General features: G+C 63.3%; 51 protein-coding genes and 1 tRNA gene (2 of these 52 cut by a window edge). 31 read left to right on the top strand and 21 right to left on the bottom strand.

Going from position 1 to position 56,343, the window contains the following annotated elements; genetic code table 11:
• Positions 1 to 438: the 3' portion of an amino acid ABC transporter ATP-binding protein gene (locus tag MSG32_RS08570; RefSeq protein WP_131431600.1), read on the top strand. 327 nt of this gene lie to the left of the window's left edge; only the last 438 of its 765 coding nucleotides appear in the window; its start codon lies off the left edge, out of view; the stop codon is at positions 436 to 438.
• 191 nt (positions 439 to 629) lie between these two features.
• On the opposite strand, the gene MSG32_RS08565 is transcribed toward MSG32_RS08570, so the two are convergent.
• Positions 630 to 896, bottom strand: a complete 267-nt coding sequence (locus MSG32_RS08565) for a late competence development ComFB family protein (RefSeq protein WP_054556810.1) — start codon at positions 894 to 896, stop codon at positions 630 to 632.
• A gap of 198 nt (positions 897 to 1,094) precedes the next feature.
• A complete protein-coding gene (locus MSG32_RS08560) occupies positions 1,095 to 3,083 on the bottom strand; it encodes a cation:proton antiporter (protein WP_248379154.1) in 1,989 nt (662 codons plus the stop codon).
• Positions 3,084 to 3,158: 75 nt separating this feature from the next.
• Here MSG32_RS08560 and MSG32_RS08555 point away from each other — a divergent pair, with 75 nt between their 5' ends.
• Together MSG32_RS08555 and MSG32_RS08550 are read left to right on the top strand one after the other, a co-directional pair.
• Positions 3,159 to 3,524, top strand: coding sequence for a YqcC family protein (locus tag MSG32_RS08555; protein ID WP_054556809.1), 366 nt, complete (start codon positions 3,159 to 3,161; stop codon positions 3,522 to 3,524).
• 114 nt (positions 3,525 to 3,638) lie between these two features.
• Entirely contained in the window at positions 3,639 to 4,139 is a 501-nt protein-coding gene (locus MSG32_RS08550) for a gamma-glutamylcyclotransferase family protein (protein ID WP_248379153.1), read from the top strand.
• Between the two features lie 135 nt (positions 4,140 to 4,274).
• Here the strand turns inward: MSG32_RS08550 and brnQ are convergent, their stop codons facing one another.
• Both brnQ and MSG32_RS08540 read right to left on the bottom strand, forming a co-directional pair.
• Positions 4,275 to 5,615, bottom strand: a complete 1,341-nt coding sequence (gene brnQ / locus MSG32_RS08545) for a branched-chain amino acid transport system II carrier protein (protein WP_248379152.1) — start codon at positions 5,613 to 5,615, stop codon at positions 4,275 to 4,277.
• Between the two features lie 269 nt (positions 5,616 to 5,884).
• A complete protein-coding gene (locus MSG32_RS08540; protein ID WP_248379151.1) occupies positions 5,885 to 7,180 on the bottom strand; it encodes a DUF1853 family protein in 1,296 nt (431 codons plus the stop codon).
• Positions 7,181 to 8,447: 1,267 nt separating this feature from the next.
• On the opposite strand from MSG32_RS08540, the gene MSG32_RS08535 reads away from it, so the two are divergent.
• The 7 genes from MSG32_RS08535 (at position 8,448) to MSG32_RS08505 (ending at position 13,144) form a co-directional block, all read left to right on the top strand.
• A complete protein-coding gene (locus tag MSG32_RS08535; RefSeq protein WP_107335218.1) occupies positions 8,448 to 8,789 on the top strand; it encodes a hypothetical protein in 342 nt (113 codons plus the stop codon).
• An 86-nt stretch (positions 8,790 to 8,875) separates the two neighbouring features.
• Complete coding sequence (locus tag MSG32_RS08530) at positions 8,876 to 9,208, top strand: hypothetical protein (protein ID WP_043335406.1); 333 nt, start codon at positions 8,876 to 8,878, stop codon at positions 9,206 to 9,208.
• 96 nt (positions 9,209 to 9,304) lie between these two features.
• Positions 9,305 to 9,637, top strand: coding sequence for a hypothetical protein (locus MSG32_RS08525; RefSeq protein ID WP_248379150.1), 333 nt, complete (start codon positions 9,305 to 9,307; stop codon positions 9,635 to 9,637).
• A gap of 115 nt (positions 9,638 to 9,752) precedes the next feature.
• The gene (locus tag MSG32_RS08520) at positions 9,753 to 10,085 is read left to right on the top strand and encodes a hypothetical protein (RefSeq protein WP_215824133.1); all 333 of its coding nucleotides are present in this window, start codon (positions 9,753 to 9,755) and stop codon (positions 10,083 to 10,085) included.
• A 551-nt stretch (positions 10,086 to 10,636) separates the two neighbouring features.
• On the top strand, positions 10,637 to 10,903 hold the full coding sequence (locus MSG32_RS08515; protein ID WP_192837887.1) for a hypothetical protein: 267 nt from the start codon (positions 10,637 to 10,639) through the stop codon (positions 10,901 to 10,903).
• Positions 10,904 to 11,436: 533 nt separating this feature from the next.
• Positions 11,437 to 12,249 carry a haloacid dehalogenase type II gene (locus MSG32_RS08510; protein WP_248379149.1) on the top strand — a complete coding sequence of 271 codons (813 nt, stop codon included), beginning with the start codon at positions 11,437 to 11,439 and terminating at the stop codon, positions 12,247 to 12,249.
• A gap of 211 nt (positions 12,250 to 12,460) precedes the next feature.
• Positions 12,461 to 13,144: an alpha/beta hydrolase gene (locus MSG32_RS08505; protein WP_248379148.1), complete on the top strand. Its 684-nt coding sequence runs from the start codon at positions 12,461 to 12,463 to the stop codon at positions 13,142 to 13,144.
• Between the two features lie 152 nt (positions 13,145 to 13,296).
• Here MSG32_RS08505 and MSG32_RS08500 read toward each other — a convergent pair whose 3' ends face one another.
• A complete protein-coding gene (locus MSG32_RS08500; protein WP_248379147.1) occupies positions 13,297 to 13,863 on the bottom strand; it encodes a DUF6314 family protein in 567 nt (188 codons plus the stop codon).
• Here MSG32_RS08500 and MSG32_RS08495 point away from each other — a divergent pair.
• Positions 13,862 to 14,737 carry a carboxylate/amino acid/amine transporter gene (locus MSG32_RS08495; protein ID WP_213113909.1) on the top strand — a complete coding sequence of 292 codons (876 nt, stop codon included), beginning with the start codon at positions 13,862 to 13,864 and terminating at the stop codon, positions 14,735 to 14,737. The genes MSG32_RS08500 and MSG32_RS08495 overlap by 2 nt on opposite strands.
• 39 nt (positions 14,738 to 14,776) lie before the next feature.
• Here the strand turns inward: MSG32_RS08495 and MSG32_RS08490 are convergent, their stop codons facing one another.
• Complete coding sequence (locus MSG32_RS08490; protein WP_248379146.1) at positions 14,777 to 16,489, bottom strand: PLP-dependent aminotransferase family protein; 1,713 nt, start codon at positions 16,487 to 16,489, stop codon at positions 14,777 to 14,779.
• 156 nt (positions 16,490 to 16,645) lie between these two features.
• Here MSG32_RS08490 and MSG32_RS08485 point away from each other — a divergent pair, with 156 nt between their 5' ends.
• On the top strand, positions 16,646 to 17,644 hold the full coding sequence (locus tag MSG32_RS08485) for a DMT family transporter (protein ID WP_248379145.1): 999 nt from the start codon (positions 16,646 to 16,648) through the stop codon (positions 17,642 to 17,644).
• Positions 17,645 to 17,782: 138 nt separating this feature from the next.
• On the opposite strand, the gene MSG32_RS08480 is transcribed toward MSG32_RS08485, so the two are convergent.
• The 3 genes from MSG32_RS08480 to MSG32_RS08470 form a co-directional block, all read right to left on the bottom strand.
• Positions 17,783 to 18,523, bottom strand: a complete 741-nt coding sequence (locus tag MSG32_RS08480; protein ID WP_282460319.1) for an OmpW family outer membrane protein — start codon at positions 18,521 to 18,523, stop codon at positions 17,783 to 17,785.
• Positions 18,524 to 18,870: 347 nt separating this feature from the next.
• Positions 18,871 to 19,464: an OmpW family outer membrane protein gene (locus MSG32_RS08475; RefSeq protein ID WP_054556795.1), complete on the bottom strand. Its 594-nt coding sequence runs from the start codon at positions 19,462 to 19,464 to the stop codon at positions 18,871 to 18,873.
• A gap of 361 nt (positions 19,465 to 19,825) precedes the next feature.
• Positions 19,826 to 20,689 carry a lipopolysaccharide kinase InaA family protein gene (locus MSG32_RS08470; RefSeq protein WP_248379144.1) on the bottom strand — a complete coding sequence of 288 codons (864 nt, stop codon included), beginning with the start codon at positions 20,687 to 20,689 and terminating at the stop codon, positions 19,826 to 19,828.
• A 586-nt stretch (positions 20,690 to 21,275) separates the two neighbouring features.
• Here MSG32_RS08470 and MSG32_RS08465 point away from each other — a divergent pair.
• The 10 genes from MSG32_RS08465 (at position 21,276) to MSG32_RS08420 (ending at position 31,582) form a co-directional block, all read left to right on the top strand.
• A complete protein-coding gene (locus tag MSG32_RS08465; protein WP_054556794.1) occupies positions 21,276 to 22,892 on the top strand; it encodes a cytochrome ubiquinol oxidase subunit I in 1,617 nt (538 codons plus the stop codon).
• A 6-nt stretch (positions 22,893 to 22,898) separates the two neighbouring features.
• Positions 22,899 to 24,032, top strand: a complete 1,134-nt coding sequence (cydB, locus tag MSG32_RS08460; protein ID WP_248379143.1) for a cytochrome d ubiquinol oxidase subunit II — start codon at positions 22,899 to 22,901, stop codon at positions 24,030 to 24,032.
• Between the two features lie 80 nt (positions 24,033 to 24,112).
• Entirely contained in the window at positions 24,113 to 24,214 is a 102-nt protein-coding gene (gene cydX / locus MSG32_RS08455) for a cytochrome bd-I oxidase subunit CydX (RefSeq protein WP_024951692.1), read from the top strand.
• Between the two features lie 59 nt (positions 24,215 to 24,273).
• Positions 24,274 to 24,579 (top strand): cyd operon YbgE family protein, encoded by a 306-nt coding sequence (locus MSG32_RS08450; RefSeq protein ID WP_248379142.1) that lies wholly within the window; start codon positions 24,274 to 24,276, stop codon positions 24,577 to 24,579.
• A 532-nt stretch (positions 24,580 to 25,111) separates the two neighbouring features.
• Positions 25,112 to 26,254, top strand: coding sequence for a glycosyltransferase family 2 protein (locus MSG32_RS08445; protein WP_245163081.1), 1,143 nt, complete (start codon positions 25,112 to 25,114; stop codon positions 26,252 to 26,254).
• The gene (locus MSG32_RS08440) at positions 26,244 to 26,678 is read left to right on the top strand and encodes a GtrA family protein (RefSeq protein ID WP_248379141.1); all 435 of its coding nucleotides are present in this window, start codon (positions 26,244 to 26,246) and stop codon (positions 26,676 to 26,678) included. Before MSG32_RS08445 ends, MSG32_RS08440 begins: the two co-directional genes overlap by 11 nt.
• Positions 26,675 to 27,874: a hypothetical protein gene (locus MSG32_RS08435; protein WP_248379140.1), complete on the top strand. Its 1,200-nt coding sequence runs from the start codon at positions 26,675 to 26,677 to the stop codon at positions 27,872 to 27,874. Before MSG32_RS08440 ends, MSG32_RS08435 begins: the two co-directional genes overlap by 4 nt.
• Complete coding sequence (locus MSG32_RS08430; protein WP_248379139.1) at positions 27,849 to 28,544, top strand: hypothetical protein; 696 nt, start codon at positions 27,849 to 27,851, stop codon at positions 28,542 to 28,544. The genes MSG32_RS08435 and MSG32_RS08430 overlap by 26 nt, the downstream gene beginning before the upstream one ends.
• Positions 28,545 to 28,774: 230 nt before the next feature.
• A complete protein-coding gene (locus MSG32_RS08425) occupies positions 28,775 to 29,614 on the top strand; it encodes a mechanosensitive ion channel domain-containing protein (RefSeq protein ID WP_248379138.1) in 840 nt (279 codons plus the stop codon).
• A 144-nt stretch (positions 29,615 to 29,758) separates the two neighbouring features.
• Entirely contained in the window at positions 29,759 to 31,582 is a 1,824-nt protein-coding gene (locus MSG32_RS08420; RefSeq protein WP_248379137.1) for a glucosyltransferase domain-containing protein, read from the top strand.
• Between the two features lie 143 nt (positions 31,583 to 31,725).
• On the opposite strand, the gene putP is transcribed toward MSG32_RS08420, so the two are convergent.
• From putP to MSG32_RS08400, 4 genes are all read right to left on the bottom strand, one after another.
• Complete coding sequence (gene putP / locus MSG32_RS08415) at positions 31,726 to 33,207, bottom strand: sodium/proline symporter PutP (protein ID WP_192837900.1); 1,482 nt, start codon at positions 33,205 to 33,207, stop codon at positions 31,726 to 31,728.
• A 467-nt stretch (positions 33,208 to 33,674) separates the two neighbouring features.
• Positions 33,675 to 36,854: a bifunctional proline dehydrogenase/L-glutamate gamma-semialdehyde dehydrogenase PutA gene (gene putA / locus MSG32_RS08410; protein WP_248379686.1), complete on the bottom strand. Its 3,180-nt coding sequence runs from the start codon at positions 36,852 to 36,854 to the stop codon at positions 33,675 to 33,677.
• A gap of 657 nt (positions 36,855 to 37,511) precedes the next feature.
• Complete coding sequence (locus MSG32_RS08405) at positions 37,512 to 38,270, bottom strand: AraC family transcriptional regulator (RefSeq protein ID WP_192837901.1); 759 nt, start codon at positions 38,268 to 38,270, stop codon at positions 37,512 to 37,514.
• Positions 38,270 to 38,635, bottom strand: coding sequence for a hypothetical protein (locus MSG32_RS08400; protein ID WP_043335450.1), 366 nt, complete (start codon positions 38,633 to 38,635; stop codon positions 38,270 to 38,272). The genes MSG32_RS08405 and MSG32_RS08400 overlap by 1 nt, the downstream gene beginning before the upstream one ends.
• Positions 38,636 to 38,835: 200 nt before the next feature.
• Between MSG32_RS08400 and MSG32_RS08395 the strand changes: the two genes are divergently transcribed.
• Positions 38,836 to 39,501, top strand: a complete 666-nt coding sequence (locus tag MSG32_RS08395; RefSeq protein ID WP_160317881.1) for a helix-turn-helix domain-containing protein — start codon at positions 38,836 to 38,838, stop codon at positions 39,499 to 39,501.
• A 155-nt stretch (positions 39,502 to 39,656) separates the two neighbouring features.
• Here the strand turns inward: MSG32_RS08395 and MSG32_RS08390 are convergent, their stop codons facing one another.
• From MSG32_RS08390 to MSG32_RS08380, 3 genes are read right to left on the bottom strand one after another with little or no spacing between them, the layout of a single operon-like run.
• The gene (locus MSG32_RS08390; protein WP_043335451.1) at positions 39,657 to 41,177 is read right to left on the bottom strand and encodes a tripartite tricarboxylate transporter permease; all 1,521 of its coding nucleotides are present in this window, start codon (positions 41,175 to 41,177) and stop codon (positions 39,657 to 39,659) included.
• Positions 41,177 to 41,614: a tripartite tricarboxylate transporter TctB family protein gene (locus MSG32_RS08385; protein WP_043335453.1), complete on the bottom strand. Its 438-nt coding sequence runs from the start codon at positions 41,612 to 41,614 to the stop codon at positions 41,177 to 41,179. Before MSG32_RS08385 ends, MSG32_RS08390 begins: the two co-directional genes overlap by 1 nt.
• The gene (locus MSG32_RS08380) at positions 41,614 to 42,588 is read right to left on the bottom strand and encodes a tripartite tricarboxylate transporter substrate-binding protein (protein ID WP_248379136.1); all 975 of its coding nucleotides are present in this window, start codon (positions 42,586 to 42,588) and stop codon (positions 41,614 to 41,616) included. Before MSG32_RS08380 ends, MSG32_RS08385 begins: the two co-directional genes overlap by 1 nt.
• Before the next feature lie 635 nt (positions 42,589 to 43,223).
• On the opposite strand from MSG32_RS08380, the gene MSG32_RS08375 reads away from it, so the two are divergent.
• A complete protein-coding gene (locus tag MSG32_RS08375; RefSeq protein WP_248379135.1) occupies positions 43,224 to 44,876 on the top strand; it encodes an MFS transporter in 1,653 nt (550 codons plus the stop codon).
• Between the two features lie 160 nt (positions 44,877 to 45,036).
• Here MSG32_RS08375 and MSG32_RS08370 read toward each other — a convergent pair whose 3' ends face one another.
• Positions 45,037 to 46,104, bottom strand: coding sequence for a tripartite tricarboxylate transporter substrate-binding protein (locus MSG32_RS08370; protein WP_248379134.1), 1,068 nt, complete (start codon positions 46,102 to 46,104; stop codon positions 45,037 to 45,039).
• 353 nt (positions 46,105 to 46,457) lie between these two features.
• Between MSG32_RS08370 and MSG32_RS08365 the strand changes: the two genes are divergently transcribed.
• Positions 46,458 to 47,480 carry an adenosine deaminase gene (locus MSG32_RS08365; RefSeq protein WP_248379682.1) on the top strand — a complete coding sequence of 341 codons (1,023 nt, stop codon included), beginning with the start codon at positions 46,458 to 46,460 and terminating at the stop codon, positions 47,478 to 47,480.
• Between the two features lie 158 nt (positions 47,481 to 47,638).
• A tRNA-Gly gene (locus MSG32_RS08360) sits at positions 47,639 to 47,712 on the top strand.
• 43 nt (positions 47,713 to 47,755) lie between these two features.
• Here the strand turns inward: MSG32_RS08360 and MSG32_RS08355 are convergent.
• Positions 47,756 to 48,214 carry an HIT family protein gene (locus tag MSG32_RS08355; RefSeq protein ID WP_282460318.1) on the bottom strand — a complete coding sequence of 153 codons (459 nt, stop codon included), beginning with the start codon at positions 48,212 to 48,214 and terminating at the stop codon, positions 47,756 to 47,758.
• A 351-nt stretch (positions 48,215 to 48,565) separates the two neighbouring features.
• Between MSG32_RS08355 and MSG32_RS08350 the strand changes: the two genes are divergently transcribed.
• A complete protein-coding gene (locus tag MSG32_RS08350) occupies positions 48,566 to 49,204 on the top strand; it encodes a LysE family transporter (protein ID WP_054556779.1) in 639 nt (212 codons plus the stop codon).
• A 108-nt stretch (positions 49,205 to 49,312) separates the two neighbouring features.
• Here the strand turns inward: MSG32_RS08350 and MSG32_RS08345 are convergent, their stop codons facing one another.
• Positions 49,313 to 50,311, bottom strand: coding sequence for a TRAP transporter substrate-binding protein (locus tag MSG32_RS08345; protein ID WP_248379132.1), 999 nt, complete (start codon positions 50,309 to 50,311; stop codon positions 49,313 to 49,315).
• A gap of 170 nt (positions 50,312 to 50,481) precedes the next feature.
• Positions 50,482 to 51,495: a TRAP transporter substrate-binding protein gene (locus MSG32_RS08340; RefSeq protein ID WP_248379131.1), complete on the bottom strand. Its 1,014-nt coding sequence runs from the start codon at positions 51,493 to 51,495 to the stop codon at positions 50,482 to 50,484.
• A 322-nt stretch (positions 51,496 to 51,817) separates the two neighbouring features.
• Between MSG32_RS08340 and MSG32_RS08335 the strand changes: the two genes are divergently transcribed.
• Both MSG32_RS08335 and MSG32_RS08330 read left to right on the top strand, forming a co-directional pair.
• On the top strand, positions 51,818 to 52,411 hold the full coding sequence (locus tag MSG32_RS08335; RefSeq protein WP_248379130.1) for a Yip1 family protein: 594 nt from the start codon (positions 51,818 to 51,820) through the stop codon (positions 52,409 to 52,411).
• A gap of 181 nt (positions 52,412 to 52,592) precedes the next feature.
• Positions 52,593 to 53,549, top strand: a complete 957-nt coding sequence (locus MSG32_RS08330; RefSeq protein ID WP_043334551.1) for a sugar-binding transcriptional regulator — start codon at positions 52,593 to 52,595, stop codon at positions 53,547 to 53,549.
• Positions 53,550 to 53,920: 371 nt separating this feature from the next.
• Here the strand turns inward: MSG32_RS08330 and MSG32_RS08325 are convergent, their stop codons facing one another.
• A complete protein-coding gene (locus tag MSG32_RS08325) occupies positions 53,921 to 54,277 on the bottom strand; it encodes a hypothetical protein (RefSeq protein WP_248379129.1) in 357 nt (118 codons plus the stop codon).
• A 173-nt stretch (positions 54,278 to 54,450) separates the two neighbouring features.
• Here MSG32_RS08325 and MSG32_RS08320 point away from each other — a divergent pair, with 173 nt between their 5' ends.
• Together MSG32_RS08320 and MSG32_RS08315 are read left to right on the top strand one after the other, a co-directional pair.
• Positions 54,451 to 55,794 (top strand): sugar ABC transporter substrate-binding protein, encoded by a 1,344-nt coding sequence (locus MSG32_RS08320; protein ID WP_107335189.1) that lies wholly within the window; start codon positions 54,451 to 54,453, stop codon positions 55,792 to 55,794.
• 233 nt (positions 55,795 to 56,027) lie between these two features.
• A protein-coding gene (locus MSG32_RS08315; RefSeq protein WP_043334545.1) for a sugar ABC transporter permease crosses the window boundary here: on the top strand, positions 56,028 to 56,343 show its 5' portion. It continues 572 nt past the right edge of the window; the window shows 316 of its 888 coding nt (coding positions 1–316); the start codon lies at positions 56,028 to 56,030; its stop codon lies off the right edge, out of view.

Here is a 56,343-nt window from a genome sequence, read left to right as displayed (position 1 = left end):
GGCTGGCCCAAGGCCAAGGCGCACCAGCGAGCGCGCGAGATTCTCGAGCGTATCGGCATGAGCGAGAAGGCGGACGCCTTCCCGGCGGCTCTGTCAGGCGGTCAGCAGCAGCGTATCGGCATCGGGCGCGCCATGGCCGCCCAGGCCGAGGTGATCCTGTTCGATGAGCCGACCTCGGCACTGGACCCTGAATGGGTCGACGAGGTGCTGGAGCTGATGAAGCAGCTGGCGGTCGAGCGCCAGACCATGATCGTGGTCACCCACGAGATGCAGTTCGCGCGGGAAGTCGCCGACCGGGTCATCTTCATGGAAGGCGGACGTATCGTCGAACAGGGGCCGCCGAGTCAGCTGTTCAGTGCGCCGAAGGATGACCGCACGCGCGCCTTCCTGCGCAAGGTGCTGGATGAAGTGCCGCCGCAGTGCGCCGAGGGAATCTGATGCTGCCCGGTTGAGGAAATGCCCCTCAGGTCACGTGAGGTAACGCCTCGGGCAGCATCTGCGACAGACACAACGGCCACCGCGATATCCATCGCGGTGGCCGTTGTCGTTTCGCTGGCGGTGATCATTGATCCGCTTCTGGTGTTGCAGGGCGCGTTCAGGGCGACGCTTCATGGGGCCGCAGCGCGTGGCTAGCCGTGGCGGGGCATCGAACGCACCTTGTCGAAGGCTTCCTGAAGCGCCATCGAGACGCGCTCTTCCAGCAGCTCCTGCTCGGCGGGCGCCATGTAGAACGCCATGTCGACGTCGTGGCGGATATAGCGGGGCGCCAGCTGGTTGAGCGCGATGCAGGCCACGTCTTCGCGGCTGTCGACATCCATGGCGTGGCTATCGGGATGCAAGCGCAGCTGGTCGAGCACCAGCTGCTCCATGTAGTTGTGTACGCCTGCGCTTTCCATGTGTATTGCCTCCTGGTGATGGGTGCTATCTCCCATGCAGGGCCGTGCCCCCTGACATGTCGATCCCTTCAGTGTGCTCATCAGTATCTTCATCCGAGCTGACTCTCTGTGACGCTCTCCCTCCCGCCGCCAGCACGGTTGCTGGCGGCAGGACAGCAGGCGGCGGAGTCTTGGGTATCGCCTGCCGCTCAAGGCCTTTCAGCCGGTCAGCAGGCGGGTTTCCGCCTCTTCAATATGATCAGCCAATCCCGATAATACCAGTGTATCGCCACACGCCAGCGTCAGGTCGCCGGTGGGTTCTTCCAGGTTCTCGCCACTGGCGCGCACCACGCGTGAGACGAGAATGCCGCACACTTCCGGCAGGGCGATGTCGTCCAGTCGCCGGCCACAGGCCCAGGCATCGGCGGTCAGCGTCAGCGGATGACGCCGCAGCAGCGGGTTGCCGCGTTTGTCGGTCAGCTGGGACTGCTGACCATGAAAATAGCCATGCAGCATGCTGTAGCGCGCTTCGCGTGCATTCTGGATCGAGCGCGCCACCCGTCGGAAGGGCACCTCGAGATTGACCAGCACATGCGAGACCAGCATCAGCGATCCCTCGAGCACCTCGGGAATCACCTCGGTGGCCCCGGCGGCCTTGTAGGTCTCGAGGTCCGCGTCATCCTGGGTGCGCACCAGCACCTTGAGGTCCTCGAGTTCCAGCGGCTGGATGGCGCGCAGAATGGCCAGCGCATGCGAGAGCTGATTGACGGTGATCACCACCTGACGGGCGCGCTCGATACCGAGTGCGCGCAGGATTTCCAGACGCTGCGCATCACCGAACACCACCGGCTCACCGGCGCTGGCGGCCTCGTGGACGCGGATGGGGTCGGCATCGATGGCGATCCACTCAAGTTTCTCCTGAGTGAGAAATCGCCCCACCGTCTGGCCGACACGCCCGAAGCCGCACACGATGACATGGCCACTGAGCGGGGCGGTGGCGGCGCTCAGCTCCGCGGTGGTGTGCGGGTTCTCCTGGGTGGGCGTGGTGGAGCGGCACAGGCGGCGCGTCAGCTGCTGGTTGTGGCGAATCAGGCTCGGCGTGACCACCAGCGAGCCGATGATGATCGCCACCACCAGGCCCACGGTCTCGTTGTCCATCAGGCGTTGCTGACTGGCCAGGGCCAGCAGCGCGAAGCCGAATTCTCCGCCCTGGGACAGCACCAGGCCAGTGCGCAGCGCGCTGTCCAGCGGGCGGCCGGAGAGGCGCGCCAGTCCGGTGATCAGCAGTGCCTTGGTCGCCAGCAGGCAGGCCACGCCGATGACGACCCAATACCACTGGGCCAGCAGCACATGCGGGTCCAGCAACATGCCCACCGAGACGAAGAACAGCCCCAGCAGGATGTCGCGGAAGGGCCGGATGTCGGCCTCGATCTGATGGCGGAAATGACTCTCGCCGAGCATCATCCCGGCCAGGAAGGCGCCCAGCGCCATCGACAGATGCAGGCTGTGGGTCAGCCAGGCGGAGAACAGCGCCACCAGCAGCACGGTGAGCACGAACAGCTCTTCCGAGCGCGCGCGCGAGATTTCCTGGAACACGAACGGCAGCACCCACTTGCCGATCATCAGCATCACCGCCACCAGCCCCAACCCCTTGATGAGCATCAGGCCCAGGTCACTGAGCAGCTGGCTGCCATCACCGGCCATGGCCGGAATCAGGATCAGGAACAGCAGGGCGGCGAGATCCTGGAACAGCAGCACGCCCACGGCGGCGTGGCCGTGGGGGCTGTCCAGCTCATTCCAGCGCGCCAGTTCCCGCGTGACGATGGCGGTGGAGGAAAGCCCCAGCGCGCCGGCCGCGACCAGTGCCGCCGCCGGTGACAGGCCAAGCGCACAGCCCAGCGCCCAGAACAGCCCGCTGCATACCGCCACCTGACAGGCGCCCAGCCCGAATACCGTGGTCTTGAGGGCGCGCATGCGCGGCACCGAGAATTCGAGGCCGAGCGAGAAGAGCAGAAACACCAGTCCGAATTCCGACAGGAAGGCGAGTTCTTCCGGGCGACCGATCCAGCCCGCCAGATGAGGGCCGACCAGAAAGCCGACCGCCAGATAGGCCAGCACCGGCGGCAGATGCAGGCGGCGGAACAGCGCCGCGGCCACTACCGAGGCTCCCAGCAGTATCATCACATCATTGAACAGCGTGTCTGCCATGCGGCCTCCTGGCCTTCCGTTAGCATCATCGGGATAATAGCGTGAACGAACCATGCATGATTTGACGGAGGTCGCATGAATCCGACTGAACAACCCCAGGACGGCGAGATCGCCGGCAATCCCTACGACGAGCTGCGCGCGCTGCTGGCACGTCTGGAAGCGACCATGAAGGCAGCAGACCTGTGGCGCATGGACACGCCATCCCCGCAGGCCTTCATGAGTGTGGAGCCATTCTGTGTCGATCGCATGGACATGGGCCAGTGGCTGCGCTTCGTGTTCATCGCCCGTCTGCAAGCGCTGTGCGATGCCCGCGCGCCGTTCCCCGCCAAGTGTGAAGTGGCGCCGGCCATCGAGGCCTGGTTGAAGGATGCCCGCCCCGAGCGCCGCGTGGCGATGACGGAAGTGATTCGCGAGATCGACACGCTGATCACGACGCACTGATTGCCGGGCAGGCATCTCACCTCGCACTGAGCCTCCTCTACCCGACACCTCCCACTGAGCCCTTCGCGCGTGATGCCCTCGCATTGCGCCTCGAGACAACTGTCAGGAGCTTGCATGGCCTATTACTTCGCCTACGGCAGCAACATGAATCCGGCGCGTGTCGTGGCACGCATCGGCGAGACGCGACGGGCCGTGCATGGTTGGCTGCAAGAGCATCGCCTGAGTTTCGACAAGGCCTCTCGGGTCGATGGTATCGCGCATGCCAACGTGCAGCCTGCGCCGGGCGAGCGCGTCGAAGGCGTGCTGTACGAGCTGCTCGAGGCCGAGCAGATCACGCTGATGGACCCCTTCGAAGGCCGCCCGCATGAATATGAGCGTTTCCTTCATCCCATCGTCACCCGCGAAGGCGTGATCGACGCCTGGGTGTATGTGGCGCTGCCCGAGCGCACCGCCGAGGGCCTCAAGCCGGCACGCGAATACCTGGAGCACCTGCTTGGCGGGCGTGACTTCCTGACGCCGGACTACTTCACGGCGCTGAGCGGCGTCGAGGCCGTGCATGCGCTGGATGACGCCACCCTGGCTCAGCTGGGCCTGTCGCGCAGTACGCCGCGCTGACGATCGCCTGACAGCGGACGGGTGCCTGTCATCTGTTTTCGGTCAGCTGGCGTGTGGCAACAAAAAGCCCGCCTCTCGTTGGAGAGGCGGGCTTTCGTGTTTCTGGTCACGCTGCGCGACTGATTGGCGTGAGCCTCAGTCCTGCGCGGCCAATGCCGGGTCCAGGTTCGTCTGGTCACGACGGCTGGCCAGCATGCCGATGATCAGCCCCGCCAGCGCCGGCGCCAGCCAGCCCAGATTCATCGAGGCCAGCGGCAGCAGCGGCTCGATGCGGTGCGAGATGGCCATCAGCGAGTCGATGCCACTGGCTTCGAAGCCATCCAGCAGGCTGACCAGCAGCGTCAGGCCCAGGGTCCAGGCGAACACGCGCGGCGCATCATGCAGGCGCGGACGCAGGTAGGACAGCAGCGTCAGCACCAGCACCAGCGGATAGAGCGTCACCAGTACCGGAACCGAGACGCTGATCAGGGTCGAGAGGCCCAGATTGGCGATCAACGCCGAGGCCACGGCCATCACGATCACCAGCAGGCGGTAGGGTACGCTCGGCAGCAGGCGATGGAAGAACTCGCCGCAGGAGGTCAACAGGCCCACTGCGGTGGTCAGACACGCCAGGGTGATGACCAGCGCCAGGATCAGCTTGCCGGCATCGCCGAACAGTGCCTCGACGTAGACCGGGATCAGCTCGCCCTTGGCCGCTTCGCTGACCAGTGCATGGCTGGTGGCACCCATGTAGGTCAGCGGCAGGTAGACGGCGGCCAGACAGATGGCGGCGATGGCGCCGGCCCACAGGGTGTAGCGGGTCACGTCAGCGGTCGCGGTGATGCCGCGTGCCTTGATCGCCGAGACGATCAGGATGCCGAACACCATCGAGGCCAGCGCATCCATGGTCAGGTAGCCCTGCTGGAAGCCGGTCATGAACGGCGCCTCGGCCCACTCGGGGCTGACCGGCCCCAGCGGTCCCTGCGGGTCGATGATGGTGAACAGCGCGATCAGCGCCAGCAGCGCGATCAGCAGCGGCGTCAGCCACTTGCCGACCACATCCATCAACTTGCCCGGGCTCAGCGCGATCAGCGTGGCGATGCCGAAGAACAGCACCGAATGCAGGGCCAGGCCGCTCTGTGCTGACATGTCGATGAAGGGGCGCATGCCCATCTCGAAGGCCACGGTGCCGGTGCGCGGAATCGCGAACATCGGCCCGATGGACAGGTAGATGGCGACGCCGAAGGCCGCGGCCGCCCACTTGGGCAACGGCGAGGTGATCTTGTCGAGGCCGCCGCCGATCACGGCCACCGCGACGATACCGGCCAGCGGCATGCCGACACCGGTGGCCAGAAAGCCCAGTGCCGCCGGCCAGAATTCGGCACCCGCGCCCTGACCCACCTGAGGCGGGAAGATGATATTGCCTGCGCCCAGAAAGAGGGCAAAGGTCATGAAGCCCAGCGCCACGATATCGAGGCTGGAAAGTCGTGTTTTCACTATGACGTCCTACGGATTCAGCAGATGCGTTGCAGCAGGCGTCATCAGGTGACCGATGAGGTGGTCGATCAGGCAAGAAGACGTGCCGAGAAGCCGTTGGCTAGCGACAGGGGTGGGTCACCAGCAGACCCGGGAGCAGCGGGGTAGTGTTGCGCGCGGGCCGAATGGCGAGATCAGGCTGACGGATTGTCGCCACCCTGATCTGACGCGGCGCATTATCGTTGATTTCACGTAGCAAGACAAAGCCACCAGCAAGCCACGCGTCAGGCTCACTGCGCGGCAGGTGGTGGGGGCGGTAGTGGAATGAAGCTCGGCCAGTCATCCGGCACCACGAAGATCCGCCATTGCTGGCGAGGTGAGCTGGCGGTGGTCGGCTCGCCGTCAGGCGCTGCCACGCTGCGCTCCAGCCACAGCTGGCGGGGGTGTTGATGCGTGCGCTGGCGGCTGTGCTGCTGAACCGCCGCGTCTTGCTGAGCCGCCGTGACCTGCTGAACTGGTTCGTCCGGGCTGAGGTCGTCAGCGGCGCTAGGTGGCACGAAGTGATCGCGCAGCCAGCGGTCCAGTTCATGCCATGGTTGTAGCGACGCCATGGGCGGGGCGGCCAGCCAGGCAGGTTTTTCCCTGACACAGCCCAGCAGCGGGCCGTCATGCATCGGGGAGGCCTCGAGGGTCTGACAGAAGGCGGCAAACTGACTGACGCTCATCCACCAGCCGGCCTGGCGCGCACTCTCGGGATGGCAATGGCGGGGAGGGGGCAGCGTGTCGGCGGGAGCTATATCTGGCTGCCAGGGGCGAAACAGGCAACCGGGCAATGCCAGTTGCTGGCCTGCAAGCAGCGGGGCAGGCGGATCTTCTGCCAGCGGTGAGTTCGTCTCGCTCGCGCCTGCCTGTCTGGCCAGTGCCTGTCTGGCCAGTGCTTGTCTGGTCAGTGCCAGGCGAATCGTCTGCTGCCCGCGCTCGGTATAGGCGAGGGGCAATTGATGCTCAAGGCTGCACTGATACTTGATGGCGAGGCTGTCGGCGCCGCCGGGGCCTATCCAGCGTGCGGGACTGTCGGCCGCTTCAGGGCCTTCGGGCAGGCCGAGATAGAACTTGATCGCGACCTCCAGGTGCGTGGGCGCCGTGTCCTGCGCCGCCAGATAGAGCATGTCCAGCTCCCCCAGCGTGATCTTGCCCTGGGAAATCCTGAGGTTGTTGACCAGCAGGCGACTGCCGGGCGCGTGTGCCAGCACGAATTGCCAGAGCAGCTCATGGTAGTGGCCCAGGCGATAGTGGCGGCGCTCATTCACTGCGGCCTCGAGCGCGTGGGGCGCCTGCTCCAGTGTCATCAGCCAGTGGTGGCGGACGCGGCCATCCTCCAGCCCGAGTGCCGCCAGGGACGGGCGCGGGTAACGTGCAAGCTGCAAGAGGTCCGGGGCACTCAGAAGCCAGGCGATATCCCTGACGCGCGGGTGGCTGTAGGGCGCGCAGTCGCGGCGCAGGTCGCAGCCGGTCGCACAGGGGGAGTCGGCCCATTGGGCAAAAGGGGGCGATGCATGGGGCGGGGCTTCGGGCTCGATAGGCATGACGCCAGTGTATCCCACGTCGGATGACGGTCGATAATGCGTGGCACTGTTCGGGGCTGGCCCTGTGTGAACCGAGCCGAGTGCTGCTTGCCGGCCGTGGTGTCACGCTGGCGCTCCCTTCCTCTCTCTATCTACTCCCTTCTCCATTTCCTTTCTCCACTCCCTCTCTCTGCTCCCTCTATCTTCTCGCTCCTTTTCCTCACTCGCCACTCTTTACCCGACCCTTTGCGCCAGTCTTGCGCTGCTCGCGCGACACTTTCTCACCGCTTTCTTGACGCTCTTCCAACACGTTCTGCTGTCCGCCGACGGAAATGCGACGGCAGTCCCCAGGCTGTCATCATTTTGACATCGTTGCGTGGGTCGCCTAAGCGATTGAAAACGTTGGGATTACTTCGCGTGGGTGAGTGAGGGTGCTTCAGTCCGGGTTGGAAGAGCGCTGAATTGATTCGCTGGGGGAATCAATCCTGTTCCGGTGCGGGGATATATCCCGCGGCTCGCGAGGTTCACAATGCACTCCATCAACGTTGCAGCAAATATGCAGGGCTGATGAGGCGGTACTGACCTCGAGCTCTTGGTTGTCGAGCGACATGAATCTTCTCGACATCAGTGGGCAAGGCGTCACCGATTGACAGTGTGAGGGGCAGAATCCACACCCTGAATAATCGGTCAATGAATATTCGTAAAGATTGATGTGCACAATTTCTTGCTGCTGGACGCTGTTTTCAGGCGTCTCAGCCAAAGCAAAAAGAAAAATACGCATTTTCTTGTTTTTGTGGCATCCAGTTCTGCTGTGGCGACGTATAACTCATCAGCACAGCAAGACACACCCTGCAGCGTGCAGCATGTTCGACCAAGGTGGTGGGCGAGACACTGTCTTCCTCAACCAAAGTCGATAGTGATCTGCCAGGCCGAAGCGCCGCTCAAGGGGATGGGCCAGCACGCAAACAAGGAATTCTTGCACTCTCCATGTTGTACAAGTCTTTTTCAGAACCGCTGCAATAGCTTTATGGGTGATGAGAGGGGCAGGAGGGTCAAGCACTGGGGAAGGCCGTTCGTTTCCAGTGACGTTGCTCAAAGAGAAACAGTGAGCTTCCAGTTGCACGGCTAGTTTGAACGCAGCATAACAATTAGTCTGTTAATCATCGAAACGCAGCACGCACCACAGTCAGTGAAGGCCAGGACCCGGACAGGGGTCAGCAAACCAATCCTTCACTGACTGACAACGACTCAAAGCGGAAGCATCCGCACCAGGACCAGGAGATACACCATGAAAAATATTTCCCTCAAGACTCTGATCGCTACCGTCGCCATCGCCACTGCCAGCACCTCCGTATTCGCAGCCGACGATAGCCCTGCCGCCGTGCGCGTCCAGAACGCCATCAGCAGCCAGCAGATCATGGGCCAGACTCAGCCGGCTGCCACCAGCCAGCAGAGCTTCTCCGAAACGGGCATGAGCGTTGCTGCCGGTCGCGTTGAGCAGGCGCTCAATGCTGACCACATCCGCGGCGTCGATACCGCTGCCGTGTCCCAGGCCAACGCCACCGTCAATGATCAGGGCAAGAGCGTCGCCGCTAGCCGCGTTCAGCAGCACATCAGCGACAACGCCTGAAGCCGGGTAGGTCACGCTGACAACTCGGTGACCCCCGAACATCGACTCACCTGACATTCGACCTTGCCCATTTCTGGAGAAACATCATGAAAACCCTGACTTCCCTGATCGCCGCCGCTGCCATTTCCATTGCTGCCACCGGCGTTGCCACCGCTGATGAAAGTGTTGCCGATGCCCAGGTGCGTGCCGCACTGAGTGAACAGGTCATCCACGGCCAGGCGCAGCCCGCCGCAACGCAGCTCAATGCTGCCGAGTCCGGCATGAGTGCCGCTGCCAACCGTGTCGAGCAGTCCCTGAACGCCGACACCATCAAGGGTGAACAGACGCACGCCGTCTCCCGCGGCCAGAGCCTGAGCAACGACAACGGCAAGAGTGTCGCGGCATCACGCTTTGAAGATGCGCTGAACGACAACGCCTGAGTCTGCAGGTCCTGATTCATGGCCCCAGGCCCGGGACCACAGCAGCACTGATCTCCCTTTTATCTATTCGCTATTCACCTTTTTTGGAGTCATCTCATGAAAACCCTCAATGCCCTTATCGCCGCCGTTGCCCTGTCCGTGACCGCCACTGGCGTCGCCAATGCCGATAGCGTTGCCGACCAGCAGGTTCGCGCCAACATCAGCGAATCCGTGATCCACGGTCAGGCCCAGCAGGCAGCCACTCAGCAGCAGACCATCACCAATGCAGGCAAGAGCGTTGCGGCCAGCCGTGTCGAGCAGGCGCTGAACAGCCAGACCATCAAGGGCCAGCAGGCGCAGGTCACTCGCGACACCCAGCAGTTCGTCAATGATTCCGGCAAGAGCGTTGCCGCGTCACGTGTCGAGCATGCCCTGAACGACAACGCCTGATGCGTCGCGCCGTCACGCTGACGGCAGCGAACAAGGACTCTGCTTGCGACCTGGCTGACCTTTTTGACCCAGTTGGCCCGGTTGACCCGAACAAAGATTTCACTGGAGATATTTCATGAAAATGCTCAATACCCTCATCGCCGCCACCGCGCTTTCCGTTGCTGCCACCGGTGCTGCCTTTGCAGACAGCGTCGCTGACCTTCAGGTGCGCTCTGCGCTCAGCGAATCCAGCATCCACGGCCAGGCCCAGTCCGCCGCCGCCGAGCAAGCCACCTTTGCCGATACCGGCATGAGCGTTGCCGCGGGCCGTGTCGAAAGCTCCTTGAACGATGCTGCGATCGAAGGTCAGCGCGAGACACTGGCGTCCGACTCCCAGCAATTCGCCAACGATGCTGGCAAGAGCGTTTCCGCGACTCGCGTCCAGCATGCTCTGAGCGAAAGCGTCTGAGCCAGATTGTCTGATTCAGGTTGTCTGAGCCCCGCTCTGATTCGTGACCACGCAGCAAGTGTCGTCATGAGCAGCAGCAAGAGTTTTAAGCAGCTAGAGCTTGAAGACATAAGGGCTTGGAGACATAAGGGCTTGGAGACATAAGAGCTTGGAGACATAAGAGCTCGAAGAATCAAAAGCGTGAACAAGCCAGTCGTAAAGCAGTGTCACTGACACTGATCGCCAGGTGATACCTCGTCGCGAAGTGCAACGACAGTCTGACCCCTCCTGAAATGGCCGGTATCTGTCGGGAGTCATCCCGCGCAGCGACGCACCGTGCCTCGCACGATGACGTAGAAGGGTCCCGCCATGGGCAAGCCTGAATATCGCGCCATCGTAAGCCGCATCCTTGTGGGTAGTGCTTGTTGATGGTCTTTATCAATAGGTCACGTGGGTGATGTCAGTTATCAACTCTGATAGATATCCCGCCTGGATATACGCAGTACATGAAGTGATCAATGATGTGTCACTTCATGGCAACTCGATAGTGAAAATGAACGGAGGATAGAAAGATGATCAAGTCATTCATGACTCACGGCCTGGCAGCGTTTGCCCTCGCCACCAGCGGTCTGGCCAGTGCCGATATCAGCACTGATGACAGCAGCAATGCGCGTTTCAATAGCGCTCAATCTCACGGCATCCACAGCGAAGTGCGTGATTATCAGAAGAGCGAAAAGCGCTACGCCGCAAATCCTGACATTCTGATCACCAGCCGTGGCAATGTGTTTGCCGATAGTGATGTGCATGGGGCAGTCGATATCGACGCCGATCATCGCTGAGTTTTCGATGCTGACGGTTCACATGACACGCTTCACATGACTTCATGCCGCAAGCTGTCATTGTGAAACAATTGAAGCGCTGTGAACTGATTGCTGCTTGAATCACCGCGCGGCGACGATCGAAAGCGTAGGCACTGATGCGCAAGCCAGTGACTACCGAAATTCAGGGAAAGCGAAAGGAAATATCCCAGACGTAGAGACACTTGGATAGTGAGCAGAACGCTTGAGCAAGGGCTTTGGGGCCCTCCACCATCCCCTCTAGAACGACCTGGTGGCAAAACCCTTTCTCAAACGCTTTCCTGTCCTGGGTGTCGCTGTCCCGACATTCATTGCCCGCCACCATGGCGGGTTTTTTTATGCCCGGATTCCAGAAGGGCGCAGCAAGTGGTTGGTCGACTCTGTACACGGTACCTTGCTTGATTCCCGCAATATGCTGAGGGTTTTCCAGGTAATTCGTAAGGATTCATCGGCAGTTCACTGTATGGGTGTCATGATGCGTCACGGTGATTAAACGTTGGTGGTTGCCGGCCTGCATGTCGGATATCCCGAGGCAGGATGCCATGATATCAATCAAGTGGAGGCCCATGATGGTGCGCGCAAAACTCAAGAAAGTGGCAGGTTCATTGGTGTTGGGCGTTGGTCTGATGTCAGGGAGTGTGATGGCGGGTGATGTCGTCGAAAAGCCCAAGGTGCTGATCTTCGATGTCAATGAAACGCTGCTGGATCTTGCCTCGATGCGCAGTTCCGTTGGCGAGGCACTGGGGGGAAGAGAAGACCTGCTGCCCCTGTGGTTCTCGACCATGCTGCATTATTCTCTGGTGTCTACCGTGACTCGGGATTACCACGATTTCGGGCAGATCGGTGTCGCCTCGTTGCGGGTGGTCGCGCAGAACAACGGTGTCGAATTGACGGATGAGCAGGCGAAGAAGGCCATCATCACCCCGTTGCTGACACTCCCGCCTCACCCTGATGTCAAGGAAGGTCTGGCCAGGCTGAAGGCTGAAGGCTACAAGATCGTCAGTCTGACCAACTCGTCCAACAAGGGCGTTCAGGCGCAGTTCGAAAACGCGGGATTGCTGCCGTATTTCGATGCGCGCTACAGCATTGAGGATATCCAGATCTACAAGCCGGACCTGCGTTCCTATGAATGGGTGCTGGACAAGCTTGATGTCGAACCCGAGGAAGCCATGATGGTCGCGGCACATGGCTGGGATGTCGCGGGCGCCAAGGAGGCGGGCTTGCAGACCACGTTCATCGCCCGCCCGGGCAAGGCCCTGTTCCCGCTGTCAAAGAAGCCCGATCATGTCGTGAAGGATGTGAACGAACTGGCCGACATTCTGCAATAGCACCAGAACCCTTGATTGACAGAATCCTTGCTCGACGGGTGCTGAAGATATCCTGTCATCATGGCGTTTATGGCATTGGTGAGGCTGGCGGGCGTCGAGTGACAGGGCAATTTGCCTGTTCATGGTGAGATTGCCAGCCTCAGCGCATGGCAGATGACGGCGTCAATGGTAGGCTGGGCGGCATTTCCCTTCTTACCGACCGGAGCTGAATATGAGTGACGCATCACAGCAGCATGGCCACCGTGCCCCTCAGATCATCGAGCCGAGCGCCCAGGCGGATGCCAGCGTGATCTGGCTGCACGGCCTGGGTGCTGACGGCAGTGATTTCGTGCCCGTGGTGCCTGCGTTGGGTCTGCCTGAGAATCACGGCGTGCGTTTCGTCTTCCCGCATGCACAGGAGCTGGCCGTGACCGTCAATGGCGGCATGCGCATGCCAGCCTGGTACGACATTCTCGAAATGAATCTCGGGCGGCGCGTCGATGAGGTGCAGCTGCGTGAATCCGCAGCCTACGTGCATGCCTTGATCGAGGAGCAGATCGCCCTGGGCATCGCCAGTGAGCGCATCATTCTGGCCGGCTTCTCCCAGGGCGGCGCGGTAGTCTATGAGGCGGCGTTGAGCTGCGAGCGTCCGCTGGGCGGCTTGCTGGCGCTCTCGACCTATTTCGCGACCAGCGCGACCATTGCGCCGAGCGCCGCCAATCAGGGCCTGGCCATCAGTGTCCATCACGGTACCCACGACGATATCGTGCCGCTGGCACTAGGCGAGGCGGGCGCCGAGAGTGCGCGTGCGCTGGGGCATCCGCTGGAATGGCAGACCTGGCCGATGGCGCACGCCGTGTGTCTCGAGGAAATCGAGGCGATCGGTGAGTGGTTCAAGGCGCGTCTGCTGGCCTGATCGGCTGCCAAGATCGACTTTCAGTATCGACTGTCAGTATCGACTGCCAGAGCAAAAACGCCGCTGACGGAGTGATTCGTCAGCGGCGTTTTCATGTGCTGCCAGCGGTTCCGTCATGCGCCATCAGCGCTCATGTCAGATGCTGGTCGCGCTCAGCAGCGATAGCGGTAGGCGAGGTGTTCATCCTTGCGCGGGCCGGTGATGCGCCAGTCGAGATCAAAGCCCAGGGCATTGCCCGCCTCATCGCGCACGATGACCAGCGTGGCGGCGTAGAGATCATCGATGCACAGATGCGCTTCACGACTGACGAAGTGGTCTTCGCCTCGAGGGCTGTCGGCCACCAGGTCGAACAGGAAGACGGCGGCATCGCGGCCACGACGTTCATGACTGAGCGACAGCGCCTCGCCATCCGCAGCCAGCTGCCAGCGATAGCGGTTGTGGAAGTTGACGCTGGATGACTGGCCCTCGAGCTGGAACTGGCCCTGCTCGAGAAATACCACGCTCTCCGCCTCTTGCTGAGCCGCCTGCCGTGCCCCGTCGTGGGGGAAAGCAGCGGCTTCTCGAGAGACCGTCACCTCGCCGCTTCCCTGGCCAGACCAGGCATTGCGCGAGGCCGGGCCGGAGCGTGACGAAAAATCCAGCCGGCGGATCTGCGCGAGCAGCGCATAGAGGGTTACAATTGGTGTCAACTTCTTCTGGCTACCGAGTTTACTCGTCATGTCCTACCTGATTGGTGTCACGGCCCTCTGGGCCTTCTCGTTTTCCCTGATCGGCGTCTATCTGTCCGGTCAGGTCGATAGCTATCTGGCCGTACTGACGCGTATCGTGCTGGCGTGCCTGATCTTTGCGCCATTCATGCGCCCGCGGGCGATCAGCGGTCGTCTGCGCTTCCAATTGATGGCCATCGGCGCGATCCAGCTCGGCCTGATGTACATCTTCTTCTATCGCTCCTTCCTGCTGCTGCCCGTGCCGGAAGTGCTGCTGTTCACCATCTTCACGCCTATCTACATCACCTTGCTCGATGACCTGATGAACAAGCGCCTGTCGCCATTCTACCTGCTGACCGCCGCGATTGCGGTGCTGGGTGCGGCGATCATTCGCTACGACGGGGTCAGCGACGGCTTCTGGCTCGGCTTTGCGGTCGTGCAGGGCGCCAACCTGTGCTTTGCCATCGGGCAGGTGGCCTATCGTCAGGTTGCCCCGCAGCTGCCGGCGGATGTCGCCCATCGCCATGTGTTCGGCTGGTTCTATCTCGGCGCACTGGCGCTGGTGATCGTGATGTTCCTGCTGTTCGGCAGTACCGACAAGCTGCCGTCGCAGCCGGTGCACTTCGTGGTGCTGGGCTGGCTGGGCATCGTGGCCTCGGGGCTGGGCTACTTCCTGTGGAACAAGGGCGCGACGCGGGTCGATGCCGGCACGCTGGCGATCATGAACAATGCGCTGGTGCCGGCGGGCCTGCTGGTCAATCTGCTGATCTGGAACCGCGACGCCGACCTGGCGCGTCTGGCGCTGGGTGGGGCGGTCATCGTGGCGGCCCTGGTGATCAATCAGGTGTGGGCGCGTCGCCGCGAGCAGGCCCTGCGCATGGCCTGAAAGGCTGTGCCATGGACGAATTCAGGCATCGCACCTCAATCAGCCCTCGCCCTGTGCGAGGGCTTTTTGCAGGTGAGCGGTGAGGCGCGCCAGTATGTCCTGCTGGCGGGGAATCTCGTCAGAGGGCCGTGCAGCGTTCTGCGTCACTTCCTCGCCGAGCTGGGCCGCATTCAGACGCAGGCCGGACTGTTCGGCATTGAACAGGCTGCCGGGCAGGGTGGCGATGCCTGCGTTCAGCAGGTCCTGATGCAACTGCTCCAGCTGCTGTGCCTCAAGGCTGGGCAGGCCACACCATTGCAGATAGCCGCCACTCGGCGGCGGCAGCCAGACGCTGTCGCCCAGCGCTGCGCTCAGGTGCGCGCGCAGACGCTCCAGGCGCCTCGCATAGCAGCGTCGCATGCGCTGCACGTGGCGGCCGTAATCCCCGCTGGTGATCAGTTCGCTCAGGGCAGCATGCATCCATGGCATGTCGCCCATGCCATTGGCCCAGCGCGCCCGAATCATCGCCTGCAGCCCCAGTGGTGACTCCTGCTCGGGCCGTGACAGCCACAGCCAGCCGCAGCGGGTGCGGGGGTCCAGCGTCTTGGAAAATGATCCGAGACTGATCAGCGCAGGCATCGGCCTGTCGGCATGGCGGTGGGCGAGGTCGGCCAGCCACGGCTGGCGGGTATCGAAACTCAGCTCGGCAAAGGTGGTGTTCTCGACCAGCAGGATGGCGTGGCGTGCCGCCAGTGCCAGCAGGCGGTGGCGATCTGGCGTGCTCAGCTGCCCGCCCAGGGGATTGTGGCCATCCGCGGTCACGATCAGGGCATCCAGCGTCAGGGCGGGCGTCTTGTCATCATGATGTTCGAGCAGACGCTCGAGCGCCGCGACATCCAGTCCCTGGTGCGCGCGGGCCGGAATGGCGATCGCCTGATGGCCCTGGGCTTCAATGGCGGCCACGATGCCGAAATAGCCCGGCGCTTCGACGCCGACCCGACAGCGGCCCTTGGCGGCACGCAGCTGGCCGAGCAGCAGTGACATGCCATGCTGTGCCCCCTGGCTGATCAACAGGGCGTCGCTGTCACAGGGATGGCCGTGGTGGCTGAGGTGCTGGGCGATGGCGGTGCGCAGCGCACTCGAGCCCGGCGGCAGGGCATAGGCGCTGGGGTGCTGGGCATGCGCCCCGAGCTGAGTGCGCGCCAGACGATACAGGCGTCGCACGGCGGGGGCGTCCAGCTCCGGGTGAGCGGCACCCAACGGCGCCAGGCGCGGATCACTGGCATTCGCCATCGCCTGCCAGGCCGGGTCACTGATGGTGAGTGTGGTGATGGCGCGCGGCCTGTGATGTGATTCTCGCTGCCCGTGCTGTCCGTGCTGCCCGTGCTGCGCTACGCCGGGATGACGAGATGAAGTCGGGCTGGTCTGTGAGCCGGTATTCAGGTCATTCGTATCGTGAGCAGCCTGCGTCGCTGGCGCGACCCGATAGCCGGCACGCGGTTCGGCGATGATCAGGCCCGCCGCCTCCAGCTCGCCATAGGCACGAATCACGCTGTTGAGGCCGAGCCCCGCCTGCGCCGCCTGCCGCCTGAGCGAAGGCAGGCGCTGTCCTGCGCTCAGTTTGCCCGTCGCCATCTGGGTCTTGAGTCGCTCGACCAGCTGCTGATAGCGCGGCAGCGTCGCGGCTGTGGCGCCTGAGTTGGTGGTTGAGTTGATAGCGGGGCCTGCAAGCGAAGGGCGGCTGGCGGACGAAGCGTGCTCGGCGGATGACATGCCTGTCTGTACCCCTTGAAATGGTGATTATCTGTATCTTGTGCCCCCTTGAGGGTTCGCGGCAAGCTGAAGGCTCATGTCGTGGTCCCGTCGGTGCACGTCCTGCACCTGCCCCCGGACCGATCGCTTGTCATTTCTCTCGCTGGAGTCTGCGTGATGTGGATGCCACTTTGCTTCGTGTTTCTGTTCGCCAGCGGCTTCATCGCCGCGCGCTTCGGTACCCTGGACGCTGAACCCTTCACCTTGCTGCTGGTGCGCAGCCTGCTGGTGCTGCCGGTGCTAGGGTTGATTCTATGGCTGCGCCGCAAGCCGCGTCAGTGGGGCCGGCGCAATGACCGTCTGGCGCAGATGGGCATTGGCATGCTGTTGCATGGCGCCTACCTGGGCGGCGTGTTCGCGGCGGTCAAGGCGGGGCTGCCGGCGGGCCTGACGGCGCTGCTGGTCAGCCTGCATCCACTGGTGACGGCGGCCTTGTCACTGCCGCTGTTCGGCGTGCGGCTGGGCGCTAAGCAGTGGGCGGGGCTTGGCTGTGGCGCCATTGGCGTCAGTCTGGTGCTGGGGGCAGGGCTTGCCAAGGATGGCGCGGGCACCCTGGAGTGGCCGCTGATCGGGCTCGTCTGGTGCCTGGTGGCGCTGATCGGCGTGTCCAGCTCGACGCTGTGGCAGAAGCGGGTCTCCGGGCGCATGGGGCTGGTCGAGGGGCTGATGTTCCAGTATCTCGGTGCGGGCGCGGTGTTCGTCGTCGCCGCGACCAGTGTCGGCAGCTTTGCCTTTGACCCCACGCCGCGTCTGCTGCTAACCATGGCCTGGCTGGTGATCGCCATCTCGGTCGGTGCCATCTGGCTGCTGATGCTGATGCTGGAACGGGGCGAGGCCCATCAGGTCGCGCGCACCTTCTTCCTGGTGCCGCCGTGTGCCGCGCTGATGGCATGGTGGCTGTTCGATGAGCAGTGGGCCGCGCTGATGGTGGCGGGCGCGGCACTGGTGGTGCTGGGCCTGGTGCTGGACCGCCCGCGTCCGGGCAAGGTGAGCAAGGCGCCGGCGGAGGACGTCACGCCGCCTTCGCCTTCAACTCCCTCAACGCCCTCAACCTCAACAGCTTCAGCAACTTCCAAGGCCTCGGTAACGAACAGTGGGCAAGCCGCCCCGCGCTGAGGCGTGCCGAGCGCACAACTCACAACTCACCAAGTACAAAGCACCAAGTACAAAGCACAACGCCCCGCCGGCCCGAGATGGGCTGGCGGGGCGTTGTCGTTTCTGGCCAGTCAGAAGCGCTAGCCAGGAAGTGGCTGATCAGAAGCGATAGCTGATCCCGGCCATGGTCACGATGGGGTCGATCTCGACCTTGTCGTTGACGCTGCCCGCCACGGTGACATCGGAATCGATATCCAGATACCAGGCGGCGACGTTGGCCGCCCAGTGCTCGTTGATCACCAGATCGACACCGATCTGTGCGGCCGCGCCCCAGCTGTCATCCATCTCGAGTTTGGTGCCATCGTCGAGGGTTTCATCGGAGAAGTGGGTGTAATTGACGCCCGCGCCGATGTAAGGCTGGATGCGCGATTCACGTCCGCCAAGCGGGTAGTACTGCAGTGTCAGGGTCGGCGGCAGGTGATCGACGGAACCGGCCTTCTGGCCATTGAGCGAGATGTCGTGGTCGAAATCCTGCGCCGCCAGCAGCTCGATACCGAAGGTGTCGGTGAAGCGATAGCCGAGAGTGAAGGCAAAGGCGCTGTCATCATCGACATCCACGTCGGCACCGATGGCATCGATGCGACCGTTGTCACTCTTCGGCGAGACCTTGGCGACCCCCGCACGCGTCCAGAACTGCCCGGCGCCGTAGTTGAGAGAGCTGTGAGAGCTGTGAGAGCTGGCATTCAGCGAGTCGGCGGCCATGGCCGGTGCGGCGCCGAGAGTCGCGAGGCTGGTGAGGCCTGCCAGTGCCAGAAGCTGCCACGGGCGTGCTGCAGAGCGCGGGCTACGCGAAGTCAGGTGCGCGGGGAGGGAGGCTGAGCGAGTGACGACGTCGGACATGATGGCTCCTGAAGGATGGCGGGAAACAATGCCCCCATTCTAGGTAGCCGAATTTCGAGAAATTTGATCTGGGGCAAGAGTTTACGGGCGTTCTTGCTTGGTCAGGGACGTGGTTGATCCAGGTCAATTTCTGCGCCGCGCCGGCGAAGATCGGCCATGTAGCCGTTGGCTGCCCACAACGAAAACGCCGCAGACCCGAAGGTCTGCGGCGTTTGTGTGTGATGCCCATCTGGCGCCTGGACGGCTCGGCGTTGCCGAGCTCCATCGCTGACGCTTTAGTAAATGATGCGGCATCACACGGCTTGCCAGGTACTCGCTGGAGGCATGTTCACGCCTCGTGCAAGAACTTAGAAGCGGTAGGTGACACCGGCACCGACAGTGACCGGGTCCAGCTCGGTGTCGTTCACGTCCTGACCGGCGATCTTGGTATCGGCCTTGACGTCGGCGTAACGAGCGAAGCCGTTGACGGCCCAGGCTTCGGTGATCTTGAGGTCCACACCCAGCTCGGCAGCGGCGCCGTAGCTGTCATCGATGTCCATGCTCTGGCCACCGGCAGACTCACCGGAGAAGTGGGTGTAGTTCAGGCCGACACCAGCGTACGGCTGGACACGGGCTTCAGTACCGCCCAGCGGGTAGTACTGCAGCATCAGGTTGATCGGCATCTGATCGAAACCACCGGCGCTGTTTTCCCAGTCAGTGCTGAATTCTTCAGTGGACTGCAGGGCGATGGCCAGGTTGTCGTGGAACATGTAGCCCACGGAACCGGCGAAGCCAGACTCGTCCTTGGCGATCAGACCGTTGCCGTTGTTGCTCTTGCCGTCGACCTTGGCAACGCCACCGCGCAGGAAGATGTCACCCTTGCCATAGGCCATGGCGGATTGTGCGCCCATTGCCATGGTGCCGGCGATAACAGTAGCGGTCAGGATCTTGATAGCTTTCATGTGTAGTTCTCCTTGAAGCTTGGCTTCGTGAGCTGCCTGTCAGCAGTGCCTCGCTACCCTACGGCTTGGGCCGTGTGCTCTGCGTGGCTGCGTCGATCAGGGGACGCTGCGAACTATAAAAAACAGCGTTCTGTTTGGCAAGCATTTTTTTAGAACGTTGTTTGAAAACTTATTAGGCGTCCTGTTAGCGGATGTTACCGATTATTTCAGGGAAGTTTAATGTCTCACGAGTGAGACTTGTGATGACGCATTCGAGCGACATCCCCATTCATCCTCGCGCAAGGTGACCAAGACCTTGGTCGCATGCCGTGCGCGAGGTTAGTACTCACTACGCCAAAGATCGTCACCGGGCTCTGCAGGCTCAGCGACGCTTGCGTGCGGCGCGTGCTTCCAGCTCTTTCAGCCACTGACTGACCTCGGCGCTCTGCGCATCCGCATCGTGATAGACGGCAAGAAATTGTCGCCATTCATCGTGCTGCCAGCTCTTCAGGCGGCGCCACAGCACGTAGAGATCGCGCAGGCACTCGTGGCGGCGCAGCACGAAGCGGCGCGTCTTCTCGAGGTCGATGATGACGGCGTCCATCTGCCAGGTGCTGTCCGGCGACTCACTCGGCGGGCGACTCAGGAAGAGGTGCTTGGGGAACAGGCAGCCATGCATCAGGCCAGCCTGATGAATCTCGCGAACGAGGCGGGCGCTGGCGGTAATGACCTGAGAGCGCATGCCGGCGTCGAGCTCTGACCAGCGTTCATGCCAGTGGTCCAGATCATCGCGCCCGGCGAGATCGAAGGTGATCAGGATGGCGCGCCATTCCCGGCCAGCACGCCGCTCGCCGTACCAGCCGGCGTCCACTGCCGGTATTCCCAGCGCGTGATAGTGGCGGATGGCACGCCATTCGCGAGAGAAGGTCGGTTCGCCCAGCGGGCGCGCCAGGCTGCGGCCCAGGTGGTTGGTCTGGCGCTTGAGATAGAGGCGATGGCTGTTGCCGTCCTCATCCTCGAGCGTCAGCAGCGAAACCGTCGAGACGCCGCCGCGTTCACGATTCGGCGCGTCGACGTCGTGGGCTGCCACTTGCCATAGGGCATCGAAGCTATTGAGGTCGTGCTGCTCCAGCAGGCGGGCGAGGCCGGCTTCGCAGTAATCGCCGTGGCCGCGCGGCGCCGTGGCGCTGGGGCTGGTGGTGGCAGTGTGACCAGCAGAGGGATGAATGGGGGAGCGATGCGTCATGTCAGGTAGGAATCACGGTCTCGGGTGATAGGCGGTAAGCGTGCACTGGCAATCCTTGTCGGTGAGCGCTGCGATGACTGGCCATGATAGTTAGCCTGCTGGGGAAGTGACAGGCCTGCGGCACAAAACTCTCCATCCCAGCGCGTCAATGGCGCGGGGCCGTGATGGCTTTCTGTGCGGCGGCTGGCGGCTCTTGGGTGCGCCAGTCGGTCGCAGCGTGGTGCAACGTCGCAGTGTGGTCGATGGTCGCAGCGCGCGCAGGGGTGCGCAGAGTCAGCGTTGAGATGGCGCCAGGCCAGCGAGGCCCGTCGCTTCAGCATCCATGCGGCTTGCAGCGGAGTTGTCCAGTGACGACAGGCACTTGGCGGAGGTGGCGGGTGCGACATTCGCCCGATAAGTGCGACAACCTGACATCTGGAGACTGGCGCGGGAGGGTAGACAATGTCGACCAAGGTCTTGGTGCTACGGTGCCATTGCCTGTGTGCTTGCCGGCGAGAGTCGGCCTGATGTATCCGCCCGAAGTCGGTGGCAAGCGCATGCAGGGACGGCAGCCTGGCCGTCCGCCTTATCGCAAAGGGGTTAAGACATGATCTCCGATACCGTCGTGGAGCTGTCGCGGTTCCAGTTCGGCATGACCGCGCTCTACCACTTCCTGTTCGTACCATTGACCATCGGCATGGCCTTCCTGCTGGCCATCATGGAATCCCTGTATGTCATGACCGGCAAGCAGGTCTACCAGGACATGACCAAGTTCTGGGGCAAGCTGTTCGGTATCAACTTCGCCCTCGGCGTGGCCACTGGCCTGACGATGGAATTCCAGTTCGGCACCAACTGGGCCTACTACTCGCATTACGTCGGCGACATCTTCGGTGCGCCGCTGGCCATCGAGGGCCTGGTGGCATTCTTCCTGGAATCCACCTTCGTTGGCCTGTTCTTCTTCGGCTGGGACCGCCTGACCAAGCGTCAGCACCTGATGGTGACCTGGCTTGTGGCCTTCGGCTCCAACTTCTCGGCGCTGTGGATCCTGATTGCCAACGGCTGGATGCAGAATCCGGTCGGTGCGGCCTTCAATTTCGAGACCATGCGCATGGAGCTGACCAGCTTCGCGGATGTCATTTTCAACCCGGTCGCCCAGGCCAAGTTCGTGCATACCGTGTCGGCAGGCTATGTCACCGGCGCCATGTTCGTGCTCGGCATCAGCGCCTTCTACCTGCTCAAGGGGCGTGATCTGGGCTTCGCCAAGCGCAGCTTCGCCATCGCCGCCGCCTTCGGTCTGTTCTCGGTGGCCTCGGTGATCGTGCTGGGCGATGAGTCCGGCTATGAAGTCGGGGATGTCCAGAAGGCCAAGATGGCCGCCATCGAGGCGATGTGGGAAACCGAGCCGGCGCCGGCGTCCTTCACGCTGATCGGTCTGCCCAACGAGGAGACCCAGCACACCGATTACGGCATCCACATTCCCTATGTGATGGGCCTGATCGGCACGCGCTCGCTGGATACCGAGATCCCCGGCATCAAGGAGCTGACCGAGGAGCACCGCGGACGCATCCTCAATGGCATGCAGGCCTATGACCTGCTCCAGCAGCTGCGTGATGGCCAGGACGACATCGCGACCCGCAAGGCCTTCGATGCGGTCAAGGATGATCTCGGTTACGGCATGCTGCTCAAGCGCTACGTCGAGACTCCGTCAGATGCCACGCCGGAGATGATCGACAAGGCCGCCGCCGACTCGATTCCGCCGGTCGCGCCGATGTTCTTCTCGTTCCGCATCATGGTCGCCTGCGGCATGGCGATGCTGGTGATCTTCATCGCGGCGGTGTGGATGACCGCCAAGCAGCGCTTCGACGTGCGCCCCTTCCTGTGGATCTGCCTGCTGTCCATCCCGCTGCCGTTCATCGCCGTGGAAACCGGCTGGTTCGTGGCCGAATTCGGGCGTCAGCCGTGGGCGGTGGGGGAGATCCTGCCGACCTTCATGGCGGCCTCGAGTCTGGATGAGTCCGACCTGTGGTGGTCCATCGGTGGCTTCCTGGCCTTCTACAGCCTGTTCTTCGTCATCGAGATGTGGCTGATGTTCCACTTCGCGCGCAAGGGGCCGTCTTCCCTGCACACCGGTCGCTATCACTTCGAGCGCGGCGGCATCCACCATGGCGCCATGTCCGAAGATGACGGCATGTCACTCAATCCTTCGCTGTCATTCAAGGAGTAACGGATCATGTGGGATTACGAGATCCTCAAGCTGTTCTGGTGGGTGGCGGTAGGGCTGCTGCTGATCGGCTTCGTCATCACCGATGGAATGGACATGGGCGCGGCGATGCTGATGCCGCTGGTCAGCCGCAATGACAGCGAGCGCCGTGTGGTGATCAATACCCTGGCCCCGCACTGGGATGGCAATCAGGTATGGCTGGTCACCGCCATCGGCGCGGTGTTCGCGGTGTGGCCGGTGGTCTACGGCGCCGTGTTCTCCAGCTTCTATTTCGCGATGCTGACCATCCTGTTCTCGCTATTCTTCCGCCCGCTGGGCTTTGATTATCGCTCCAAGCTCGAGAACACCCAGTGGCGTGGCTGGTGGGACCGCGGCATCGTCGCCGGCAGCCTGATTCCCACCGCCTTCTTCGGGCTGATCTTCGGCAACCTGCTGCAGGGCGTGCCGCTGGAAGTCGATCAGTTCATGCGTGCCAGCTACGCCGGCAGCTATCTGGGCCTGTTCAACCCCTTCGCTTTGCTTTGCGCTGCGCTGTCGGTGGTGATGGTGATGCTGCATGGCGGTACCTGGCTGGTGGCGCGTGCCGATGAGGCCGTCGCCGCACGCAGCGCGCGTCTGGTGCAGCCGCTGGGCCTTTTGACGCTGGGGCTGTTCGCGCTGGGCGGCCTGTGGGTGTGGCTGTCCGGCATGGGCTACAGCATCGATCAGATGGGCGATACCGCCTCGGCCCTGAAGCTGCTCGACAAGCAGGTCGGGCCGGGCAGCTGGCTGGATGTCTACGCGCGTGAGCCGTTGACGCTGCTGGCACCGCTCAGCGCGGTGGTCGGTGTGCTGGCCGCGATGGTGCTGTCGGCCCGGCGCAAGGGCGGCGCGGCCTTCACGGCAAGCTCCGTCGGGGTGGGGGGCGTGGTCGCCACCGCGGGCATCAGCATGTTCCCGTTCATCGTGCCGTCCTCGCGCATGAGCGAGGCCAGCCTGACACTGTGGGATTCCGTTTCCAGCGAGCTGACGCTCTCCATCGTCACCGTGGCGGGACTGGTGATGGTGCCGACCATCATCCTCTACACCTCCTGGTGCTACGTGAAGATGTGGCGTCGCGTCACCGTCGCGCACATCGAGCAGGACGGTCACAGCCTGTATTGAGTTGAGTTGTGCTAGCTGAGCCAATTGCTCCCATTTGCTATCAACAGGCGAGGGCAGTGCCCTCGTCAGGAGACGACACCATGTGGTATTTCGCCTGGATTCTCGGTGTGTTGCTGGCCTGCTTCGCGGGCATCATCAATGCATTGTGGCTTGAGCAGACCCACACCTTTGACGATGATTGAGTGAGGCGGCCCCCAACGTTACTTCTGCGCCGCTGACCGTTCCGATCAAGGAGAGCTCGATGTCACGACCCTGGTACGCCTCACGACCACCGGCCTGGTGCCGAACTCGACCTGCCCACCTGGCCTCGTTGCTGCTGTCTGCGATGGTGGCCATCTGGATGCTGCTGGGGCCGGATGCGATAGCCTCGATGCAGACAGGGCCGCGCTATCTGATGTTGCTGGTCGCGCTGTGGGGGCTGGGCGCCGGCTTCACGCATGGCGTCGGCCTGGTGCCGCGCCATGCGCCCCGCGCCTGGCTGCTGGGGGCGCCGCTGAGCTGGTGTCTTTTGCTCATCACGCTGGTGACCCTCGCGTCCAGCCAGTAACGCGATTGCGCAGGCTCTAATCATTACATCAACAAACACGGCCGCTCCCTGGAGCGGCCGTGTTTGTTTAGGGCTAAAGGCCTGGCTCAAGGGCATGGCTTGCGAACCCTTGAGTGATTCAGGCTTTACTTGTTGAGGCCGCAGGCTCTATAACGCAGCGAGGTGGCGTCGCGCTCATCGACCCGCGCAGGCCGCTCTCACCGACCACTCTCGCAGGCCCTCGCCGGTCATCGTAAACCCTCACTGGATCTTGCAGGCCCTTGCCGATGTCTGGCGCTGTGCGGGGCTTTTCACGGATTCTTGCAGCTGGCAGATCCGTTCGCGCTGGTCACCGTCAGCATTGACGCTGCGTTGTATTCGTCGCCCTCGGCCCCAAGAGGTAATGGAGCGGAGGGAGGAGAGGCGCCGATCGAGAGCGGGAGAGTGTCTGGTAAGGCGCTGGTGCAGCACCTGTGTTCTCTTCACTCTCACCTTGTCAGATGATGATGCCCTGGCGTGCATGAATGACGGGGCTCTCGATGGAGGAAATACCATGCGGTCCTCAGCTGATGCATCCTGCGGCCAGGCGTCTGGCAGGCAGTCCTCGACCTCGTCGGGGCATATCCCCCGCGACATGTCGCGCCGCCTTTCCGGTGACTGGGTCTTGTCATTGGTGGTGCCGGTGATGAACGAGGAGGAGACCATCGGTCTCTTTCTGGAGGCCATCGAGAAGACCCTGGGCTCGCAGGTGCCACACCTTGAAGTGCTGTTCGTCGATGATGGCTCAACCGACGGCACCCTGGCGTGTCTGGAGGCCGCGGCGGCCGGCGATGCCCGCGTGCGCTACCTGAGCCTGACACGCAACTTCGGCAAGGAAGCGGCCATGTCCGCCGGCATCGAGCAGGCGCGTGGCGATGCCATCGTGCCGATGGATGTCGATCTGCAGGACCCGCCGGAGGTGATTCTCGAGTTCATCAGCCAATGGCAGGCCGGCTACGACATGGTCTATGGCGTGCGCGCCGCGCGTAATGAAGACACCGCCACCAAGCGCAAGACGGCAGGCTGGTTCTACCGCGTCTTCAACCGCCTGACCTTCACCGAGATACCGCGCGATGCGGGTGACTTCCGCCTGCTGGACCGCCGTGTCGTCGAGGCGCTGCGGCGCCTGCCCGAGCGCAACCGCTTCATGAAGGGCCTGTTCTCATGGCCCGGCTATCGCTCGGTGGGCGTCACCTACCAGCGCCCGTCGCGCACGGCCGGCACCACCAAGTTCAACTACTGGAAGCTGTGGAACTTCGCCCTCGATGGCGTGGTGAGCTTTTCGACCTGGCCGCTGCGGGTCTGGACCTATATCGGCAGTGTCGTCGCCGCTCTGTCCTTCCTCTATATCCTGGTGATCATCAGCAAGACGGTGCTGTTCGGCGCCGATGCGCCGGGCTATGCCTCACTGATGGTCGCGATCCTGTTCTTCGGCGGCATGCAGCTGATCTCGATCGGCGTGCTGGGCGAATACCTCGGTCGTCTGTTCATGGAAACCAAGCAGCGTCCGCTTTACCTGATCGACCATGACAGTCTGCACGACAGCCCGCCGGGCAGCGTGTCACCGGACAGGGGCCTCGACAGCGGCCTGAGCACTGCGCGGGTCGTGCGCGGCGCGTCACGCGATGCGGCGCGAGGTGAATCACTTGAGCGCTGATCGTGAAGGCGTCAGGGAGTCCGACAGGCCAGTCACTGCCCGCGCCAGGGAGGAGGCGGGCACCGCGACCCGCTTCGGGCTGGTCGGGCTGGCCGCGACGGGCGTGCACCTGGGCGTCGCCGCCCTGCTGCTGTTCCTGTGGCCGCAGCTCAATGAGTTCATCGCCAATATCATTGCCTTCTGCGTCGCCTTTCAGGTCTCGCTGGTCGGCCACCGGCGGCTGACCTTCAAGCGCCAGGGCAGTGCCTGGCGCTTCGGACTGGTCGCGGCGGGCGGCTTTGCGCTCAACAATGGCCTGTTGGCACTGCTGATGCAGGGGCTTGATCTGTCGGGCTTCGTCGCCATCGCGATCGCCACGCTCTCGGTGCCGATCGTGACCTATCTGGCCTCACGGCTGTGGGCCTTCAAGGAAGACCATGCATGAATGACAGCGTCACCGCAGGGCCGCGCTCGACGCTGGGGGAGCGCTTCAAGACCCTGGCGGCCGAGACGCCGCCCCCTGCCGAGGCACTCGCGCGGGCGCAGGCCGTGCGCATTCCCTGGGGGCATATCCTGCTGGCATTGCTGGTGACGCGCGCCGTCTGGCTCGCCATCGCGCTGTGGGGCGATCACAGTTATCTGCACGCCATGGCGCAGTTCGACGGCAGCTGGTTCAAGGGCATCATGACGCGCGGCTACGATGTCGAGGCGCGCGGCATGAGCGATGGCGACGCTGCCAACTGGGCCTTCTTCCCGCTCTATCCGGCGCTGCTGTGGCTGGTGACACTGGGCGGTCAGCTGGACCCCGAACTGATGGGCGTGCTCCTGAGCAATGCCTTGCTGGCCGTGGCGCTGGGGCTGGGCTGTCGCTATCTGGCCATCACGCGTCCCGGCGCGCCGTTGCTGCTGTTCGTGTGGCTGGCGGCCAGCATGCCGTACAGCTTCTATTTCAGCGCACTCTATTCCGAGTCACTGTTCTGGCTGCTGTGTCTGGCGTCATTGATCGACTGGCGCTGTCAGCGCACCGGCCGCGTGATGCTCTGGACGCTGCTGTTGTCGATGACCCGCGCCACCGGGGTCTTCTGGGTCATCGCGATGGGAATCGAACTTGTGGCGCGGCTGCGCCTGCGCGCCTTCGCCGAGCTGTGGCGGCGGCCCGATTGGCTGCTGATCGGCGTGGTGGGGCCCTTGGGGCTGTTTCTGTTCATGGCGCTGCTCTATCACCGGACGGGCGATGCGCTGGCCTTCAGCCATGTGCAGATTTCCTGGGGCCGTGAGATGGGCAATCCCCTCACCAACCTCATTGAAGGGCTGAGCTACTGGCAGAGCGCGCCGGAAACGTTGCGCCCGGCGTGGCAGGCGAGCATGGCGCTGGTCGGTGTCGGCCTGATCGGCTGGCTGGGCGTGCAGCGGCGCTGGCTGGAGATGGGGCTGGCGGGCTTCACGCTGTTCGTACCGCTGGCGACCGGGCTGGACGCCATTCCGCGCTACATGATCGGCATGCCGGTGTTCGTGCTGGCCCTGCATGACCTGCTTGCTCGGCTGCCACGCACGCTGGCCTGGGGCCTTGTCATGCTGGGCGCGCTCGCTAATCTCTGGCTGGTGGAGAACTGGTATGACACCGTCTTCTGGCTCGTCTGATGTCCTGTATGGCGCGCCACGGCCACGGCGCAGCCAGCGGATCTGGTGGCTGCTGGCCACCCTGGTGGTGCTGGCCTTCGAACTCACCCTGCTGTGGCTGGCGCGCACGCCCAGGGTCGATGATCATTACCGGCGTTACTTCATCGAGCATGCCACCACCTGTTACCGGCCGATGGGCGAGGTGCCGGTACTGACGCCGGGTGAGCGCTACCCCATCCGCAAGGGCGAGCCGCTGGGCAATTGCGGCGTGCTATGGGCCGGTTTCTACTCGCCCCAGCCAGACGTGCCGGTCAGTGCGCGGCTGGCGGAGGTCACCTTGCACCTGCGGGTCGCGCCCGAGGTCTCGCCGGCAGGCTCGCAGGCCGTGGTCGTGGCGCTTGAGCTGTCACGTTTCCCGGATTCGGCCGCCGCGCTGCCGGTGGAAGTCATGATCGGGGAGCAGACCGTCACGCGCTGGCCGGTGGGCGGCCGTTATGAGCGCTTCGAGGTCGAGGTGCCCGCCGCGCTGATCGCGAGCGACGGCAGCTTCAGCCTGACCCTCAAGGGGCCGCCGCCCATCGCGCCGCGCGATGCGGGCCTGGATGCCAACAAGTTTCCCGTGGGCCTGCGCCTGGACGCGCTGACGCTGCGCTCACCGCTGGGACTGACGCCCGCTCGGGCGCAGCCCTGACGTACGCCCTGAATTGAGGAATGGCGTGATGAGCGCAGAGCAGGGCACGCGGCCCCGGGCGCAAGAGCACTGACGTGACGCCGATAGTCAGGTAAATTGTGCGCGTGTGAATACCCAATGATCCGTTCGGCCGAGTGTCGGTGCGTCCCCGGCGCGCGCCTCGTGCCCTATAACGATAAAGCACCCGGTGGTCTGCTGACTGCCACGCAAGGGATGCTCAAGGAGTTGTCGTGGAATTTTTGAATGCCATCCCCATGGATACCAGTCAGCTGTTCGAGATAGGGCTGCAATGGGGCGGAACCCTGCTGTCGGCGCTGGCCGTGCTGGTCTTCGGCATGTGGGTCGCCAAGCGCCTGACCCAGTGGGCGACCTCGCTGCTGCACCGCAAGAGCATGGACGAGGCGGCGGCCGGTTTCGTCGGCCAGATCGCCTACGCCATCCTGGTGGTCATGGTGCTGCTGACAGCTCTGGACCAGCTCGGTGTCGATACCACCTCCATGATCGCCGCGCTGGGTGCGGCGGGTCTGGCGATCGGTCTGGCGCTGCAGAGCTCGCTGTCCAATCTGGCCTCCGGCTTCCTGCTGGTCACGCTGCGTCCGTTCAAGAAGGGCGATTACGTCGAAGCCGCCGGCACCTCCGGTAGCGTCGATCAGATCACCATGCTGCAGACCCGCCTGGTGACGCCGGACAACCGCAAGGTCACCGTGCCGAACTCCAGCGTCATGTCTAACACCATCACCAACTACTCGGCGCTTCCGACGCGGCGTCTGGACCTGGTCGTCGGTGTCAGCTATGACGACGACATCCGTCAGGTCAAGGCTGTGCTCGAGGAGCTGGTCGCCGGTGACGAGCGCATCATGAAGGAGCCGTCCCACCTGATTGCCGTGTCAGAGCTGGCCGACAGCTCGGTCAACTTCAACTTCCGCATGTGGTGCCAGGCCTCCGATTACTGGGCGCTGAAGTGGGACATGACCGAACGCATCAAGCTGACCTTCGATGAGCGCGGCATCAGCATTCCCTATCCGCAGCGCGATGTGCACTTCCATCAGGCCAGCACGCCGGCCGAGTAACTTCCGCATCACGTAGGCATGTCGACAACGCCACCCTCGGGTGGCGTTTTTCATGGGCTTTCGTCGGGGCATTCCATCGCGCCCCGAGTCAGGTACTCTCGACGTCATCCGTCCTGGGTATCGTTCTGATCGGGAGTCCAGTGCATGACAAGGTCGCAGCCGTTGTCCCAAGCGTGTGATGCCGCTGATGCCAGACGGCGTCAGGCATGGCGCATTCTGCTTGCCAGTCTGGTGGTGATCGGCCTCGGGCTTGTGCCGCTGATCGCCACGCGCGCGCTGTATCTGGATGACATGAGCCGTGCGCTGGATGGCTATTACGGCTGGATGCTCAATGCGCGCCCGGCCGCCGAGGGCATCATGCGTCTGCTGGGCTTCGGCGATGTGCTGGTCAATGTCGCGCCCTTGCCGCAACTGGCGGCCTGGGGGCTGGCGGCGAGCATGGCGCTGGCCTGGTGGCGATGGCTGCCGGGGCTCTCGCTGGTGGGCTGCGTAGTGGGCAATGCGCTGATCTGGCTGACGCCCTTCACCCTGCAGAATTTCAGTTACGCCTTCGACAGCCTGCCGATGAGCGTGGCGCTGGCCAGTGCCATACTGGCCAGTCTGGTGCTGCGTGCTGGCGGGAAAAGCGGGGGAGAGGGAGAGCCAGCCGGAGGGATAAGCGAAGGGCGAGGCCCATGGCAGGCCTGGCAGCCACCGCTGAGCGCCTTGCTGCTGTTGTTGCTGGCGCTGTGCAGCTATCAACCGGCCCTGAATGCCTTTCTGGTGCTGAGCCTGCTCGAGGCTCTGTTCGCGGGCACCGCCAGCACCTCACTGTGGTCGCGCTGGCGGATGCTGTTGCTGCGTGGGGCGCTGGCCGGCGTCGCCTTGCTGCTCTATCTGCCCATCACGCGGCTGCTGGTGGCGGGCGAGTACAGTCAGCAGCATGGCCAGATGCTGCCCTTCGCCGACCCTCAGGCCTTGCTGGCGGGACTCGAGCACAACCTGAGCGTGGCGCTGGGCGCGTTTCGTGAGGGACTGGGGCAGGTCACGCTGCTGCTCAGTCTGGCGCTGCTGGCCGGGGCGGCGCTGTTGCGACTTCTGCCTCGCGGCGCGCTTGTGCCTCAGGCAGAGGCCGCTGGCGCGCCCGAAGGCAGGTCTCGCTCGGCGCGCCAGCTATCGCTGCAGCGCATGAGCTGGGCCCTGTGGGCGCTGTTGCTGGTTCCCGCCCTGTGGGGGCCGATGCTGTTGCTGGCCGAGCCGGTATTTCATTCGCGCACCCTGATCGCCTGGGGACCGCTGTTGGGCGGTGCCCTGATGCTGGCACTGAGTGTGAGAGTGAGAGAGGGCGCGAGTGCCGGCGCAGGTGTAACGCAGAGCATGACAGAAACGGCCAACACGCAGCGCAAGTCACCTGGCTGGCGGCGTCTGATGCAGCAGTGCCTGTTGATCGTCGCCTGCCTGTTGCTGGTGCGCCATGGGGTGATCTTCGCCGCCTGGAGCAATGCGCTGGCCGCCCAGCAGGCCCATGAGACACAGCTGGCGCGCACTCTGGTGGCTCAGGCGCGGGAACAGGGCCTGCCGCTGGACTCGCCCCGCGACGCCGAGCGCTACCAGCCGCGCGATGCCTTGCCGGTACTGGTGCTGGGCGAGGCGCCAGTGGCGCCGCTGGCGCGGGTCACTCGCCAGCAGGTGGCGGCCGTAGGCCAGAATCTGGTCGCTGCCTTCACGCCCGACAACTACTGGTCCGTGGTGCGGCTGCGCCTGGCGGGCGCCAGCGCGGTGACCTTGCTGCGCGATGAGGCGCTCAAGGCACGCCTGCAAGCGCGGTCGCCCTGTGCGCCGGGCGATGCTGTCAGTCAGGCCTCAACTCCTTCATCAGCTCAGTCGCAAGTTCTGTCTCAAGCTCGGTCTCAAGTGCAGTCGCCAGCGCTGTCGCTGCTAGAGGGAGTCTGGGTAATCGATTTCCGCAAGCCTCGCCAATGTGATTAGGCCATATGAGGAAGCCGTGACAGCGAGAGTCAGTGAGGACAAGTTGCCATGAACGACAACGCCGCCCCGAGGGGCGGCGTTGTCGTATTGCCGATATGAACGGCAATAGGGACAGGCTTCAACAGTGTCTTGTCACACCTCGATCAGGCGTGGTTCTCGACCTTGTCGAATTCCGTGGTGATCTCATCAGCCGGTGCTGCGCTCATGATGCTGACCACGTAGATGGCGATGTAGGCGAAGATGACGCCCGGCACGATCTCGTAGAGATCGAAGATGCCACCGGAAAGCTGCTTCCAGACCACCACGGTCACGCCACCGACGATGATGCCGGCCAGCGCGCCGAAGCGGTTCATGCGGCGCCAGTACAGCGACATGATCAGCGCCGGGCCGAAGGCGGCACCGAAGCCGGCCCAGGCGTAGGACACCAGACCCAGTACGCTGGAGTTCGGATCCAGCGCCAGGATCCAGGCGATGATGGCGATACCGACCACCGCGAAGCGACCGACCCACACCAGCTCGGACTGGGTCGCATCCTTCTTGAACAGCGCCTTGTAGAAGTCATCGGCCAGGGCAGAGGACGACACCAGCAGCTGGGAGTCAGCGGTGGACATCACGGCAGCCAGGATGGCGGCCAGCAGCACGCCGGCAACCGCCGGGTGGAAGATGAAGTTCACCATGACCATGAAGATTTTCTCGCTGTCGGCCAGGTCCTTCGGCACGTAGACGAGACCCAGCAGGCCGATGCAGATGGCCGCGAACAGACCCAGTGCAGACCAGACGACGGCGATGGTACGGGCCGCGCCGATGTCCTTCTCGCTGCGGATGGCCGCGAAACGCGCCAGGATATGCGGCTGACCGAAGTAGCCCAGGCCCCACGCCAGTGAGGAGACGATGCCGACCAGGGTCAGCGCTTCGCCGGTGGAGGCGTCACGGAACCATTCCAGCAGCAGCGGGTTCTCGGCGGTGATGCGCGAGGTCGCTTCTGCCACGCCACCCATGTCGGTGAGTGCCACGATGGGCACCACGATCAGGGCAGCGGCCATCATCAGACCCTGGATGAGGTCAGTCCACGACACGGCGAGGAAGCCGCCGAAGAAGGTGTAGGACACGATGGCGATGGTACCGACGGTCACGGCGATGGTGTAGTCGAGGCCGAAGACGGTCTCGAACAGCTTGCCACCTGCCACCAGACCGGAGCTGGTGTAGAAGAGGAAGAACAGCAGGATGAAGACGGCCGAGATGACGCGCAACATCTTGGAGTTGTCGCGGAAGCGCTTCTCGAAGTAATCCGGCAGGGTCAGCGAGTCGCTGGCGACGAAGCTGTAGATACGCAGGCGCTTGGCGACGATCAGCCAGTTGAGCCAGGTACCGGCCAGCAGACCGATGCCGATCCAGGCAGCGGACAGGCCGCTGAGGTAGGCAGCGCCGGGCAGGCCCAGCAGCAGCCAGCCGGACATGTCAGACGCACCGGCGGAAATGGCGGAGGTCCAGGGGCCCAATGAGCGGCCGCCCAGGATGTAATCCGACATGTTGGAGGTGCGCTTGTAGGCCAGCAGGCCAATGCCGAGCATCACCGCCAGATAGATAGCGAACGTGATGAGTATGGTGGGGCTGTTATCGACCATCGTGGAGTAAATCCTTTGCATTTATTGTTGTCGGACGGCGAGCGTCGTGATGATTCACTGCCAGTGACGGTTCCTGTCAGACCGTCGCCGGGAGTCCTGCGTCATGCATCGAACGTCCTTCGAGGGCCTTGTCGCGGTGGCTCTCGCAAGTTCCTGCCAATCTTGTACGTTCAGACTAGCGCATAAACGAATCTTCTGACGTTCGTCCGTCCCCGCATATTGCCGTCGAGTCAAAAGGGGAAACGGCAACGGACACCGCAGGGCACGAGCATGAGGGGCCAGTCGCTGGCGATTCATGTCCGTGGGCGTCCCTGTCGGTGTCCGGGGCAGATGACGGCCTGGCGTGCTGCCGTCATCCACTGGGCATCGTCCTGATGCCCTGTCACCTGGCTACCTCATGCACGTCCAGCATGCAGTCTTCCGCCAGGCATGACCTCTGCTGCTGCCGCGAGAGCAGGCAGCGTCGGTCATTCGTCGCCCATGGCGAGAAGAGACGCGTTGCCGCCGAGAGCCGTGGTGTTGACGGTACGGGTCTTCTCGGTAGCGAAGCGGTGCAGGTAGTGAGGGCCGCCGGCTTTCGGGCCAGTACCAGAGAAGCCCTGACCACCAAACGGCTGTACACCTACCACAGCACCGATGATATTCCTGTTGACGTAGACATTACCAACACGAATTTTCTGTGCAACGGCATTAGCAAAACTTTCGTTTCGCGAATGCACACCGAAGGTCAGGCCGTAGCCGAGGCCATTGATGGTATCGATGACCTTGTCCACTTCGCCGCCTTTCCAGGTCGCGATGTGCAGGACCGGACCGAACTGCTCGCTTTCCAGGCTATCGATGCCGTCGATGCGCAGGGCGACCGGCGCGACGAAGGTGCCGTGCTCGGTGGTGGTCTTGTCGATGGCGGCTTCGGCGATCACGCGGCCCTGGCTGCGATATTCCTCGATGTGCTTGAGCAGGCCGGCACGCGCTTCCTCGTCGATGACCGGGCCGACGTCGGTGCCCAGGTCACGCGGGTCGCCGATCTTCAGCTCGTCCATCGCGCCCTTGAGCAGGCCGATGACGCGCTCGGCGACGTCTTCCTGCACGTAGAGCACACGCAGGGCGGAACAGCGCTGGCCGGCACTCTGGAAGGCGGACTGCACCACGTCATTGACGACCTGCTCCGGCAGGGCGGTGGAGTCGACGATCATGGCGTTGAGGCCACCGGTCTCGGCGATCAGCGTCGGCAGCGGAGCGTTCTCACGCGCGGCCAGCGAGCGGTTGATGATCTGTGCGGTCTGGGTGGAGCCGGTGAAGCACACGCCAGTGATGCGCGGGTCGCTGGACAGCACGCTACCCACGGTCGGGCCATCGCCCGGCAGCAGCTGGACGACATCGTGCGGCATGCCGGCTTCGCGCAGCAGCTCGACCACGCGGTGAGCGACCAGCGAGGTCTGCTCGGCGGGCTTGGCGACCACGGTATTGCCGGTGACGGCGGCGGCGACCATCTGGCCGCAGAAGATCGCGACCGGGAAGTTCCACGGGCTGATGCAGGCGAAGACGCCCTTGCCGCCGAGCATGATCTGATTGTGCTCGCCGGTCGGGCCCTGCAGCTCGGTCGGCTCGGCGAAGTCGGCACGCGCACGGTTGGCGTAGTAGCGGCAGAAGTCGACCGCTTCACGGATCTCGGCGATGCCGTCGGTGAGAAGCTTGCCACCCTCGCGGGAGCACAGGGTCATCAGCTCGGCGGTGTGGGTTTCCATCAGGTCACCGAAGCGCTCGAGAATCGCGGCGCGTTCCTCGACCGGCGTCTGCTCCCAGCGCGGGAAGGCAGCCCAGGCGGCGTCGATGGCCTTGGAGGCTTCCTCGGCGCTGGTCCACTGCACGTGGCCCAGGGTGTCACGACGGTCGAACGGGCAGGTGACGGCCTGACGACGCTCGGCATTGACCTCGACATCGAAGGCCAGCTGCGGACGCACGTCGTAGGTGGTGTCCATGTGCGTGGCCATCTCGTCGATCAGCGGCTGGTACTGGCTATTGATGTTCAGATTGATGCCCCGTGAATTCAGGCGGTCTGCGCCATAGATGTTCGGCGGCAGCGCGATGCGTGGGTTGTGGTAGGTCTTGTACTGATTGAGCGTGGCCACCGGGTGGGTGCACAGGCTCTCGACCGGCACGCGCGGGTCGACCAGCTGGTGAACGAACGAGGAGTTGGCCCCGTTCTCCAGCAGACGACGTACCAGGTACGGGAGCAGGTCCTTGTGCGCACCGACCGGCGCATAGATACGGCACCAGGTCCCCTTGGGGGCACGCTTGAGCGCGGCTTCATACAGGGCTTCGCCCATGCCGTGCAGACGCTGGAATTCGAACTGACGTGTCTCGCCGGCGTTGGCCACATCCAGAATGGTGCTGATGGTGTGGGCATTGTGGGTGGCGAACTGCGGGTAGATGCGTCCGCGAGTGTTCTCGGACAGCAGGAAGCGCACGCAGACCAGGTAGCTGACGTCGGTGGAGGCCTTGCGGGTGAACACCGGATAGCCTTCGACACCCAGCTCCTGGGATTCCTTGATCTCGCTGTCCCAGTAAGCGCCCTTGACCAGACGCAGCGGGATCTCGTCGCCTTGCAGGTCGGCGATGCGGTTCAGGTACTGCAGGGTCGGCAGGGCACGCGTCGAGTAGGCCTGCACGACGAGGCCGAACTTGCCCCAGCCACGGCAGGTGTCGCTCTCGTAGACGGCGCGGAACACCTCCAGCGAGATCTCGAGGCGATCGACTTCCTCGGCATCGATGGTGATGGCGACGTTCAGCTCGCGGGCGATGCCGGCCAGTTCACGCACGCTTGCCACCAGCTCTTCCAGCACCTGCTCACGACGGCCGAATTCATAGCGCGGGTGCAGGGCGGACAGCTTGATGGACACGGACGGTGACGGGGTGCCTTCCTTCAGCTTGCGCGAGGTTTCGCCGACGGTGCGGATGGCACGCGCGTAGTCGTCGAAGTAGCCCTTGGCGTCGTCGCGGGTACAGGCCGCTTCGCCCAGCATGTCGTAGGAATAGGTGTAGCCCTTGTCGAACAGCGGCTGGGAGCGCTTGAGCGCTTCCTTGATGTCGCGGCCCAGCACGAACTGCTTGCCCATCACCTTCATCGCCTGGTACATGGCGCGGCGGATGACCGGCTCGCCGAGACGATTGACCATGCGGTTGATGAAGGTGGCCGGCTTGCCGTCACCCTTGGGCAGATCCATCTTGATGACGTTGCCGGTCATCAGAAGGCCCCAGGTGGAGGCGTTGACGAACCAGGACTCGCTCTGGCCCAGGTGGGACTTCCAGTCGGCCACGCCGAGCTTGTCCTCGATCAGCGCATCGGCGGTTTCCTTGTCCGGAATGCGCAGCAGCGCCTCGGCCAGGCACATCAGCAGCACGCCTTCCTGGGTGTCGAGGCTGTACTGCTGCAGCAGCTCGTCGATGGAGTCGACGGCGGTGTCCATGGTGCGGATCTCGCGTACCAGCTCGGCCGTCTTGTCGCCGATGCGCTTGGCATCCTTCTCTTCGGCGTTCAGCAGCTTGACCAGCTCGCTGACGTAGGCGCTTTCATCGACCAGGTAGTGGTCGCTGACGCGCGCGAACAGCGCCTCCGGAGACTGCTGCCAGGTGCTGGCGGCCAGCATCTGGTCACTGCGCAGGATGTTGTCCTTGAGCACATTGCCCTTGAGCACCCCTTGCTTGTCGTTTGTCGATGACTGGGCGGCTGTGGACGTGGCCGAGGCGATCGCGGCATTCACTGCACTGGACTGATCGGAGGGAGTGGAGGTGGTCATGGTGCGAACCCCTTGCTGCTGGGCGTCGAAGCGCCGAATGGGATTGCCGAGTCACAGCGCCGGGAGTGATGCAGAACGCATCAGAAAGCGCGACAGCGGCACGTCTGGATGTATGACTGAGAATGTAGGGTGGCGCAGGGGGGCGGGTCTTTCCAATTTCTCGGCTGCGCATGTCAAATTCACGGGCATGTCAGAAAAGTGACACGCTTCTCCGACCTTTGTCGAAGGCTGTGCCGCGAAATGACGCGATCTTGTTATACCAAGGTGGTAGAGGCTTGAAGGTGAACCGGCTTGCAGCTGACGGTGGGAGCGTCGTTGAACGGCGTGCGTCTCCCTGGTGACGTACTACCAGCGAGGAGCGAATTGAGGAAGGGCTGGCTAGAGAGAGGGGCTAATCAAGGAGGGCGTGCTAGAGAGAGGGAGAATTGAGGGGGCGAATTGAAGAGCGGCGTGTCAGACACACGGGCGGATCTGACACGCACGCCTCACCGGCTCCTGCCGACTCGATCAGGACTTGCGCAGTGCCGAAGGCGGGAAGCCGAGATGCTTGCGGAAGGCGTGGGACAGGGCGCTCTGGTTGGCAAAGCCGCAGCGATCCGCGATCTGGGACAGGGAAAGCTCGCTGGTGCCTAGCAGCTGGCGCGCCTCTTCCAGCCGACGGCGCAACAGATACTGATAGGGCGAGAGGCCGGTCAGGACGCGGAAGCGCTCGCTGAAATGCTGCTCGGAGAGATGTGACTGGCGGGCAAGATCCGCCACGCTGAGGCGCTGGCCGAGATTGGCGTCGATGAAGCGGTTGAGCGCGACCAGATCCAGCTGACGGCCACTGGTGCTCAGCGCGCTCATCGGCTCTTCGATGCGCGTGTTGAGGCAGGCGAGGAAGGTGGCGGCGAGCAGGTCGCCCGGCGCCTGCTGGTAGTCGTTGACTTCCGCGAGCATGAACTCGAGATAGCCACGCAGGCGGGTGTCCAGCGTGAAGAAGCGTGGGCGCTCGAACAGGCGCTTGAGGTCGCGGTGATGGCCGGTCAGGTAGGGCGCATCATCGGGCAGGTCGAGAATCAGCTGGCGATTCTCGCCGATGCCCGCGTAGTAATGGACATGATCGGCCGGCACGATGCAGCCGGTCAGCGGGCGAATCTCGCCGCCCTGGCCCTCGATCTCGAACTCGGCCAGGCCATCAAGGCCGATCACCAGCTGGTGGTAGCTGTGATCGTGGTGCTCACGCAGGTTGGAGAGCGGGATCAGGCGCATCTCGCTGGCGGCCATCAGGCGCGGGTCTCCGCGACACCGGTGCGGGCACGCAGATGGCCCAGCAGCACGTTGAGCTCTTCACGACCGGCGCGCGAGAACAGCGCACCGCCCTGGGCCAGCTGCCACGGTCTGGCATGGTTGTCGAAGATGCCCTGGCAGCGGCGCCGCAGACTCTCCAGATACTCATCATGGCGAATCGGGTAGCCGATCACGCTGTGCCACTCGTTCTCGTTGATCTCGCCGCTGATCGCCTGGTCCAGCACGCGGGCGATGTCGCTGTAGTCGGTGCGAAAGCGCGGCGTACGCGACATCATCAGCATGGCCACGGTGCCGACGGTGACGATCAGGCAGACCACGAAGGTGATGATGAAGATGGACATGAGCGAACCTTGTGCGGACGTAACCGGAAATAGTGTGGTAGCTCACCATTCTATCACGCTGCACGGCCAGTATCGTCAGTGCGGCAGGCGCGTCATGTTCTGTCTGTCAGAACGTTATGGCATGATTCAAGTCCATTGAGGTGGCATGGCGCACGTTGCCTGTCAGCCTCGTTCTTCACCTGCCGTGGGAGTCCCGCCGCATGGCCAATCAACGTGTGGAAGCGGTCGAGCGTGCCTTGACGCTGCTGGAAGCCTTTACCCCCGCGACCCCTCGCCTGACGCTCAACGAGCTGGCGCAGGCCAGTGGTTTCTACAAGAGTACGATTCTGCGGCTGATGGGCTCGCTTGAGCACTTCGGCTATGTGGCGCGTGACAGCCACGGCATCTACTCCATCGGCGCGGCGCTGGGGCGTTTTGCCCAGCTGGCACCGGCGCTGCCGGCCCGCGAGGCTCAGCTGCGCGGCTGGCTGGCGGCGCTGAATGCCGCCAGTGGCGAGACGGCCAGCCTGATGCTGGTTGAGCATGGCCCGCTGGCCGAGGCGCGCCCGGTGGAGGGCGTGACACGCCCGCGTCAGGCGATGTGCCAGTACGCGCATGTCAGCCAGTGGCCGCTGCGTCATCAGCTGGAGGAGGGCGAGCTGGTCGATGAGGCGCTGTCCGCCTTGCTGCAGCAGTGTGTCGACAGTGGCGAGATCGAGACCGGTGAGGCGGCCGGCCTGTCGGTGGCGGCGTTGGCGGTCAGCGTCGCCCAGCATCACGACGAGGGGCTGGCACCGGCGGAAGTCATCGTGCTCAGTGGCCCGACGGCGCGCCTGACGCCTGCCCAGGCCCACCGCCTGCTCGCCCAGTGGCAGCAGGGCGACTGATGCGCGCTCACCAGTGACAGGAGTCTTGAGGTGCTGAAATGACATCGCCCCCGCCGGCAAGACCGGCGGGGGCGATGTCATTTCAGAGCGCTGTCATTCAGGGCGCTGTCATTCAGGGTGTGCCACCTCATGAGAGGCGCGGACCCTGGCCAGGATCAGGCGTCGGTGGCGGCCTTGGCGGCGCTCATGCGGCGACGCAGGATGGGGCCGACGATCACCGGCAACAGCAGACCGGCGATGGCGATGCACCACAGGGTCACGGCCAAGGGGCTACCGATCAGGATGGTCCAGTCGCCGTCAGACAGCTGCATGGCGTGACGCAGGTTCTTCTCCATCTCTGGCCCCAGCAGCATGCCGAGAATGACCGGCACCAGCGGGATATCCAGCTTGCGCAGGAAGTAGCCGGCGACCCCGAAGGCGACCATGAAGTACAGATCGAAGGTCGAGTGGCTGATGGAGTAGATGCCCACGAAGGCGACCATGGTCACCACTGGCAGCAGGTACTTGGGCGGCACGGACAGCAGCTTGACGAAGATGCCGACCATCGGGATGTTCATCAGCAGCAGGATGACGTTACCGATCAGCAGCGCCGCGATCACGCCCCACACGATGTCGCCGTGCTGGGTGAACATCAGCGGGCCCGGGGTGATGTTGAGCGAGATCAGCATCGCCAGCAGCACCGCGGTAGTGCCGGAACCCGGCACGCCCAGCGTCAGCATCGGCACCAGGGCGCCAGAGGCGGCACCGTTGTTGCCGGCTTCCGGGGCGGCCACGCCGCGCGGATCACCTTCACCGAAGTTGCCTTTCTTGCCGAGGATCTTCTTCTCCAGCGTGTAGCTGATGAAGCTGCCCAGCGACGCACCGGCACCCGGCAACACGCCGGAAATGAAGCCCAGCACACCGCCGCGGAAGGAAGTCGGCAGGATGGCGACGATATCCTTCAGCTTCAGGGTCATCTTGTTCATGGCGATCATCGGCTTGCCTTCACCGGCGTGCTGTTCGATGAAGAACAGCAGTTCCGAGATGGCGAACAGACCGACAATGGCGATGATGAAGTCGATGCCCTCGAACAGCTCCAGCACATCGAAGGTGTAGCGCTGGGTGCCGGTGGAGCCATCGATGCCGACGGTGGCGATCATCAGGCCGATGGCGGCGGCCATCAGCGTCTTGACCGGATTCTTGCCGGTGATGCCGCCCAGGGTGGCGAAGGCCAGCACGAACAGCGCGAAGTATTCCGCCGGGCCGAAGGTCAGCGCGAAGCTGGCCAGCCACGGCGCCATCACGATCAGGCCGATGGTGGCGATCAGGCTGCCGATGAAGGAGGCGATCGCCGAGATGGCCATCGCTTCGGCGGCCTTGCCTTTCTGGGCCATCGGATAGCCATCGAGACAGGTCATCATCGCCGGCTCATCGCCCGGGATGTTGAGCAGGATCGAGGAGATGCGCCCGCCGTACATGGCACCGGCGTAGACCGAGGTCAGCAGGATCAGCGAGGTTTCCGGGCTCAGGCCCAGGGTGAAGGCCAGCGGAATCAGGATGGCCACACCATTGGCCGGGCCCAGGCCCGGCAGTGCGCCGATCAGGGTGCCCAGGAAGGCCCCCAGCACGGCGAACATCAGATTCTCTGGCTGCAGGGCGATGCCGAAGCCCTGCATCAAGAAGCCAAGACTTTCCATTACGCCACCTCCAGGATGCCCAGCGGCAGTGGTAGCTCAAGCACGAAGTTGAACAGGGCGAAGACGACGATGCCGCCGAGCAGGCCTGTCACGTAAGCGCGAACCGGCTTGGAGCCCATGCGCCAGCACAGGGTGCCGACCGCAGCGGTGGTCGTGACGATGAAGCCCAGCGGCTCAAGCAGTGCGGTGTACAGGCACAGGATGACGATGGCCAGCACCATCTCGGCGCCGGTGCGGCTCCACGGCCATTGCTGGTCCGGGTCGGGGCGCACGATCAGATACAGGCTGCTCAGCGCCAGCACGATCGAGAGTACCGTGGGGAAGGTTTCGGGCCCGATGGACTCGGCCCCGCCGAAGGGTTCCGGGAACTGCTGGGCACCCCAGCCGTACGCGACGGCCAGGGTGAGCATCAGCAGACCAAAGATGCGGTCATTCATCAGCGAATCAGCCCAATGTCCTTGGAAAGGGTCTGGATGTCCTGGATCTGTGCCTTCACGAAGGCATCAAACTCGGCACCCGATTTGTGGAACGGCATCAGGCCGCTCTTGGTCATCACGTCTTTCCATTCTTCGCTTTCATAGACGCTGTCCAGCGTGGTGGTCCAGTACTGCTCGGCATCGTCGCTGACACCGGCCGGGATGTAGAAGCCGCGCCAGTTGGGGGCGACGGCATCGATGCCCTGTTCGCGAGCGGTCGGCACGTCAGCCAGCTTGCCCGGCAGGCGCTCTTCGGAGAGCACGGCCAGCACTTTCAGGTCGCCGGATTCCATGAAGCCCTGAATCTCGGAGATATCACCGGTGAAGGCCTGCACGTGGCCGCCGACGACCTGGGTGATGGCTTCGCCGCCGTTGTTGTAGGACAGGTAGGAGACCTTGGGCAGGTTCTCGACATCGGCTGCCTGGGCGGCGATCAGCACCTTGAGGTGATCCCAGCCGCCTGCGGCACTGCCACCGGCGAACTTGACGGATTTCGGGTCTTTCTTCAGCGCGTCCATCACCTCACTCAGGGTGTTGTACGGCGAATCCTTGGAGACGGCGATGGCGCCGTAGTCCGCGCCCAGTGCGCCGATCCACTCGACCTGGTCCTGATTCATGCCCGGGAACTGGCCCTGGGCCAGACGGGTGGTGGTCGCGGTGGAGGCGGCCACCAGCAGCTGCTCGTCACCGGCACGCTTGGAGACGGTGTGCGCGAAGGCGACGCCGCCGCCGGCACCGGCCATGTTGATGGTCTGCACGTTGCCCGGCACGAAATCGAGCTCAGACAGGATCTTGCCGACGCTGCGGCAGGTGAAATCCCAGCCGCCGCCCGGGTCAGCCGGCGCGATGCAGTCAACCTTGCCTTTCGGTTCGAAGGCGAAGGCCTGGGCGGACATGGCGGTGACCACCGCGGCTGTCAGGAGTTTGAGTGTCATATGACGTGTCATGGCGACCTCTGGTGTTATTGGATTGTGGTAGCGGCACATGTCGTGGGTCAGGCGCTGGCAGCGGCTGAGCGAGAAACTCGCCCTGCAGCCGCGAACCTGACAGCAACCTTACAATTCTGTAAGGCGGAACTTTATTCTGTATGGTGAAATTAGACTGCCGCCCAATGGCTCGCAAGATACCCATTCGTCGCACCGACCTTGGTCGAAAGGCGTATTTGCGCACCTTTGCGGTGCATTTTTGTGAATGTTCCGGCTGGGTGTCGTGTCGGAATCTGGCGGTTTCCGACGCTCTCTTGCTTCTCTCTTGTCCCTCTCTCACTCCTCTCTTGTTTCTCTCTTGCTCCTCTCTCACTCCTCTCTTGTTTCTCTCTCGCTGCTCTCTGGCTGCTCTTGCATGCCTCCCTCGCACCTCGCCCAGCAGGCCAGCGGGGCGCTTGCGCCGCCTGCGTGAGCTGTCCGTCCACGGGGGCCCTGGCTGGCTTGTCGTGTTTGAAACGTTATGCGGCGTTGCAGCAGAAGCGTGGCCATTGGGCTTTGGTCTAGCGTGTAGCCGGTGGCCAGACTGCGTGCTGACCGGGTGCCATCGGCAATCGTGCAAGGGGACAGGGGAGGGGAGAAGACTCATGGCCAAGGTGTTGGGCAGTGTGTGGGCGTTGTTGCTGGGTATCGTGCTGATCATGCTCGGCAATGGCATGCACTTCACGCTGATCGGTCTGCGTGGCGGCATCGAGGGCTTCTCCTCGGCGGAGCTGGCGATCGTCACCTCGGGCTACTTCGTGGGCTTTCTCTCCGGCGCGCGCTATACGCCGGTACTGATCCAGCGGGTCGGGCATGTGCGGGTGTTCGCGGCACTCGGCAGCTTCATCTCGGCGGCCTTGATCGCCTTGCCACTGCTGACCGAACCCTGGGCCTGGACGCTGCTGCGCCTGCTGATCGGCTTCTGCATGTCGGGCATCTATGTCACGGCGGAAAGCTGGCTGAATGCGGCTGCCAGCAACGAGACGCGCGGCAAGGTGCTCTCTGCCTACATGATGGCGCAGACACTGGGCATCATCGGAGCGCAGGGCCTGTTGACGCTGGGTGACGCCGCGACCTCGGTGCTGTTCATCTGTGCCTCCATCCTGGTGTCGATCTCCTTCGGGCCGATTCTGCTGTCGGCGGCCGTGGCCCCGGCGGTCGAGGTGTCGCGCGCCATGTCGTTCGCGAAACTGTTCAAGGCGTCACCGCTAGGCGCCATCGGCATCTTCCTGCTCGGCAGTGTCTATGCGACCCAGTCGGGGATGGGCGCGGTCTTCGGCACCCAGGTGGGCCTGTCGGGCTCACATATCGCTCTGTTCATCGCCATGCTGTTCACCGGTGCGCTGGTGTTGCAGACCCCGATCGGCTGGCTGTCGGACCGCATGGACCGCCGCGTGCTCATCTGCGGCCTGTCCGCCGCCGGGGCAGGCTCATGTCTGTTCGGCTGGATGGCGGGCGATGCGCTGTGGCCGTTGATCGCCTCGGCCTTCTTTGCCGGGGGCGTGACCACACCGCTTTACGCGCTGCTGCTGGCCTTCACCAATGATTCGCTGACGGCAGAGGAGATGCCGGGCGCCTCCGGCGGGCTGGTGTTCGCCTTCGGGCTGGGCGCCATCGTCGGGCCGCTGGCGGCAGGTGGCGCGATGGAGGTGATGGACCCCTACGCCTTCTGGCTGGTGCTGGCGACCACCTTCGTGGCCATCTCGCTGTATGCGCTCTATCAGATCACCCAGCGCGAGATGGTGCCGGTCGAGGAGACCGACAGTTACCTCAACATCCTGCCGACGGCATCACCGATGGCGGTCGAGGTGGCGGTGGAATGGGCACATGAACACGCCGAGGATGAGCAGCTGGCCGCCGAGGCCGCCGAGGCAGCGGCGCAGGAAGAGGCCTTCGAGGTCGCGCTGGAAGAAGCCTTCGAGGAGGCATTGGAAGAGGCGCTGGATGAGGCGTTCGAGGCCAACGTCGCGCCACTGGAGGAGGCGGAACTGGTGGAGCCGGACCACGAGTACGTGGCAGAGCCGCTGCTCGAGGCTGACGCAGACACGGAAATCGCGTTCGAGACGGAACTGTTGTCCGAGCTGTTGCCGGGAGCGGAGCTGGCAACTGAGACAGAAGCAGCGCCGGAAGCAGAGCATCGGTCACAGAAAGATTCAGAGAGAGATTCTGAGCCGCACGAAGAGAGCGACCCGCAATCGCCCTATCAGTTTGACTCCGAACATCAGCCGCCCAAGGGGCCCTGGCCCTCCATGCCCTGAGGTCGTTGAAGAGAACCAGTCAGTCGTCAAAAGCCGCCACCCCGGCAAACGGGGTGGCGGCTTTTTTGGGGCTGCCATGAGCTTTTGCCAGTCTTGAGCGTTTGCCAGGCGAGCGCGGCGCTCAGGGCTTAAGGGAGTCAGTACCTCAGGCTTCAGTTGATCACTGCAGGCCCAGCTCCTGCGACATCTGCTCCACATCGCTGACCTGCTGGGTGATGAAGCGATCCAACGCCTTGCCGGACTTGTGGAACGGCATCAGGCCGTTGTCCTGCATCACCTGCTGCCACTCAGGCGTCTCGGCCATGCGGTTGAGGGTCTGCTCCCACCAGTCGAAGGCGGCATCCGATGCGCCACCCGGCAGGTAGAAGCCGCGCCAGTTGGGCGCGACCACATCGATGCCCTGCTCACGCGCGGTGGGGATGTCGCTGTACTGGCCGGGCAGACGCTCTTCACTGAACACTGCCAGCAGACGCAGATGGCCGGATTCGACGAAGCCGCGGGCCTCGGTCATGTCGCCGGTGAAGGCTTCCAGGTGGCCGCCCATCACCTGGGTGATGGCGACGGAGCCGGAGTCGTAGGCGAGATACGGCAGGGCGCGTAGATTGTCGATGCCCGCCTCACGCGCCGCCATCAGCACCTTGAGGTGATCGAAGCCGCCCGCGACATCGCCACCGGCGAAGCGCACCGCCTTGGGGTCTGCCTGCATGGCGGCCAGCAGCTCGTTCAGCGATTGATAGGGTGAATCCTCGGCCACGGCAATCACGCCGTAGTCGGCGCCGAGGGTCATCAGCCAGCGTACGTCGTCGACCTTGCCGTCCTGATAGGCATGCTGGCCCAGGCGGGTGGTGGTCGCGCTCGAGGCGGCGACGATGACCTGCTCATCGGCGTGGCGCTTGGACTTCACATGCGCGAAGGCGACGCCACCGCTGGCGCCGGGCACGTTGAGGGTCTGCATGCCGGCAGGGATGAGGTTCTGCTCATCCAGCAGGCGGGCCACGCTGCGACAGGTGAAATCCCAGCCACCGCCGGGCTTGGCGGGCGCGATGCACTCCGTCTTGCCCTGCGGGGCGAAGTCGGTCTGTTCGTTCTGCTCCTCTTGGGCGGCGTTGGCGCTCAAGGGCGCCAGCAGGCCAAGGCTGAGCAGCAGGGCAGCGGGCAGGGCGCCAGCGCGCTGTCGAGCATGCTTTCTGCGTGAGAAGGGATGGCGGGCAGGGGATGTGGCGTGCATGGCTATCGTGTCCTTGGTGTTCAGCGTCGATCGTTATGGTTATGTCAGTCAGCGCGGCATGGAGCTGGGCGTTGCTGGCTGTCGCACGCTCATGACTGTTGTGGTGAATCGGTGTCATGAGCTTGTGTCATGAGCTTGCGAGAGTGCGAATGAACGAAAATAGCCTATTTCGGCGAGTCACGAAAAGGCACGGCAGGTGGGTAGTGCGCAGAGAAATCGCATTTCCCGCGCCGTCTCTCCTCAAGGTGGTCTCGGGATTGCTAGAATTGCGCCATCAGGCTGTGGTGAGCGCTCCGCGATCTTCCAGCCGCCGCCTTTCATTGAGGAGACGGGCCATGACCCTTACCCCGCGCATGCACGACTTTCTCGCCCGCCTGCCCAAGGTGGAGCTGCACCTGCACATCGAAGGCTCGCTGACGCCGGCCTTGATGTTCGAGCTGGCGGCGGAGCAGGGCATCGAATTGCCCTACGCCACCCTGGAGGAGGTCGAGGCGGCCTATGACTTCGCGGACCTGCCTGCCTTCCTCGCGCTCTATTACCAGGGCATGGGCGTCTTGAATGACGAGTCACACTTCTACCGCCTGGCGCAGGACTACTTCCGCCGTGCGAGCGCCGATGGCGTCAAGCATCTGGAGCTGTTCTTCGATCCGCAGGCGCATCTGGCGCGTGGCGTGAGTCTGGAAACCCAGTTCGCGGGGCTGGAGCGTGCCTGTCGTGAGGCGGTGAAGGAGTTCGATATCACCTCGGCGCTGGTGCCGAGCTTCCTGCGCTGTCATTCCGCGGCGTCAGCGCGCGAACTGTTCGACGCGCTGATTCCCTTTGAATCGCGCTTCGTGGGTGTCGGCCTGGACAGCGCCGAGATCGGCAATCCGCCGGAGAAGTTCACCGAGGTCTTCCAGCTTGCGGGGGAGCGCGGCTGGCATCGTGTCGCGCACGCAGGCGAGGAAGGCCCGGCAGAGTACATCCGCACGGCGCTTGAAGTGCTGGGGGTGGAGCGTATCGACCACGGTGTGCGCTGCCTGGAAGATGCCGCCCTGGTCGCACAGCTGGCCGAGCGGCGTATCCCGCTGACGGTGTGTCCGCTGTCCAATGTCGCGCTCAAGGTGGTGGAGCGCATGGAAGACCACCCGCTGCCGAAGCTGATCGAGGCGGGCCTCAATATTACCCTCAACTCGGATGATCCGGCCTATTTCGGCGGCGGCATGCTCGACAACTTCATCGCCGTGCAGCAAGCGCTGAATCTCAGCGAGGCACAGTGGCTCACCCTGTGCCGCAACGCCATCGATGCCGCCTTCCCGCAGCGCGGCGAAGGCCTCGGCATGAGTGACGCCCGCCGTGGCGTGCTGCTGGCGCAACTCGATAGCTGCGCAGCCTGAGAATTATCACAGACGCTTGAATACTGAATGCAATCAACGGCTTGGCCACCATCATCGTCAGCAGGACGCCGCCTGCGGCAACCGCTCCATCAGATGTTGCTTGACCGCGCTAAGTCGTTGAGTACAATGCAGTTCTGGCGTGCGCAATGCACCGCCCTGCGGGTGTAGCTCAATGGTAGAGCAGAAGCTTCCCAAGCTTAAGACGAGGGTTCGATTCCCTTCACCCGCTCCAGATTCTTCAAAAAAGCCTCCCGAATGGGAGGCTTTTTTGTTTTTCACTCACAACGTTGGCGTATATCTTCCGCCAGCTCGGCCAACTTCTCATCACTTTCACGCGGGCCATCGGCGCTGACGACGTAGCCATCGTATTCGGTCATGTAGTACTTCATCTTGGAGTTTCTGGCCTGCCATTCGCCTGGCTGTGTGCCATGCAGCGGGATTAGCTTGGCGTGCAGGTGGTTGACGCCGTAACCCTCGAAGATGATGGCGGTGCGTGCTACCCCGAAGTAGGCGTCGAGCTTGTGTGCCACGCGGCGCGTGAAGCGCATCAGGCCGAGAATCACCTCATCGTCTTGTTCATACACGCAGCTGCCAAGGTGGCGTTTGGGGATGACGACCGTGTTGCCCGGAGTAGAGGGGAAGATGGAGAGAAAGGCCAGGAAGTGCTCATCTTCGGCCACGACATGGCTTTGACTGTGGCCCGCAACGATCTGACAAAACACGCAGTCACTCATGGTTCTTCCCTGGTAGTTGAGTGTCGCCAGCTTCGTCCTGAATCTGGGGCATAGTTCTGTGATCGGAGCCCTTGTGATCAGAGCTTTTGTGAGCAGGCCCCTTGCGAATAGCGCCCTTGTAAAGAGAACTTGGCAGTCTCCTTGTATGAGTGAAGTGTGGTGGAGGCTGGTTGTCAATGCCAGGCAGCCCCCGCAGAAGTGGTTATCGGCAGCAACAACATGCTCAAAGAGGGGAGCGGCTGTCTTGCCGAGCCGATTGGAGCGAAAAGTGTTGCTGACGTGGCGGAGAGTCGCGATATTGGCAGGTCACCTTTCAGCAGTTCGTCACTCGTTGAACGACAAGGAACCCCAGTGGAACTCACCGTCTGGCTGGCATATGTCAGCGTCATCACCGCCTTGATCACCTTTCCCGGACCGTTTGCGTTGTTGTGCATGGATCATGGCCTGCGCCACGGTCGACGCCGCTCGTTCGCGACGGTGGCGGGCGGGGCGGCGGCGTCACTGGTGTTGATGGCCTTGTCGTCGCTGGGCCTCGGCGCGGCATTGGCGGCCTCCGAGACGGGGTTTCTGGTGCTGAAGATCGTCGGGGCGCTCTATCTCATCTATCTGGGCATTCAGGCCTGGCGGGCGCCTTCCCAGCCGGTGGTGTTCGATGCCGTGGGGGAAGACGGGCAGATGCGCGCCCGAGCCACGCGTTGGCAACTGTGCCGCAAGGGCTTCGGTATCGGGATCAGCAACCCGAAGGACCTGCTGTTCTTCGGCGCGCTGTTTCCCAACTTCATCGACATGGCCCAGCCGCAGCTGCCCCAGTTCGTGGTGCTGGCGCTGACCTGGCTGGTGGTGGACCTGCTGACGATGAGCACCTACGCCCATGCGGGTTCCAGCATCAGTCGCTGGTTTGATAGCCACCGGCGCGTGCGGCTGTTCAATCGCACCACGGGCAGTCTGTTCGTCGTGGCCGGCGCGGGGCTGGCGGCGTCGCATCGTTGAGCAGAGCCCCGCTCTATTGCACAAGACGTGAAGCGCACGAAGACGACAACGGCACCCGAGGGTGCCGTTGTCGTGTCTGGAGCCTGTCGATCATCAGTGCTATCAAGCTCAACGCTCAGGACGAGATTCGAGATACCTGCTTAGCAGTTCGCGATCTTCACTGGTGACCTTCTGCTTCCAGCTTTCCACCACATGCTGACTGGCCTCCTCGAGGGCATCCTGCAGCTCAGGTGGGGCCGGCGTGATCAGCTTCGCGCCGTTCTCCTGCAGAGTGGCGTAGGCCTCGTCCAGCACGCTGTGGGTGGCCGTCCAGCCGGCAGACTCGGCGGCATGCGCGGCATCGATCAACGCCTGCTGCTGCGCCTCTGTCAGGTCGTCGAAGCTATCGCGATTCATGTGGATGATATTGAGCGGCATCGCGTAGTTGAGCGTGGTGAAGTGGGGCATGTAGCGGTAGAGCTCCGCACTGACACCGCCCATCGCGGAGGTCAGCGCGCCGTGGATGCTGCCACCGGGCAGCAGGGGTTTGAGCTCTCCCCAGCTCATGACCTGAGGCGCCGCGCCCAGATTGAGCAGCACCCGCTGCGTGTTGCGGTCGTAGGTGCGGATCGGCATGTCCTTCAGGTCATCACCGTCAGCGATGGGCGCTTTCGACCACAGACCGCTGGGCGTCCACGGCAGGGCATACAGCAGGATCTGGTTGTACTCGGCGAGCAGTTCCTCGTAGCGCGGCTTCGCGACCACGTACAGGCGGTGAGCTTCATCGAGGTCGTAGGCGATCGCCGGCAGCGAGGAGATGCCGAAGAAGGGGGCTTCCTCGGCGAGCGCACCACTGAGTGTCGCGGCGATGTCGATGACACCGCCGGCGGTGGCCTGCAGGTGACTGGCGGAGCGAATGTCCGAGCGCAGCGTCAGCGTCAGGTCACCTTCGGACTGACTGGCGACCTGCTGACTGAATTCGGCAGCGCGTTGGCCCATCATCGTGTCGGGCTCGTAGTCGCTGCTCATGCTGAGGGTCGTCTGAGCGTGCGCGCTGAGTGCGCCGATCAGGCCTGCCGCTGCCAGGCCAGCGGACAACAGGGTGGAGATACGTGAAGAAGGCGTCATGGGGAATCCTTTCTTTTTGTCTTTGACCTTTGCCCGCTAGGGTAGTGCATGCCTGCGTTTATGCTCAGCTGCAGGGTGACGTCGCGCATTTTCCCTGCGCTGCCGGGGAAGGTGGCCGTCGTAGCGGCGGCCGTCATGGCCAAGGTCGGTGGCGTGGGCGCGCGCCTGACTCACAGGGTATCGCGTTGTGCGAGATAGCGATCCAGCAGTTCGCTTTGCTCGAGCTCAACCTTGCTGCGCCAGCTCTCGATCACGCTGACACTGGCGCGTGCCAGTGAGCGCTTGAGTTCGGGCGAGAGCGGATTGCTGACCGTCACGCCGGCCTCTTCCAGCTGGGCATGGGTCTGCTCCAGGACACTGGCGATGGCGTTCCAGCTGGTGTCTTCAATCTCGGTCGCGGCGCTGAGAAGAGCCTCGCGCTGGGTCTCGTCGAGCGCTTCGAAGCGTGACCGGCTCATGTGAACGATATTGAGCGGCATGGCGTATTGCAGCGCGGTGTAATGATCCAGCGTGCGGTTGAGCTCCGCCGTCAGGCCGCCCAGGGCCGAGGTCATCACCGCCTCGATACGGCCTTCGGCCAGTTGCTGCTGCATCGGCTCCCAGCCGAGCACGGTGGCGATGGCGCCAAGATTGAGCAGCACGCGCTGGGTATTGCGGTCGTAGGCCCGCACGGGCACGCCCCGGAGGTCATCGCGTGTGGTGATCGGCTTGCGCGACCACAGCCCGCTGGGCGGCCAGGGCAGGGCATAGAGCAGAATCTGATCATGCTCTTCCAGCTGCGCTTCATAGCTGGGGCGCGCCAGACGGTAGAGTGCGCGCGCCTGATGCGGGTCATCGACCAGGGTCGGCAGCGAGCTGAGGCCGAACAGCGGCATTTCGGCGGCCAGCGCGCCGCTGTGGGAGTCGGCCAGCTGGATGATGCCAGCGTTGATGGCCTCGAGGTGATTCACCGAGCGCAGCCGACTCAGCGGGCCATCTCCGAAGGTGATCTCGAGCTCGCCCCCGCTGAGCGATGCCACCTGATCGACGAACTGCTGGGCGCGCTGGCCCATCATGGTCTGGGGGCCGTATTCGCGGCTCATGGTCAGCTCGACTGGCTCCGCCTGGGCGGGCGTGCCCAGGGTTGCAAGGCCCACTGCCAGGCTCACGCCGAGCGTTCTCTTGATGCCGAACATTCTCTTCATGTCGAGCACTCCCTGCATGACAAGCACTGCCTTCATGCCGCTACGCTGTCCGATTGGCATTCGTCGTCATCCATCCATAGGGGGTAAATCAAGTATCCCTCAAAAGTGCAGGGCGTGCTGTCGCTGTCTCGGTCAACGCTTCCCTGGTTGGCCTGTTTCACGCCTGCACCGGCACGATTCGGAAGGGGCAACGGGCGTTGAACTGCCAGTTGGCGCAATGTGGTCTACGCTCAATTCATGGCTGTGCAACTGCCCTGACACGAACTCCGCGCCGGGACCGCATGGCCGGATTGTCGACGACTGTCAACGGGAGGTAGACCACATGCTGACCCACGTATGGGGCTTGATGGCGCATCCGCAACGGGAATGGCAGACCATCCGCAAGGAACACGAATCCATCACCCACCTCTACGCACATCATGTGCTGCTCATGGCGCTGGTGCCTGTCATCTGTGCCTACATCGGGACCACGCAGTTCGGTTGGAGCCTGACGGAAGGCCACGCCATTCTTCTGGAGCCACTGGATGCCTTCTTCGCCGGTATCGCGTTCTATATCGCCATACTGATAGCGATCGGCTTCATGGGCACTGTCATTCACATGCTCTCGCAGCGTTTCTCGGGCCACCCCAGCCGCCGGCGTTGCATCATCTTCGCGGGTTATGTCGCCACGCCGATGTTCCTCGCGGGGCTGGTCGCGCTCTATCCCGTCATCTGGGTGTGTATCCTCGCGGGCACCATTGGCCTGTGTTACAGCGCATACCTGCTGTATCTGGGCATTCCGCCACTGCTCGACATCTCCAACAAGGAAGGCTTCCTCGTCACCGGGTCGACACTGGGGATCGGGGTGCTGGTCCTGGAGGGCCTGCTGGCGGTCACCGTGCTGCTGTGGGGGTATGGCGCACGCTGGTTCATGTAGTCCTTCGCGGCACATCGGCGTCAGTCTGCTGACGCCATCGGCGCGAAAAAGCGCCTCAGCAACGCCTCGCCTTCATCGGCGGGGCGTTGTCGTTTTGCGCGCGGGTTGGCGCGTGGCACTTGTGCTCGGTGGCGGCGGCGTGGAAAGTGTTGGACTCAATCGACAGTGTGGAAGAAAGCGCATGGACAAGTTTGAACAGCGACTGGAGCAGGCTGCGCGGGCTGCATGGTTGTCATATGTCGGTGGACGGACCCAGGACGACATCGCGGTGCAGCTGGGGGTGTCGCGCCCCGGCGTGCAGCGCCTGCTGTCGCTGGCGCGCCAGGAGCGGCTGGTCAAGATCTCCATCGATCATCCCGTGGCCAGCAGCATGGCGCTGTCGGATACGCTGGTGGAGCACTTCGGGCTGAGCTTCTGCGATGTGGTGCCCTCTGACACCCAGTCACCGGAGAGCATCGCGGAGTATCTGGCGGTGGCGGGTGCCGAACGCCTGGCGTTCTATCTCGGTCGCCAGCAGCCACAGACCATCTCGCTGAGCACCGGGCGTGCGGTGCGCGCGGCGGTGGAAGCGCTGAGTCGCAGCGAGCGCCCCCAGCATCGCATCGTGTCGCTGGTCGGCAATGTGGCGCTGGATGGCTCCTCCAACCGCTATGACGGCGTGATGCTGCTGGCGGACAAGATCGGCGCTGATCGCTTCCTGCTGCCGGCGCCCGTGGTGGCGGCCAGCATCGAGGAGAAGGAGTCGCTGCAGGGGCAGAATCTGGTCAAGGCGGTGTTCAAGGTCGCCTGTGAGGCCGATGTGGGCATGATCGGCATCGGGCGTCTCGATGCCCAGGCGACGCTGTTCCAGGATCAGTTCATCAGCGCCGCCGAGCGCGATGAACTGATGGAAGTCGGTGCCGTGGGCGAGTTGATGGGCTGGCCGTTGGACACCCATGGCCGGCTGATCGATTGCCCGCTGGCGCAGCGCATCACCAGTGTGCCGCTGACCTCGCTCAAGGCGCAGCCGCTGATCGGGCTGGCGGGCGGCCACGACAAGGTGCCGGCCATCCTGAGTGCGTTGCGCGGTGGTTGGCTGCAAGGGCTGATCATCGATGAGGTGGCCGCCCAGCGGGTCTGCGCGGCCCTCAAGGAGTGAGCAGAGAACTGCCGTCTTCGTATGGTTTCACCGAGATGTCTGCAGCCTGATGGTTTTCTGCTGATGGCTTGCGCTTGACGACTGGCTCCCGATGACAGGCTCCCGTGGATACAGTCCGCACAAGGCGCCGAGCGAGTCGTCGGGAGCAGGGCGGGGCGTATGGCCCCATGCCTTGCTCCTGGTGTCGTTCTTTGCGTCGTTCTTTGCGTCGTTCTTGGTATCGTTCGCGGTGTCGTTTTCTTAGCCAGGGTTCAGCATTGTCGTTGCCCGCGTGATGCCCGCTCGATGCCCAGGCGTTCCCGTTACCTTCCCGCCGCTATTGCTCCGCTATTTCTCCGTCACTCCTTCTCCATTCCTTCTTCATTCCTTTGCTATTTCTCCGCGATACCTGCGTTTTTTCTTGCCCTTTGCTTTCTCTTTCCTCTCCCTTGGTTCGCTCTTTGTCCTCTCTTTATTTTCTCTTCGTTCTCCCATCCTTGCGTCGGAGCCACGATTTTCAGGGCGAGCGCTGACTTCTCTTGTCTGACAATCGAATGTGTTTGTTCGCCTAAATGATAAAGAATCGGGGCGGCAATCGTGGCCTGCGTTGTTTCGTTTAACGCTAATATCTGTCTATGCTGAATTGCACGCAAGCTCAGTGGCCATGCCGCCTTGTGGCCTACACCCAAAGGATCAGATCCCAAGGTTGTATAGCCCAAGGTATAGCGCTTCAGGGTTTGCTTTTTCACAGGTCTGATCCGATCATTTGTTCACTGAATGACGTTTTGATCGAACGTGTTTGCGTCGCGATGTCTCGCCAGGACATCCGTTCACCAAGCCGGTTGATGGGAAGGTATCGGTGCCCAAGGCGCCGCTGCCCTCGAAAAGAACAATGCCAATAACGCCCCGATGGAGTGCCCTCATGCGCCTACCTCACATCACCAAGTCCCGCCGTCATCTGCTCTCGCTCGCCAGTGTCGCTGCCCTGGCGCCGCTCAGCGCCCAGGTCAGTGCCGAGACCATCACCGTCGCGACCGTCAACAACGCCGACATGGTGGTCATGCAGAGCCTGACCAGCGAATTCGAGAAGGCGCATCCGGACATCACCCTCGACTGGGTGGTACTGGAAGAGAACGTGCTGCGTCAGCGTCTGACCACCGATGTGGCGACCCAGGGTGGCCAGTTCGATGTCATGACCATCGGCACCTACGAAGTGCCCATCTGGGCCAAGCATGGCTGGCTGACCAAGCTCGACAACCTGCCTGAGGACTATCAGGTCGATGACCTGATCAAGCCGGTGCGTGATGGTCTGAGCGTGACCGAAGGCGAGAAGAAGGGCCTCTACGCGCTGCCGTTCTACGGCGAAAGCTCCATGCTCTACTACCGCAAGGACCTCTTCGAGCAGGCCGGTATCGAGATGCCGGAGCAGCCGACCTGGAGCCAGGTCAACGACTGGGCCGCCAAGCTCAACTCCGCGGATGAAGGCGTCTACGGCATCTGCCTGCGCGGCAAGCCGGGCTGGGGCGAGAACATGGCGGTGCTGGGCACCATGGTCAACAGCTTCGGCGGCCGCTGGTTCAATGAGGAGTGGGAACCGCAGCTGGATTCCCCGGCCTGGAGCGAGGCCATCAACTTCTACGTCGACATGATGGGCAAGTACGGCCCGCCGGGCGCGACTTCCAACGGCTTCAACGAGAATCTGGCACTGTTCTCCAGCGGCAAGTGCGGCATGTGGGTCGACGCTACCTCGGCGGCCGGCAAGCTCTACAACCCGAAGGAATCTTCCGTGGCCGACAAGCTGGGCTTCGCCCCGGCACCGATCGCCAAGACGGAGAAGGGCTCGCATTGGCTGTGGTCCTGGGCGCTGGCGATTCCGGAATCCTCCAAGTCCAAGGATGCCGCCCAGACCTTCATCACCTGGGCCACTTCCCAGGAATACGTGAACCTGGTCGGCGAGCGTGAAGGCTGGGCCAGCATCCCGCCGGGCACCCGTGTCTCCACCTACGAGAACCAGTCCTACAAGGACGCCGCACCCTTCGCCGGCTTCGTGATGGACGCCATCACCAGTGCCGACCCGACAGACCCGACGCTGGAGCCGGTGCCCTATGTCGGCGTGCAGATGGTGACCATTCCGGAATTCCAGTCCATCGGTACCCAGGTGGGTCAGATGATCGCCGCGGCGCTGGCCGGCCAGATGTCGGTCGAGCAGGCACTGTCCTCCGCCCAGCGTTCCACCGAGCGCACCATGCGCCAGTCGGGTTACTGATCTGATCCAGCCGATCTGATCCCAACCGATCTGATCTGAACGTTGCAACGGCCTCCCGCCTTGCCTTGAGCCTCAACAGAGATTGACTCGAAGCACGGCGGGAGCCCCGTCCGGCACCCGCGGTACCCCCTTCCTCTCGAGACTCCTGCAACTCCCTCGCGGCGTGGCACGGGGAGCCTCGGCCTGAAGCCCACCGCATTGCCGGACTTCCTCACCGTATCGAAGGACTCACCATGCGCACGAGAGCATCCGGACGCACCGTCGGGGGATTGCGAACCCTGTCGCTGCAAGCCCCAGCCGTAAGCCTGTTGTTGATGTGGATGCTGGTACCACTGGTCATGACCCTGTGGTTCTCCTTCCAGCGTTACAACCTGATGATGCCGTCGGTGTCCGGCTTCGCCGGCGTCGACAACTATTACTACCTGCTGACCGACCCGTCCCTGTGGACCGCCATGGGCAACACCTTGCTGCTGGTGGGCTGGGTACTGGTCGCCACCGTGGTCGGCGGCACGCTGCTGGCAGTATTGCTGCAGCAGGAATTCTTCGGCC

Origin of the sequence: Cobetia sp. 1CM21F, assembly GCF_023161745.1 — a bacterium.
Classification (GTDB): Bacteria; Pseudomonadota; Gammaproteobacteria; order Pseudomonadales; family Halomonadaceae; genus Cobetia; species Cobetia amphilecti.
This window is presented reverse-complemented; position numbering and strand designations above follow the sequence as displayed.

Bases quoted from the DNA above. Each gene is read 5' to 3' on its own strand.
- MSG32_RS08515 (WP_192837887.1), top strand. From the start codon at position 10,637: ATGATCAAGTCATTCATGACTCACGGCCTGGCAGCGTTTGCCCTCGCC.
- MSG32_RS08340 (WP_248379131.1), bottom strand. From the start codon at position 51,495: ATGAAGAGAATGTTCGGCATCAAGAGAACGCTCGGCGTGAGCCTGGCA.
- MSG32_RS08525 (WP_248379150.1), top strand. From the start codon at position 9,305: ATGAAAACCCTCAATGCCCTTATCGCCGCCGTTGCCCTGTCCGTGACC.
- MSG32_RS08370 (WP_248379134.1), bottom strand. From the start codon at position 46,104: ATGCACGCCACATCCCCTGCCCGCCATCCCTTCTCACGCAGAAAGCAT.
- MSG32_RS08485 (WP_248379145.1), top strand. From the start codon at position 16,646: ATGTGGATGCCACTTTGCTTCGTGTTTCTGTTCGCCAGCGGCTTCATC.
- MSG32_RS08435 (WP_248379140.1), top strand. From the start codon at position 26,675: ATGAATGACAGCGTCACCGCAGGGCCGCGCTCGACGCTGGGGGAGCGC.
- MSG32_RS08495 (WP_213113909.1), top strand. From the start codon at position 13,862: ATGTCCTACCTGATTGGTGTCACGGCCCTCTGGGCCTTCTCGTTTTCC.
- MSG32_RS08560 (WP_248379154.1), bottom strand. From the start codon at position 3,083: ATGGCAGACACGCTGTTCAATGATGTGATGATACTGCTGGGAGCCTCG.
- MSG32_RS08375 (WP_248379135.1), top strand. From the start codon at position 43,224: ATGGCCAAGGTGTTGGGCAGTGTGTGGGCGTTGTTGCTGGGTATCGTG.
- MSG32_RS08505 (WP_248379148.1), top strand. From the start codon at position 12,461: ATGAGTGACGCATCACAGCAGCATGGCCACCGTGCCCCTCAGATCATC.
- MSG32_RS08430 (WP_248379139.1), top strand. From the start codon at position 27,849: ATGACACCGTCTTCTGGCTCGTCTGATGTCCTGTATGGCGCGCCACGG.
- MSG32_RS08380 (WP_248379136.1), bottom strand. From the start codon at position 42,588: ATGACACTCAAACTCCTGACAGCCGCGGTGGTCACCGCCATGTCCGCC.
- MSG32_RS08385 (WP_043335453.1), bottom strand. From the start codon at position 41,614: ATGAATGACCGCATCTTTGGTCTGCTGATGCTCACCCTGGCCGTCGCG.
- MSG32_RS08405 (WP_192837901.1), bottom strand. From the start codon at position 38,270: ATGGCCGCCAGCGAGATGCGCCTGATCCCGCTCTCCAACCTGCGTGAG.
- MSG32_RS08480 (WP_282460319.1), bottom strand. From the start codon at position 18,523: ATGTCCGACGTCGTCACTCGCTCAGCCTCCCTCCCCGCGCACCTGACT.
- MSG32_RS08535 (WP_107335218.1), top strand. From the start codon at position 8,448: ATGAAAAATATTTCCCTCAAGACTCTGATCGCTACCGTCGCCATCGCC.
- MSG32_RS08395 (WP_160317881.1), top strand. From the start codon at position 38,836: ATGGCCAATCAACGTGTGGAAGCGGTCGAGCGTGCCTTGACGCTGCTG.
- MSG32_RS08550 (WP_248379153.1), top strand. From the start codon at position 3,639: ATGGCCTATTACTTCGCCTACGGCAGCAACATGAATCCGGCGCGTGTC.
- MSG32_RS08470 (WP_248379144.1), bottom strand. From the start codon at position 20,689: ATGACGCATCGCTCCCCCATTCATCCCTCTGCTGGTCACACTGCCACC.
- MSG32_RS08335 (WP_248379130.1), top strand. From the start codon at position 51,818: ATGCTGACCCACGTATGGGGCTTGATGGCGCATCCGCAACGGGAATGG.
- putA (WP_248379686.1), bottom strand. From the start codon at position 36,854: ATGCTGGCCGCCAGCACCTGGCAGCAGTCTCCGGAGGCGCTGTTCGCG.
- MSG32_RS08445 (WP_245163081.1), top strand. From the start codon at position 25,112: ATGCGGTCCTCAGCTGATGCATCCTGCGGCCAGGCGTCTGGCAGGCAG.
- MSG32_RS08345 (WP_248379132.1), bottom strand. From the start codon at position 50,311: ATGACGCCTTCTTCACGTATCTCCACCCTGTTGTCCGCTGGCCTGGCA.
- MSG32_RS08390 (WP_043335451.1), bottom strand. From the start codon at position 41,177: ATGGAAAGTCTTGGCTTCTTGATGCAGGGCTTCGGCATCGCCCTGCAG.
- MSG32_RS08330 (WP_043334551.1), top strand. From the start codon at position 52,593: ATGGACAAGTTTGAACAGCGACTGGAGCAGGCTGCGCGGGCTGCATGG.
- putP (WP_192837900.1), bottom strand. From the start codon at position 33,207: ATGGTCGATAACAGCCCCACCATACTCATCACGTTCGCTATCTATCTG.
- MSG32_RS08400 (WP_043335450.1), bottom strand. From the start codon at position 38,635: ATGTCCATCTTCATCATCACCTTCGTGGTCTGCCTGATCGTCACCGTC.
- MSG32_RS08510 (WP_248379149.1), top strand. From the start codon at position 11,437: ATGTCGGATATCCCGAGGCAGGATGCCATGATATCAATCAAGTGGAGG.
- MSG32_RS08565 (WP_054556810.1), bottom strand. From the start codon at position 896: ATGGAAAGCGCAGGCGTACACAACTACATGGAGCAGCTGGTGCTCGAC.
- MSG32_RS08320 (WP_107335189.1), top strand. From the start codon at position 54,451: ATGCGCCTACCTCACATCACCAAGTCCCGCCGTCATCTGCTCTCGCTC.
- MSG32_RS08555 (WP_054556809.1), top strand. From the start codon at position 3,159: ATGAATCCGACTGAACAACCCCAGGACGGCGAGATCGCCGGCAATCCC.
- MSG32_RS08540 (WP_248379151.1), bottom strand. From the start codon at position 7,180: ATGCCTATCGAGCCCGAAGCCCCGCCCCATGCATCGCCCCCTTTTGCC.
- MSG32_RS08420 (WP_248379137.1), top strand. From the start codon at position 29,759: ATGACAAGGTCGCAGCCGTTGTCCCAAGCGTGTGATGCCGCTGATGCC.
- MSG32_RS08520 (WP_215824133.1), top strand. From the start codon at position 9,753: ATGAAAATGCTCAATACCCTCATCGCCGCCACCGCGCTTTCCGTTGCT.
- cydB (WP_248379143.1), top strand. From the start codon at position 22,899: ATGTGGGATTACGAGATCCTCAAGCTGTTCTGGTGGGTGGCGGTAGGG.
- MSG32_RS08530 (WP_043335406.1), top strand. From the start codon at position 8,876: ATGAAAACCCTGACTTCCCTGATCGCCGCCGCTGCCATTTCCATTGCT.
- MSG32_RS08450 (WP_248379142.1), top strand. From the start codon at position 24,274: ATGTCACGACCCTGGTACGCCTCACGACCACCGGCCTGGTGCCGAACT.
- MSG32_RS08365 (WP_248379682.1), top strand. From the start codon at position 46,458: ATGCACGACTTTCTCGCCCGCCTGCCCAAGGTGGAGCTGCACCTGCAC.
- MSG32_RS08465 (WP_054556794.1), top strand. From the start codon at position 21,276: ATGATCTCCGATACCGTCGTGGAGCTGTCGCGGTTCCAGTTCGGCATG.
- MSG32_RS08475 (WP_054556795.1), bottom strand. From the start codon at position 19,464: ATGAAAGCTATCAAGATCCTGACCGCTACTGTTATCGCCGGCACCATG.
- cydX (WP_024951692.1), top strand. From the start codon at position 24,113: ATGTGGTATTTCGCCTGGATTCTCGGTGTGTTGCTGGCCTGCTTCGCG.
- MSG32_RS08355 (WP_282460318.1), bottom strand. From the start codon at position 48,214: ATGAGTGACTGCGTGTTTTGTCAGATCGTTGCGGGCCACAGTCAAAGC.
- MSG32_RS08490 (WP_248379146.1), bottom strand. From the start codon at position 16,489: ATGTCATCCGCCGAGCACGCTTCGTCCGCCAGCCGCCCTTCGCTTGCA.
- MSG32_RS08500 (WP_248379147.1), bottom strand. From the start codon at position 13,863: ATGACGAGTAAACTCGGTAGCCAGAAGAAGTTGACACCAATTGTAACC.